The following is a 57671-nucleotide window of genomic DNA, read 5'->3' as shown; positions in this document are numbered from 1 at the left end:
CTCGTTAGCGGGCGATGTGTCTTTTTGCATGAATGGATGATTCAAAATTTTCGTTCCTGATCCTCGCTGCGAATAGACAAGTCCTTCCATCGCTAAGATATTGATGGCTTTTTTGATTGTCATCCGGCTCGCACCAAATTCTTTTACCAAGTCCACTTGATTAGGCAAAAAACTATCGGGAGGATACTCTTTTGAACGGATTCGTTCCCTTAAAATATTTGCGATTTCTTCGTATTTTGGCACGTTATTCACCTCTTCTAGAGTATAACGAAAGATTATGCTTCCGACAACTCGAAGTAGCATCTGGAACATTGTTTATTCGAAAAAAGAGGATATGACAAGTTTCTTGTCACATCCCCTTAATGATCCATTAAGCAATATCTAAATCTGGTTGTTTATCTAATACTTTCAAGAACGGGTACCAGATAAAGGCAACGATGATAAAGTCGATGACTTGCAGCATACCACCAAGCCATGAATTTGTTGCTAAGACACCGCTTGCAATGATTGGCACAGTCCATGGAACAGAGACGCCAGTTGGTGCAGGGACAAGTCCAGCAGCCATTACCAAATAATTGAACGTCGTTACGATTAGAGGCGCTACGACCCAAGGAATAAGGATTGTTGCATTCAATACGATTGGTAGACCAAAAATCGCTGGTTCATTTACATTGAAAATACCAGGTGCTAAAGCTAATCGACCAACATCACGATACTGTTTCTTTTTAAGAACAAAGGCCATCAATAAAACGACAGCTAAAGTCATTCCAGAGCCACCAATACCAACAGTGAAGGTTTCCATGAATGGTTTTGTGATGATGTGCGGTAATTCTTTTCCATGTTGATAAGCTTCTAAGTTATCAAGCATCAGTGTATTCCAAATCGGGTCCATTACAGAGTTGACGATGATTTGCCCGTGAAGTCCGAAGAACCATAAGAATTGGACAAAGAACAAAGCAATCAATGTTGCAGGTAAACTACTTCCCAAACCAGTTAATGGTTTTTGGATCACTTCATAAACGACATCATGTAAGTTAGCATTGAAAATACCAGTCATCACAGCGTTGATTACTAAGAAAACAGTTAGTGTGACTACAGCAGGGATCAAAGCGGCAAATGATTTTGTTACTGCAGGTGGAACTCCATCAGGCATTTTGATCTGCCAACCGCGTTTCGTGATTCTGCAGTAGATTTCTCCAGCCAAGAAAGCAGCGATCATTCCAATGAACATTCCTTTTGCGCCAAGACGATCAAGTGAAAGAACACCAGTTACATCTTCACCACCAACGGTTTTCATTGCAAAAGGCGTAAGAATCAAGAAGCTGGCAAAAGACACGGCACCACCGAAAATACCTTCAACGTCATAAGATTTTGATAAATAATAGCCGATACCAAAAGTAACAAAAACCGACATGATGCTCATTGTTGCATTTTGCCCATTACCGAATAAGTTCGATAAAGTTCCCTTTGTTGCGTCACTGAAAAAAGGCAAGTTATTGATAACGACAACAATCGAACCGAACATTGTTAAAGGGAAGGAAAGCATAAACGCATCCCGTAAAACTGTAAGGTAACGATTTTGCCCTAATAAATTAGCTAAGGGCATGATTTTCTCAGAAAGCTTGTCCATAAAACCGTTCATTTTTATTCACCTCAAATTTATTTGCAATCGATTACATACAAAGTATAACGCCGAATATTTTAAATGTCTAGTCATTTTTATAAAAAGTATTGATTTATTTTTTTAGGTTCGTTATGATTACGATATCAAGAAGAAAAGAGAGGAAGTACAAAATGAAAACCTACACATTTCCAGAAAATTTTTGGTGGGGTTCTGCTGCTAGCGGACCGCAAACAGAAGGAAGAGTAAGTAATGACGGGAAAGGAGAAAATATTTGGGATCATTGGTATACATTAGAGCCTGAAAAATTCTTTAATCAAGTAGGACCTGAAAAAACTTCGCAAGTTTACACAAAATACAAAGAAGATGTTCAGTTAATGAAAGAAACTGGCCATAACACATTTCGTACATCTATCCAATGGAGTCGTTTGATTCCAGAAGGGACAGGTGAAATCAATCAAAAAGCTGTTTCTTTTTATCGAGATTATTTTACTGAATTGCTGAACAATGGTATCGAGCCTTTTGTAAATCTTTACCATTTTGATATGCCACTGTCCTTGCAAGAAAAAGGCGGATGGTTATCAAGAGAAACGGTTGACGCTTATGTTTCTTATGCAGCCGCGTGTTTTGAATTGTTTGGAGACCTAGTCAAAAAATGGTTTACTCATAACGAGCCAATCGTGCCTGTAGAAGGAGGCTACTTGTATCAATTCCACTATCCAAATCATATCAATATGAAAGAAGCGGTCCAAGTAGGCTATCATGAGAATTTAGCAAGTGCAAAGGCAATCAAAGCCTACCATGAAGGTTGTCATGATGGTGAGATCGGAATCATCTTGAATCTGACACCAAGTTATCCGAGAGATGAAACGAACCCAGAAGATGTAAAAGCGGCGAAGATCGCTGACGCATTCTTCAACCGATCATTCCTTGACCCTGCAGTGAAAGGCGAGTTTCCACAAGAGTTGATCGAGATTGTCAAAACATTGGGGATAATACCTGACATTCATGAAGGAGACTTAGAACTCATCAGAGAAAACACAATTGACCTGTTAGGAATCAATTATTATCAGCCTCGTCGGATCAAAGCAAAAGAAACACCGATCAATCACGAACAAAGCCCCATGCCAGATGATTATTTTGATAATTACGACATGCCCAATAAAAAAATGAATCCATATCGTGGATGGGAAATTTACGAAAAAGGCATCTATGATATTTTAACGAATACAAGAGAAAACTATGGTAATATCAAATGCTATATTTCTGAAAATGGGATGGGAGTCGAAGGAGAAGAACGTTTTGTTAACAGCGAAGGCATGATTGAAGATGATTATCGGATCGAATTTGTGACGGATCATTTGAAATATGTCCATCAAGCAATCCAAGAAGGAACGAATTGTGTGGGTTACCACATGTGGACATGTATGGACAACTGGTCATGGACAAATGCTTACAAAAATCGCTATGGCTTTATCGCTGTTGACTTGGAACAAGACGGCAAACGCACGATTAAAAAATCAGGTCGCTGGTTTAAAAAGGTCTCTGAAAAAAACGGATTTGATGCCTGATATTTTTTGATAAAACGTTCACAAAATGTTTGTCCTAACACTGTAATCGTGCTACACTAACAGTGAAGGAGGCGTTTACAATGGTAGACACTTATCGCAATATTTTAGTAGCAATTGATGGTTCTGAAAAGGCAGAAAAAGCATTTCTTGAGGCAATCACGATTGCCAAACGAAATCAAGCAACGTTGCACATCCTGTATGTCAATGAAGTAACAGGCAATTACTTTGGTGATTTTGCATTTGTTACAACAAGCCTGCAGGAAGAATTGGATGAGGTTGCGGAAAATCAGATGAAAGAACATCGAAACTTGGCAATCGAAAAAGGCCTGACAGATATCGAGACATATGTTCTTTACGGTTATCCAAAGACACTGATCGCTAATTTCCATGAATCGAAAGAACCAATCGATCTGATTGTCATGGGGGCGACAGGTCTGAATGCGGTAGAACGTGCACTAGTAGGCTCCACTACTTCCTATGTAGTCAACCACGCATCATGTAACGTCATGGTTGTAAAATAAATTAAGGGAACAGAAAGCAAAAAAGCATAACGCTTCTTTTGCTTTCTGTTCCTTTTTATTTTTTGCAAAAAATTACTTTACCTGATGAAGTAATCATGCTATGCTGATTACAACGACAGATGGAGTAATATGGAGGAAAGAACATGATTTCAAGTGATGGAATACGCGGATACAATGATGCGATTATTTTATCGATCCTTAACAAAAACGATTCTTATGGATACGAAATTTCTAAAACGATCCGTGAGAGGACAAATGATTCCTATGTAATCAAAGAGACGACACTTTACTCCGTTTTTGCCCGTTTAGAAAAGAATCAATTGATTGTTTCGTACCCTGGTGAAGTGACCCATGGAAAAAAACGGACCTATTATAAAATCACTGAAATAGGACGTAATCTTTTAGAAGAAAAAAAGCAAGAGTGGCTGACGACGAAAGACGTGGTCGATCAATTTTTGGAGGGAAAGTAAATGGATACAATCCGTAACTATTTAGAAAGTCTTTTTATCGGAGTACCCCGAAGTACCGAGATAGAAAAGCTGAAAGCTGATCTGTTGGCAAATATGGAAGATCATTATCATGAATTAATGGGAGAAGGGAAAAATGAACAAGAGGCCATTGGTACAGTCATCTCGACATTTGGTTCAATCGATGAATTATTAGAAGAATTAGATGTCAAAAAAGAAAATCCAAGTCCCGAGACAGAATCAAATTCAGCTTTGATTTATTTAAGTGAAGCGGAAAACTACTGGAAAGAATACAGAGCAGCAGGTCTTCAAGTAGCGTCAGGTGTCCTATTCACTTGTTTATCCTTTGCAGGATTTCTGTTCTTTTGTTCAACAGGCTATGCATTCATGGGTGTTTCTTGTCTGATTTTCGGTATAGCATTAGCTGTCGGTTTTTTCATCGCTTCTGGTATGAAAATCACCCGCTTAAATCACTTTTTGTATAATAGAAAAATACCTGAAAAAGTATTAGCAGAAGCAAAAGAAAAAGAAGAAGCGTATCAGCGAAGTTTTGGCTTCTCGTTGATTGCAGGAATCGGATTATGTATTTTTTCACTTTTCCCACTTTTTGCTTCGATTTTGTGGTATATGGATGGTAGTATCGGTGCCTCTGGATTTTTTGTTACCGTAGGAACGGGTGTCTTTTTGATTATTTATGGCAGTCTTGTCCGTCATTCTTATCGTCAGTTCACTCAAAGCACTTATTCGTGGTAAGTGTGCGCAAATTTGAACACCGTGAGTCAGAGGTTGTGACAGAAGTAGTTAGCTACAAGAATTAGCTTCAAGAAATTTTGGCTTATTTTTCGTAGAAGCTACTTCTGGAACACTAGTTATTCGAAAAAATGACTGTGACACTTTTTTGTCACAGTCATTTTTATATAGAATAATTTAAAAATTCATCATCTAACTCCATAGAATTGTCTAAATCGCTTACCCACGTGAAATCGTTATAGACAGATTTGAGCTGGCTTCTGCGCCATTGAACAGGGATAAAAAGACGCATACTATCTTCATTGAACCCGACTAATAATTTTTTTCCGTCAGTAATGATAGGACGTTGCAACAAAGTAAAATGTGAGACGATTAAATCGACAAGTTCTGAGGTCGTACATTGGTCGATTTGATCTTTTAAATTTTTATAATCAATCGAGCGTTTAGCTAATAGATCGTCAAATCCGTTTTCTGTTAATGATAATAAATAAAAGATTTCTTTTCTGGTTAAAGGCTGTTTAGGCGTGAAAATTCGTTCTCTGTAAGGCATTTGATGGTCTTTCAGCCAATTTGCCATCAGATGGTAACTATGTGTACGAGAAGAATAGATCGTAAGCATAACAAAACTCCTTAAATTTTCCATTAATTTGTTCGATCTGTTGAGATAAATAATAGGTAAGGAGCTGAGCACAAGCGTGAAACAACCCAAACATCAATAGAAATAACTTTCTAAAGTCTTAAATTTGCGACGAGAAACAACTAGACTAATAGAAGGAATGTCTCAGCCATTTGGCTTCCTGTTTGTTTTTCTTGCTTATGCTGCAGCTCCTCGGGAAAGGGTTCTAACAATTTGAAGAAGGTTGATGATTGATCTAGTTTCAATTGTGTGAAATTTGAAATCTGGTGTTTTTACTAGATGAATCATCTAACAACTATGATTATAACTTATAGAACTGTTGTTTTGCATTCTGTTTTGTTATAGTTGTTATAAAGTTTTATTTTATTACAGAACCTATTTAGTTAAGAGCGTATAGTTAAAAGTTAAAATTGCTGATTCACATAGAGTTTATGACTTCTTGGAAATTCTTTTTCAATCAGTTTTTTCATCTGTTTATGAAATTCTTTTTTTTCAGTAAACATAAAGGTTTGGGTATCGTAACCTTCTTCATGTAGGAAATAGATTATTCCTTTTTCTGTGTTTTGCGTATAAGCTTTTATACTCCTGTCTTTTTTGAAAGAACAGATCGTATAGTTTTCTATTTGGTCTGGGAGACGTTTGATTTTCTTCAAAATGACTTTTTTATCCTCAAGTTTCATTTTTTCACCTGACTTTATTTTTTATCATATGGAAATCATAGCGCCATTGGTTATATGAAAACAAGAAGGATACTGAAATATATATAAATCGAATAGCGGGTATTTGTTATTAGAATAACTAGTCCAAATAAATGACAACTATTTTCTGATTTATTACAAATGTTTTTTCAAATAAATTTGATTACCAAGAAAAGGTAGTGGTATATTTACTGAGGGATACTTTGAAAAACATATGATAGAAACAGTAACAGCATCATGAAAAAATTTTTTTATAAAAATGGAGGGATTGATTTGATGGAAGAACAGTATGTACAAGCAATGACGATCGCAGGATCAGATAGCGATGGAAGCGCAGGGATGCAAGCAGATATGCATACATTCTTTACAAGAAGTGTTTACGGTGTTTCTGTCATGACCGCATGTGTTGCAGGAAATTCTTACGGAATCGGAGCAAGTGTGACCTTGCCAACCGATTTTATCGATAAAGAATTTGAACTGATTGCAGAGGACTTTCAAATACGTGCAGCTAAAACAGGTATGCTAGCAGATTCAAATTTGATTGAGACAGTTGTAAAAAATTATCAAAAATATGATTTTGGTCCATTAGTCGTGGATCCCGTGATCGTAACGAAACATGGAAATCTTTTACTAGAAGAATCTGCTTTACAAAGCTTGAAAGAAAAACTTGTCCCTTTGGCAGAAGTACTGACACCTAATTTTTACGAAGCAGAAAAGCTGACTGGACGGACATTAGCAACTGAAGAAGATTTTGTGCAAGCAGCAAAAGAACTGCAAGATATGGGTGCGAAAAACGTCATGATCAAAGGACATCATGCAAAAGATGCGCAGCAAGAAACAGTCAACGACTACGTATTGCTTGAATCAGGAAAATCATTTTGGCTGAATGCGCCATTTTATCCTACTGACCGGATCAATGGAACTGGCGATTCGTTATCTGCATGTATTGCAGCCGAATTAGCTAAAGGAAAAACAGTAGAACAAGCAATCCGATTGGCAAAAGACTATGTAAACCGTGCGATTCGTGAAGAAATAAACGTAGGGCATAAATATGGACCAATCAATCATTGGGCAGCCGGTGAATTAGAGTAAAAGAAAGAGGTTGTGAAAAAGTCGCTTAGTTTCGAGTATTAAGAAAAATTTTGTGAAAATGGCTTTCTACATTTTCGCATAAATTTGGCTTAATACCGAGAAACTGGCTTTTGAACACCGTTTACCAAGAGGTCGTGAGCCTGCCGTCCAGCTCCGAGTCATAAGGAACAAGTTCAAAAAACAGCTTCTCATGTTTGATGAATATTGTGACTTGTGATCGAGGAGTTGGCAGGAGACCACCGTTTATTCGGAAGAAGGGACTGTGACAAGATTTTTGTCACAGTCCCTTTAACCTTAGTATATTTTTCTCTACTTGAATGGAAAAATTATAAGATTGGAGAAAACAATCGAGAAATTTGTTGTTTGAATAACAGCCAGTTAGACATTTCCTTCACTGTTTCAGTTGTCATTGGTGAACAATGTGTCTCATCTTCTTTGAACTGAGTAGCAAGCTCTTCTAAAAACTCAGGATCGTAAATGACAGCACTTGTTTCAAAATTCAATCGGTAGCTACGAATATCTTGATTTGCTGAACCTACCATGCAGATTTCATCATCCATTATTAATGTTTTTGCATGGAGGAAGCCATTCTCATAGACAAGGATCTGTACATTTTCCTTGATGAGCTGACGAGCATAATATTGTGTTGCTCGATAAATAAAAGGATGATCCGGTTTATTGGGGATCATGATTTTCACATCGACACCAGAAGCAGTTGCGATTTTCAAAGCAGCAATGACACTTTCATCAGGAACGAGGTAAGGTGTCTGTATCCAAACACGTTTTTTAGCAGAAGTAATCAATTTGATAAACGAAAGCTTGATTTGTTCTCGTTCGTTATTTGGTCCGCTTGAGACAAGCTGGATGGACGTATCAGCAAGTTTGGATTCATCTCGATCGGCTTTTTTAAAGAAATAATTCAAATGATAGCCGACCTTTTTTTCTTCAGGCACTGAAACGTTCCAGTCTGTTAAAAAACGAAGTTGAAGCAAAGAAGAAGCGGCACCGAAAATTCGTATATGCGTATCACGCCAATAACCGAATTTTTTTGTCGTATTTACATATTGATTGGCAATATTGAAACCACCGGTGTAACTGATCTTTCCATCGATCACAACGATTTTTCGGTGATCATGGTAATTCAATCGGAAACGAAGCAATGCTTTTTGCGAGGTAACAAATGTATGGACATGTCCACCATTTTTGATTAGACGATTGAAATCTTTTGCTTTTGTGCCATGGGAGCCAAATGCATCATATAATATACGAACTTCTACGCCTTCTGCGGCTTTTTCTTCTAAAACGCGTAAGACTTGCTGACCGATATTATCTGTCACAAATGCGTAATATTCGATATGGATCGAATGTTTGGCTTTTTTTAGATCTTGAAGCAGTGAATCTAATTTCTTTTGTCCGTCTGTGAGAAGAGTGACAGAATTCATTCTTGTCAGCGGCATACGATTTAATGAAGAGAAGAAGTCGACAAATTGTTGTTTGTCTTTGTCGCCCATGTCAGGATCGTAATGTTCAATGGTATCTCCTCTAAAAGACTGAAAGTTTTCTAATTCTTTCAAGTCACTTTGTCGGAGATAGAATTTTTTCTTATCCGTTAATCCACGTCCGAAAAATAAATATAATACAAAACCCACCCCAGGAAGGGCAAACAATACTAAGAGCCATGCCCAAATAGCTGCTACATCTCGGGGTTTAATCAAGATCGCCACTAAAGCAATAAGTGCATTCAATAGATAAAGGGCGGATATAATACTAGATACCACAAAAATGTTCCTCCTTACATACAATAACATTAGTATAGCATGATAGAAGAAAGAAGCCTACCAAGGTGAATATACTTTTCACTCTTTTCATGAAAATGTAGGTAAATCGGGCTAAAGTAGTTGCTTTTTGTAGTTTAATAAGGTAGGATATTAGTACAGTTGAATATCTCCTTAGGGGAGTAACCGGCAACATTTTGTTGCGATAATATCAACAGTAAGTTAACCAAATGGTTTTCTGGTATTGTATGAAATGGTGAGACCTAAGACAAATGCGCATTTGTCTTAGGTCTCTTTTTTTTCAGACAGGACTAGGACCGAGATCAAAAAATGGGGGATGAAATTTGGAAAACAAGGAACAAGCACAACAAGCGGTCTATAAAGAAACGATCGATTCGTTGATGCAGCAAACGCAGAGCTCAACCGATGGATTGAGCACCACGCAAGCGAAGGAAAAATTAGAAAGAGATGGCTTGAACCAGCTAAAAGAAAAGCCGAAGAAGCCAACTTGGAAATTGTTCTTAGAAACCTTCAAAGATGCAATGGTTATCGTATTGCTGATTGTCGCACTTATTCAGATGGTCATGGGAGATTACATCGAATTCTTAGTTATTTTTGCAGTGTTGATGTTGAATTCTATCATCAGTGTTGTCCAAACAAAAAAAGCAGAAAGTTCTTTAGAGGCATTGAAAAATCTTTCAGCACCTGATGCTCGAGTGATTCGTGACGGTAAAGAAAAAACGATTCCGGCAAACGAACTTGTCGTAGGGGATATCGTGTTGTTAGACGCAGGCGATTATGTACCTGCTGATGGACGATTACTGGATGCAGGTTCATTAAAAGTAGATGAAGGCATGCTGACAGGAGAGTCGACTTCCGCAGAAAAAGAAGTAATGGATATCACAAGTACTGTTCCAATCGGTGATCGTACGAATATGGTATTCAGTGGAACAATCGTAACTTACGGACGCGGTAAATTCTTAGTGACTTCAACTGGGAACAATACGGAGATCGGACAAGTTGCTGGTCTTTTGGAATCAACAACTGAGCAAGTCACTCCGTTACAACGAGGTCTGGATAAATTCAGTAAAAAACTAAGTCTGGCTATTTTGGCATTATCTCTATTGATTTTAGGTATCCAATTGTTCCGTATTTATCTTGGAGAAGGTACAGAAGATATGACTGCAGATATCGTGAGTGCAGTGATGTTTGCCGTAGCCGTAGCCGTAGCTGCTATTCCAGAAGCATTACAGTCTATCGTAACAATCGTGTTATCTTTGGGAACGAATAAAATGGCGAAACGTCATGCCATTATCCGAAAACTTCCAGCAGTTGAGACACTTGGCTCGACAAGTATCATCTGTACAGATAAAACTGGTACATTGACACAAAACAAAATGACAGTTGTTGACTACTTTTTAGGGAATGGCGATACTGGAGATTTCACAAACGATCCTTCAAAGTGGACAGCTGACGAACGCCGTTTGATTGAAATCAGTGTCTTAGCGAATGATGCATCGATCAGTGAAGACGGTACTAAATTGGGCGATCCCACGGAAGTAGCGTTTATCGATTTTAGTGAAAAACTAAACCAGCCTTATCAGGAAATTCGAAACAACTACCCAAGACAAGCAGAACTTCCTTTTGACTCAGATCGAAAATTGATGTCTACTGGACACACGATCGATAACGAAAATTACTTATTTGTCAAAGGTGGACCAGATATCGTCTTCCAACGCAGTAAAAAAGTATTACTGAATGGCGAAGTTGTTCCGATGACGGATGAATTGATGAAAAAATTCCAAGAGCAAAATGAAGCTTTTTCAACACGCGCATTACGTGTACTAGCTTTTGCTTACCGTCCACTTGATAATTTTGATTTATCATTTGAAGATGAAGATGATTTGATCCTGGTTGGTTTGCTTGCTATGATCGATCCTCCACGTGCTGAAGTCACTCAAGCGGTGACAGAAGCAAGAAGTGCAGGAATCAAAACGATCATGATCACTGGTGACCACAAAACAACAGCTGTTGCTATCGCAAAACAAATCGGGATTTTTGAAGAAGGAAACTTAGCTCTGACTGGAACGGAATTAGATGAATTAACAGAAGATCAACTAAACGAAGTTTTAGAAAAAGTGACCGTTTATGCACGTGTTTCTCCTGAAAATAAAATCCGTATCGTTCGTGCTTGGCAAAATAAAGGTCATATCTCCGCTATGACAGGTGATGGCGTAAATGATGCACCAGCATTGAAACAAGCAGACATCGGGATTGCTATGGGAACTGGTACAGATGTGGCAAAAGATGCAGCAGCGATGGTATTGACGGATGATAACTTTGCTTCTATTGTCAGCGCAGTAGAAGTAGGACGTAACGTGTTTGATAATATCAAGAAAGCTATTTCTTATCTATTTGCCGGAAACTTAGGTGCGATCATTGCGATCATCTTTGCCTTAGTTGCTGACTGGTCCAATCCATTTACAGCATTACAACTGCTGTTCATCAATTTAGTCAATGACTCACTGCCAGCGATTGCATTAGGTACAGAAAAAGCAGAACCCGCTACGATGAACCGTCCGCCAAGAGATCCAAATTCAGGAATCTTTACGGACAAAACATTGATTTCTGTAACGTATCGTGGTGTACTGATTGGGATTGCTGTTATCTTCGCTCAATGGCTTGGCATGCAGCATTCACCTGAATTCGGTGTAGCTATGTCATTTTCAACATTGATTTGGTGTCGGACACTGCAAACATTCCCAGCACGTTCAAATACACAAACAGCTATCCAAGCAGGGTTCTTCTCTAACAGAAGTGTCTTACTAGCTGTAGTTGTATGTAGCGCGCTTTACTGCTTAACAATGATCCCAGGACTGAAAGAAGTCTTCTCTATCCCATCAGCATTTGGATTGACAGAAGTCTTTACATGTATGGGGATCGCTCTTGTGACAATCATCTTGATGGAAATCACGAAATTGATCATTGTACGAGTACAAGGAAATAAATAAAACGAATCAAGGAGGTAGTGACAGAAGTGGTCAGCTTCAAGAAATAAGAAGGAATGTACGAAAATTGCTTCTCAAATTTTTGTGGCATTTCGGCTTATTTCTGAAGAAGTTACTTCAGGAACACCGTGTATCAGAGGTTGTGAAATCAGCGTTCTGATCTGAGTATTAGAGAAACAAACGGAAAAATAGTTCCTCATATTTTGCCGTTTGTTGAGCTAATGCCGAGGGTCAGCTGATTGAACACCGTTTATTCGGAATAAGGGACTGTGACACGACGTTTGTCACAGTCCTTTTTTATTTATAATAGACGGAAAGTAAAACATTTTTTTATTCATCAAAAGAGATATAATAGATGAAAGAGGAGAACAATTTATTCTGAAAAGTGAAAACATCTAACAAAAATCAAAAAGTAAGAGGGATTCAAATGAATGAAAAAGAATGGGATGATTTTGCGGAAGAATATTATGAAATCCAGCAAGAATCACAAACAACTATTGCAGAAGATGTAAGAGAATATCTGAAGTCGGAGAAAGTCCTGCCTGCTGAAATAGTAGCAGATGTTGCCGGAGGATCTGGCAGATTTATTTCTTTAGCAAAAGAAGTTAATCACTACGATTTGATCGATTTTTCTTCAGGAATGCTAGCAAATGCAAAAAAAGAAGCAGAGAAAATTGACTTGTCAAATGTTTCCTTTATCAAACGATCATTAGAAGAATTTATCCAATCCAGTGAGACATATGAAGTGGTTTTTACAGCAGCGAACCCAGCTTTGACACATCCCAATCAATTAGAAAAACTGATGAAAAAGGCAAGCAAATGGTGCGTGATAATGAGAGTAGTGGAATCAATCGATGATATTTTTTATCCTATCGAAAAGCAACTAGGAATGATAGAAGAAGATCCTAATACAACCCCATTTATCATGGATCAATTTGAATCATATTTAATTGATAAAGGAATCAAAGTAAAGAAAAACGATTTTACTTATTTTGCACAGGAATCAATTACTGAAGAGTGGATGAAGATGTACTATGAAGATTACGCAAAAGATCCTGTTGTGACTAGATATATTCGCAAACTATTCAGTGAAAAACAAGAAATCATCAGTACGACTAGGTTGACCTATCGATTGCTTCTCTGGTCCAATGACAAAAAAAAATTCCCCCACATTTCGTGAAGGGATCTTTTTTATGCGTTTATTATATTTTGTAATAACGAATATCATTTTCAATTTTTGTAATCGAGAAAGGTACGTCTGATGTATATTCTGCGCTTTCTCCATGTTCAGGAAGCGATTCGCTGAAAATCATTTCATATTCGTCAACAGAGATTCGTTTTCGAGAATCCAGCATCTCTTGATGAGATTGTGCGAAGAGATATTCTTGATAGTTTTCCTCCAGATAACCTGTAAAAAATTCACTTACTGCACCAGAACCGTAGCTGAATAAACCAATGCGGTCTCCTGGCTGCAATGATTTCGAATTTTCCAGTAGAGAAGTTAGTCCAAGGTATAATGAACCAGTGTAAAGATTACCGATTCGTCGGCTGTAACGAATGCTTTCTTCATAGCGAGCCAGTAGCCGTTCTTGATTTCCTTCATCTGTTTGGTCTAATACGCTTTGCAATGCTTTTTTTCCCATCTTCGTATATGGGATATGGAAAGCAATCGCTTGATAATCTTCGAGTCCTCGACCCGATAATTCTTTATGTCGATTCCAAACTTTTTGGAACGATTCAATATACGTAGAATTAGACAAAGGTCCATCGACAACAGGAAATTCACTGTAATCTGGACGCCAGAAATCATAGATATCTTCTGTCAGAAATACGCTGTCGTCTTCGATCGATAAAATACGCGGATTTTGAGTGATCATCATCGCAACAGCACCGACACCTTGCGTCACTTCACCCCCGCTTGCCAAGCCGTAACGAGCAATATCACTTGCTATGACTAGTACTTTTCGTTCTGGATGATTTTTGACATATTCTTTTGCCATGTGCAAAGCTGCGGTGCCACCGTAGCAAGCTTCTTTTACTTCAAAAGAACGAGCAAAAGATTGGATTTTTAGTAAATGGTGGATAATTACCGCACTCGCTTTTGAATGGTCAATTCCGGATTCTGTTCCGACGATGACCATGTCGATTCGCTCACGGTCTTTTTCTGTCACGATCTTGCTGGCAGCATTTGCCCCTAGTGTAATGATATCTTCATTCGCACGATTGACTGCCATTTGGTCTTGACCAATACCGATATGATATTTTGCAGGGTCATCTCCACGGCTTTCTGCTAAATCTGTCATATCTAAATATAAATTAGGAATAAAAAAGGAAAGACGATCAATCCCTATTTTCATTTCAACACCTCTTTACTCATGATAAAAAACTTACTTTACTAAAGTATCATAAAAAGATTAAAAGAAATATAAAAAAGCGAATATTTAAGGATTGTTAAAATTTAATCTTAGAAAAAAACAACTGGAACAAGAGCTATTTGTTTTTATAGCAAAGAATGGTATATTTTTGTAGGAGGTGGCTTACTTGAAAGAAGTCGTAATGATAGATGCTGCAAGAACGCCAATAGGAAAGTATCGCGGAAGTTTAAGTTCATTTACTGCAGTTGAATTAGGCACACTTGTGACTAAAGAATTATTAGATAAAACAAAACTGAAAAAAGATAAAATAGATCAAGTAATATTTGGAAATGTCCTGCAGGCTGGTAATGGTCAAAATGTTGCTAGACAAATTGCTTTGAACAGCGGTATCCCAGTGGATGTCCCTGCAATGACAATCAATGAAGTTTGTGGATCTGGTATGAAAGCAGTGATTTTAGCACGCCAGCTGATCCAATTAGGTGAAGCAGAGCTTGTGGTAGCCGGCGGAACAGAGAGTATGTCACAAGCACCTATGCTGAAACCCTATCAGTCAGAAACAAATGAATATGGCGAACCAATTTCCAGTATGGTCAATGACGGATTGACTGACGCATTTTCAAATACACATATGGGATTAACCGCAGAGAATGTGGCAACTCAATTTTCTGTGAGCAGAGAAGAGCAGGATCGTTATGCCTTGGCATCCCAGTTGAAAGCAGCTCAAGCTGTTGAAGCTGGCGTATTTTCTGAGGAGATCATTCCGGTCAAGATTTCTGCTGAAGACGTGTTATCTGAGGATGAAGCAGTTCGTGGAAATAGTACATTGGAAAAATTGGGTACATTACGTACAGTATTCTCGGAAGAAGGAACAGTAACAGCAGGTAATGCTTCTCCATTGAATGACGGTGCCTCAGTGGTGATCCTTGCATCCAAAGAATACGCAGAGAATAATAATCTGCCTTATTTGGCAACCATCAAAGAAGTAGCGGAAGTTGGTATTGATCCAAGCATCATGGGAATCGCTCCAATCACAGCCATTCAAAAATTGACAGATAAAGCAGGAATAGCTTTACCAATGATCGATCTTTTTGAAATCAATGAAGCATTTGCGGCTTCATCTATTGTGGTCAATCGAGAACTACAGTTAGATGAAGAAAAGGTCAATATCTATGGAGGAGCAATCGCATTAGGACATCCAATTGGGGCAAGCGGTGCACGGATTTTGACCACGTTAGCTTACGGATTGCTTCGTGAGCAGAAGAGATACGGTGTTGCTTCATTATGTATTGGTGGAGGTTTAGGCTTGGCAGTCTTGTTAGAAGCGAATACGGAGCAAACACGTGAGGATTTGCAAAAAAAAAAGTTCTATCAGCTCACGCCATCTGAACGGCGCAGTCAATTAGTCGAAAAAGGTGTATTGACACAGGAAAATGCACTGATTTTTGAGGAACAAACACTTTCTGAAGAGCTCTCAGATCACATGATTGAAAACCAAGTGAGCGAAGTGGAGATCCCAATGGGCATTGCACAAAATTTCCAAATCAATGGCAAGAAAAAATGGATCCCGATGGCTACAGAAGAACCATCTGTTATTGCAGCTGCAAGCAATGGCGCAAAAATCTGTGGAGATATCTGTGCAGAAACACCTCAACGGTTGATGCGTGGACAAATCGTTCTATCAGGAAAATCGGAGTATCAAGCAGTGATCGATGCAGTGAATCATCGAAAAGAAGAACTGATTCTTTGTGCAAATGAAAGCTATCCTTCCATCGTGAAACGCGGGGGCGGTGTTCAAGATATCTCTACACGGGAATTTATGGGAAGTTTCCATGCCTACCTATCTATTGATTTTTTAGTGGATGTAAAAGATGCAATGGGTGCCAACATGATCAACTCGATTCTTGAGAGTGTAGCAGACAAATTACGGGGATGGTTCCCTGAGGAAGAGATTCTATTCAGTATTTTAAGTAATTTTGCTACAGAATCGTTGGCTTCTGCCTGTTGTGAAATTCCCTTTGAACGCTTAGGGAGAAGCAAAGAAATTGGTGAACAAATCGCTAAAAAAATCCAACAAGCAGGGGAGTATGCGAAGCTGGATCCTTATCGTGCAGCGACGCATAATAAAGGAATCATGAATGGTATAGAAGCTGTAGTAGCAGCTACAGGAAATGATACACGTGCGGTAAGTGCTTCGATCCATGCCTATGCGGCAAGAAACGGATTATACCAAGGATTAACAGACTGGCAGATTAAAGAAAATAAACTAGTTGGGAAGTTAACGGTACCTTTGGCTGTGGCCACAGTAGGCGGAGCTTCTAATATCTTGCCAAAAGCTAAAGTATCCTTAGCTATGCTAGATGTTGATTCAGCCAAGGAACTAGCACAAGTAATGGCTGCTGTAGGGTTAGCTCAAAATCTTGCTGCTTTGCGAGCATTAGTTACAGAAGGAATCCAAAAAGGACACATGGGGCTTCAAGCTCGTTCATTAGCGATCTCAATTGGGGCAGTTGGTGAGGAAATCGAGCAAGTTGCGCAAAAATTACGTGAAGCAGAAAAGATGAATCAGCAGACAGCTATACAACTATTGGAAAAAATTCGGGAAAAATAAAAGAACAATATCTTTAGAGGAATAAAGCAAGATTTGCAGTTATTTTAGTTACTGTAGATCTTGTCTTTTTTTCTTTTACGAGAAAAATGTGTTCATTGTTAAAATATATTTCTAGCTATAATTAGGTGTGCGCACAAAATAGAAAAGAATGGAGAACTTATGAATAAGAAAAAATTTACTGTACTATTGTGTATTTGTTTCGGTTTATTTTTACTAGGATATAAAACACCAATGTCTTATGCACATATAAATGGTGGAGATTGGTCGTCACGTACATATAATCGGTATTGGATGAGTGAATTAAATGATAATGTACGTCTTTCAGAATTATCTATTCCAGGGACCCATAATTCAGCAACAGGAACGTTCTCAGGTATAGCAAGTGGATACGTAAAGACACAAAGTATCGATATCCGCAAGCAGCTTGACAATGGAATACGTTTTTTAGATATACGTGCGCGTGCTATTGATGGTGCTTTTACGATGCATCACGACAGGTACTATCTAAACCAGAATTTCGGTGATGTACTTAATAAAACAGTGGCCTTTCTTCGTGACAATCCTGGAGAAGTAGTCTATATGAGATTGAAACAAGAATACAGTAGTGTAAATGACCATACATTCAACCATATTCTTAATACAAGATATTTACAAGATAGTCGTTGGAGAGATTACTTTTATTATGGAAATGCTAATCCGACTCTTAGAGAGACACGAGGAAAAATCGTCATTTTTTGTAATTTCTTGGGAAATAATGTCGGAATCCCTTATCCGTCAAGTTTTGATATACAAGACTATTGGAATCCAGTGAATCCAAATGATAAACGGTGGGCCGTCGAGCAACAATTCGACAAGGCACACCAAAGCAGAGGAATAAATGGTGTCAAATATATCAATTATCTAAGTGCAAATGGATTTTGGAATGGTGTATGGGGATACGCAGATGTAATCAATCATTTTTCTTTTTACCGGATAATAAATAGAAATATCAAACATACGGGAATCGTACCTATCGACTATCCAAGTGAGTGGCTCGTTAATTCCATCATCGATATCAATCATCGTTTATTGAAAGACCGTGAAAGCAAAGGGAAATACGATGGATATATCACTTCTATCCAATGTGAAGCAGATACCTCAAAAGTTGTGGATTGGAATCAAGGAAATAACAGAGGAATCATTTACCATAACGCTGGGAGTAGAAATCAAAAGTGGTACTTAGATTATGATGTTGCGAGTAAAGCATACATATTGCGAAGTCAACGTAACAGGGATCATGTGTTAGCAGAAAATAGTTCTTTTGGTATAGATGTAACGAACCAGCCAAGTATACAAAATCGTGCAAGATGGCGATTGTTATCGTCTGGGCTAGAGCATATGCTAGGAGATGTGTATTATTTGCAAAATGCTCATAGTAACCGAATACTAGAAGTAAGAGATGGCGTATACAACAATAATCAAGAATTGATTACTGCGCCAGTCGCTCATATACAAAGACAACGATTTGTGATCCATAGAGAAGATTGATAAAGAAAATCAATCATAGCGAATTCATTAATTGTTGATCATTAGTTATTTATTCAACGGAACGAAATAATAAAAAATACTATATGACTATAAAGAAACCGCTTGGCATTTGTTTAACCTACCAAGCGGTTTTTTATTCAACCAACGGATTAACTTCAACAGTTTCTACAGTTGAATGTTTCTATCTTTCCGTAATCGCTGTCGCTGAAAATTGTTCAATTAAAGGAATCAAAGCCAATTTGACTTTGTATTTTCGTTCAAGTGCTTTTTCGATGGCAAATTCATTTTCAGCAGTCATAGAAATAGTTGCTAACTTACGAGGTTCATCGGCATTTTTTTCATAAATAACTACTTCTTGTTCATTTTGTTCTGTGTAAAATTTAGGATACTCAGCAACAGCTTTTGAAAAATCAGCAAAACTTAAAGCGGCATTCGTATCAGTTGAGCGTGTATTTTCAGTTGTGTCCGCTTTTGGTTCTTCCACTTTTTCTTCTGGCACACTGACTGTTTCTTCTGTCACTGGTGTTGCAACGGCTTGTGCAGTTGGTTCATCGTTTTTCAAACGTTGATCATTCCAGTAAGATACGATCTCAATAAGAAGATTGTCACGGAATCGTTCGAAAATACCGTTTTCTCCTGAACGGATCCGCTTTAATACAGTATTGAAATTATCATCGATAGGCACATTGATTCGTGTATCTTCATTTGTTTTTCCAGCTAATCCGATCGTTAAGATTTGACGGTTTTTGGGATCAAGCATGACTTGTAATGGCAAACCATAACGTCTCAAGCTTTCATTTTCTAGAGAACGGAATAACTGTCCTCTTACACCATCCAATGAAGGACGGAATTGATTTAATAATTTTTGTTTCTGTTTTTTCTTCATATGTTCTCTCCTTCGCTCATACCCTTTCGATTATAAGAAAAAAAAAGCCAAATGAAAAGGAGTAATGCAAAAAAACTTGCGTATACGCAAATTACAACAGAAAAATTTGCTTATTTTTCCATTTTTTGAAAGAAAAATAAAAAAATGGAACAGGTTATGTGGATAGATAACCTGTTCCAATCTTTTTATTTTTTCGGTATCAAGGCAAAAATAGGTAACTCAGGTGAATAAATGACTTCATGTTCGTGCCAAGTTGTGACCATTAGTGAATGATTGAACCGTTTTTTCAGCTCTTCGATGATTTGATCATGTGTCCAGTTTCTTGCAGGGAAATGTTGGATCTTCTCTGCATCGATCAAAAAGACAAAATCGGAATGAAAAGTCTGAATGACGTCTTCCGAGAGAGAATTCAAGCGTTCGATTGGATCCATAAAATCACCTTTCGTCTTAGAATTGGGTAGTATCTGGGTCTTTTGCCTTGCCAACTACACCATCTAACTGATCAATTTGTTTCATTTCTTCTTCTGTCAATTCAAAATCAAACAGTTCAGTATTTTCTTTGATTCTGCTTGGTGTGACAGATTTAGGAAGAGGAAGGAATCCGTGTTGCAACGACCAACGTAAAGCGACTTGTGCGATCGTCTTGTCATGCGCTTCAGCGATTTGTTTCATTTCAGGGACATCGAAGATTTTACCAGTGCCTAATGGGCTATATGCTTCAAGGATCATCTCATGTTTTTTTGCATACTCAACTACATCTGGCTGCAATTCACCCGGTGCAAGGAAAACCTGATTGACCATTGGCATGATTTTTGCTGTTTTAGCAAGTGTATCTAGATGGTGGGGCAAGAAATTGCTCACACCGATTGCTTTGATTTTACCTGCTTCATACAGTTCTTCAAATGCACGCCATGTATCTGCGTTTGCTTGTTCCCAATTATCACGAAAAGCAACTGGATTTGGCCAGTGAATCAAGAACAGATCTACATAATCTGTTTGAAGTTTCTTTAATGATTCTTCAAAAGAAGACATCACAAGTTCATAACTGTGATTGGCATTCCATAATTTTGTTGTTAGGAAGATCTCTTTTCTAGGAATGCCACTTTCCTTAATCGCTTGGCCGACACTTTCTTCATTCTTGTATCCTTGGGCAGTATCGATATGGCGATAACCTGCAGCCAGTGCTTCTTTAACAGAGGAAACAGCGACATCCCCATCAGGTGTTTGCCATGTGCCGAATCCTACTACTGGAATTTCGTAACCATTTGATAGACGATACGTGCTTGTTAATGAATTCATACTTTCAGCTCCTTTTTTATTCGTTCATCTATAAGTTTAGCGCATTTTCCAAAAAAAAGAATCCATTTTGTTTCTACTATTGAAATTTTTGTTTAAAAGAAAATGATTTTGATTCTGGTATTTTTGATTTTTTTTCCGTAAACTAAGACAGAAGGGAATGAGGAAATGGATATCTATTTAAAAAAAGCAATCCTGCATATTATTGACAGAGAGACGGGTTCGCCGGTCTTTTCGCAAAAAGAGCTGGATCTGACAAAAGAATATATTCGTGATTTTCTTCAAAAGAAAATCCAAAAAATCTCTTCTGCCCAAACGAAAACTGGACAATTGGCAGAAGAAAGCATGATCGTTGAATCACTTAAAATCGCTCAAGAAAATTTTGTGGAAGCAAGTGAAGCAATCGTTCAGCGATGGTTCGATATTTACCAAGAAAGTGAAGAGGCGCCAAGTGCAGATGTATTTGTCGTTTTGTATGAATTAGATACAGTGATGTACTTATCTTTATTGAAAGTCAATTATCGTGAGGCTTATACGCATTTTGTTGAAGCAGACGAAGTAGGAATTGACAACCGTTTGATTTTGAACCGAGCAATACTAGGCGCGAAAACACAAAAAGCAGATGAAGCCTTCGCGGTGAACTTGTCCGATTGGACCTATGAATTGATTGAAAAAAAATATGAGTTTTCCGGTAAAAAAGAGCTTTATTTTTCTGGAAGAGTGATCGAAAGTGTTCCTGCACCTTCTTTAGAAGAAAATGTAAAAGTGATCCAAAAAGTAGCCAAGCATCTTGGAAAAAAATTCGAGACAGAAGAATTTGATATCATGGCTGATTTAAAAGAAGCTGTCTATGACACGATAGAAGAAAAAGGACGGTTGGATCATGAGATGATCGCAGAAAAAGTCTTCAAGGAAAACATTACGGCAAAACTGGCTTTTAAAGAAGAAGTACAGGAACAAGGGTTTGTCCCAGAAGCACCTCCTGTAAAAGAAGTACAAGAAATTTCTGAGAAAAAATTTGGAAAACAAAAATTTAAACTATCAAACGGAATCGAACTGATTGTACCAGTCGATGTATATCGCAACCCAGATTTGATTGAATTTGTGAATAATCCAGATGGTACGATATCTGTGATGATCAAAAATGTGGATGAAGTATTAAATCGTTTATAAAAGTGACTGGAACATTAGATGTTCAACTACCGATGTTTAGTTGAATGAATGGTCCATGAGAAGGATCTGAAAAGACGAATATAACAAAAAAAGAGCGTGAGACAAAAGTAAAGAACACTTTTGTCTCACGCTCTAAAAACGTATAAACGCTTCTGTCCCAGCCTCTTTTTATCTAATAAAATTTTAAGACCATCGATTATTGATCGATTTTTTCTGCCGCATTTTTAGGGACTTCAGAAGCTTTTATTTCTTCCCAGCTTAATACACCTTTACGAGGATTGACTTTGAGTTTAAGATACGCATTCATCTTTAATGGATGTTCTCTTTTTTCGCGAAGCGTCACTTGTTTTTTTTCTCCATCTTTATTATAAGCCGCTTGCTTGTAGGTATAAGTCGTGAATTTCTCTCCGTTATCTGCTTGGATAGCTGATATTTCGCCATTCGTCGTGATTTTTGTATAATAGGCTTCACCGCCGTAAAAATAATGATAAGCTGCAAAACTTCCGCCGAGAAAGATGCCTAAAACGACAAGTACGCCAATTAATTTTTTCATGTACTTCACCTCTCCTCTTATTATTAACGAAATAGAAGATTTCGTCTATTGAAAGTTGTTGGCGACAGCTGAATTTTAAACTTTTCCTCATTTTGTTCTTATTGCTTCAAAAGAAAGGTAAGGACTAGCTTGAAGCTTTTCTCAAAAAACACAATTTTTTATTTATAAAAGGTACTTTTTTCGTGTGTAAGATAGGCGAGTGCTCTTAGTTGACTTTGACCAATTTTGACGTATAATAAGCTTAGTTCGAATCTTACAAAAAGTAAGCCGGACGTATTCTTTTTGATTTATTCAAAAAAAGACTATAATAAAAAAGTGAGAGCTGAAATCCTTCAGTGATCTATATTATTTAGGAGGTTTGTAAATTATGGCAAAAGAACATTACGACAGAAGTAAACCACACGTTAACATTGGTACAATTGGACACGTTGACCATGGGAAAACTACTTTAACTGCTGCGATCACTACAGTATTAGGCAAAAAAGGCCTAGCAAATCCTCAAGACTATGCTAGTATTGATGCAGCTCCAGAAGAACGTGAACGTGGAATTACGATCAATACCGCACACGTAGAATATGAAACAGAAAAACGCCACTATGCGCATATCGATGCACCAGGACACGCGGACTATGTGAAAAACATGATTACAGGGGCAGCCCAAATGGATGGTGCCATCTTAGTCGTTTCTGCAACTGATGGTCCGATGCCTCAAACACGTGAACACATTTTGTTGTCACGTCAAGTTGGTGTAAAATACCTAATTGTTTTCTTGAACAAAGTAGATTTAGTCGATGATGAAGAATTGATTGATTTGGTAGAAATGGAAGTTCGCGAGTTATTGAGCGAATATGGTTTCCCAGGCGATGACACTCCTGTGATCAAAGGTTCCGCATTAAAAGCATTGCAAGGCGATCCCGATGCTGAAGCTGCTATTATGGAACTGATGGATACAGTGGATGAATATATCCCAACGCCAGAACGTGATACAGATAAACCATTACTATTACCAGTGGAAGATGTTTTCTCCATTACAGGACGAGGAACTGTTGCCTCAGGTCGTATTGACCGCGGTGCTGTTCGTGTCGGTGATGAAGTAGAGATCGTAGGGATCAAACCTGAAACACAAAAAGCAGTTGTCACAGGTGTAGAAATGTTCCGTAAAACGTTAGATTACGGGGAAGCTGGAGATAACGTCGGCGTACTGTTACGTGGTATCCAGCGGGACGATATCGAACGTGGACAAGTACTTGCTAAACCAGGTTCCATTACTCCACATACAAAATTCAAAGCTGAAGTGTACGTGTTGACCAAAGAAGAAGGTGGACGTCATACACCATTCTTTAACAACTACCGCCCACAATTCTACTTCCGTACAACTGACGTTACTGGAACAATCACGTTACCAGAAGATACAGAAATGGTCATGCCTGGTGACAATGTGACGATTGATGTTGACTTGATCCACCCAATCGCTGTTGAAAACGGAACGACCTTCTCGATTCGTGAAGGTGGCCGTACAGTAGGTTCAGGTATCGTTACAGAAATCGAAGCATAAGAAACGCGACTCGAATATTTTGGCAATGAAAAATGTTTAAAATGAAAAAGCGGTCAAAACAGAAATCATGTTTTGACCGCTTTTTTTGTTCTACAATTGTACAATAAGAGAGGGTAGGAGCCGTACCTCACGCTTTGGTTCAGTCTCTTTTATTTATACTGTGAGTGTTTCCTTACAATACGCAGTTTTTAGTACTTTCTTCGTATCCATTTTTTCAAACCACTTATTCGACCTTGTGTCTGCTCAACTGGCGCATTATCAATAATCAGCAAGGCAATCATAACGTATGCAATCCAGCTATCTCGCGAATATAGGGTGTAGCGTGAGACCCAGTTCGTAGCGTACTTGCTTTTGTATTCTCTTAATCCATGGAAAGAATAAAAATGAGAGCCAAACTCGTAAACCAAGTAAGCAATTCTTTCCTGTAAAAAACTCTTTCTGGAAGTACCAACATTTGAAAGAGGGGCCATCCCTAAATTGAACCATTGGATATGTTCTTCTTTCATATAAGCAAACAAATGCAGGAACAAGAAATCCATACTGCCGGAAGGTGCTTTTTTGGGATCATATCGCATCAAATCGATCGTTCCTACTTTGTTGTTCGTGTAAGTAGGCATGATCGTCGCAAAAGCGACAATTTCTTCTTGAGTATTTTTGACTACAGCAATAGGCGCTCTTTGTAAATAATCTTCAGAGAAAAAGCCTAAAGAAAAACCTTTTTCTTTTCGTGAACCCAACCAATTATCAGAAATATTTTTGAAAATACTCATTTGCTCAGCAGAAAATGGCGGTTGTAAGACATCAAATGTAAATCCTTCTCGTTCAATTCGGTTCAAGACAGCCCGAGTGCCCTTCATTTTTTTCCCTGATGTTGTAAAACTATTCAGGTCTACATAAGCTTCTTCCCCCATTTTAATGAAGTCATAGCCGAATTCATGCAAAATCATAACGATTTCTTCGCTTGTTTCGTAGAAAACAGGTAAATAACATAATCGGTCTGTCTCTTCGATGAAAGCTTCAATTGCTTCTGGAAAATCTTCTTTCTTACCAGAAGGATCGCCCATTACGACGCATTTATTATTGAAGCAAGCGAATTGGAGAAGCACAGTTGGTTCACCGTCTTTTTCGTAGACAAACATCCGCTTGTCTTTTAAGAAGATCAATTGACTGTCGGAGTTTCCTCCATAAGTTGTGAGGATCTTCAGTGCCTTTTCTTCATTAAAGGCTTCGCCAATCTGTTTCTTTTCTCCTTGAAGAAAATGGACAAATAGAACGATCATGAAACTAACGGCGATAATGGCCAACAACCCTGAAAACCAAATCTTTTCAGAAGGGAATAAGAAAAAGGAAATAAAATGGTGACGCCGATGTGGAAAATCAGGCAGATTGTATACACCAATAACAATATAAAGCAATGTCAATGCACCGATAATGATTCCGTCGATCGTACGCCATTCCCACGAATAGATGAGTTGTTCCCGAAACAGTTCGTTTTTGGACGCAAGAATGATCAGAAACAGAATAGACAAGAAAATCACCGGTGTGAAGCTAAAATCGCTTAATAAAACATAAAATAAAGCGAGTGCGATCAAGAAAATTGTAGGCAGATAGGCTCGTTTTACGCGTGCAGCGATCCCTCTCCCCATAACAATCAAAAGAAATCCTAATAATATACTAGGAAACTGGATAATAAAGTGGAATTTCAATGGGTTCAAACTATGAAGCCAGCGAAACTCTGTAAAAGCTTGCGGAATAGTGGCAGAAAGTACCAACATGATTCCAGAAAAGTATAAAAGTACAACCACGATTTTATGCGCGATTTCTGTTGCTAACTGCTTAGGGATACCTGAATAACGCTGATCAAAAGTGGAACCGATATTTTTGAAGAAAAAGACGATTCCAATCAAAAACGGAATGATGTAGTAGAACAGACGATAAAGCAAGATCCACACAACGACTGTTTCTCTTGGCACACCAATAGCAGATAATCCGATAATCATCATCACATCGAAACTGCCGATCTCGCCAGGAATCATAGACACGATCCCTATCACTGAAGCAGCAATGAATAACGGAATCGTTTGCCACAGATCGATTCGGATTTCCATTAGGTAACCAACAGAAAGGAAACTGAACAGGACACCAGACCATTCCAATAATGAAACAAGCAAGAGCTGTCCTTGCGTTTTAAGTGAGGTACCACCAAGGAATCCTTTCTTTTTGAAAGTAGTGAATAAAAAGACAACAGGAAAATACAGACCACCGCCAATCAGCCATATCCAATATTGCTTCAAGAAAGGAGCGACTGGTGTGAAGACTACAAGTAAAAAAGAAAGCAGACTGTAAATAGAAAGTCCAGCCATCAAAAACAAGAAAACTTTCGATAATGCTTGGATCACGTTTCTGCTCTCTTTCTTTTGTCCATATAGTTCAGAGCGAAGCCCCACACTAACAAACCCGCCGAAACCGGCAATATTGTTGATTGTATTGATCAGCCAGCTTGTCTCAAACAAGTAACGAGGATTCTGCTTTTGTTCAAGCATCCGATTCAAAATAATATCATAACCAATCATAGGTAACACAGAGACAAGACCAATCAACAGCATAAGTCCGCTTTTCCAAATAGGTATAGTGGCAAACGTTTCTCCTAATTGCTGGATAGATAGAGTTTTACCGATGGACATCAATTCACCGACAATAATGACAATGACAGAAATTAAAAAGATTGTTTTGAACAGTCCTAGATGGTTTTTCAGCCATTGTATGGTAGTTTTTAACAAATAAATCACCTTCTATTCCTAATAATTATGTTTCAGAAAGAAATTGAAGAACTTCTCGGTTGAAGCGTTCAGGATCTTTTCTAGCTAATTCATGTCCTTGTTCTTTTACAAGTACAAAAGAAGCTTTTGGTATAGTTTTAGCTATATACAGAGAATGTTTCAGCTTGATTACATCTTTTTTTCCTACAATAATTAATGTTGGGGAGTTGATTTTTTTTAAATCATTTTCTGTAAGGCCGATATCATGTAGCAATAGTTTAATAACTAACAGATTTTTGCGAAGGCTTGGGCGAAATAAAGAGAGAAACCATACCCATGCATAATGAAAATTGCTGATGACTCTGGCAGAAAAACGAACACCTTTAACTAGCGTGTTTCCAGAATTTAAAATCAGTCGATGAACTTTTTGAGGAAAGCTGCTGGCAAATACTAATGCCAAATTTGCGCCATCACTAAATCCAAGAAAATCTGCCTGATTGATTTTTTCTAGCAACATAATCGTATTCAGATCCTCAGCCATCAAATGAAAATTCAATATAGATGCTTCATTTGTTGAACGGCCATGTCCTCTGCTGTCTACTAGATAAACGGTATAGTAGCGTTCAAGTACGGGAACCTGTTCTGAAAAAAAGCGGCCGCTGCCATCATTGCCATGCAGTAAAAAGAGTGGGAAGCCTTGACCACTCTTTTCATAATAAATTTTGCTCCCGTCTGACATTTTTGCATATTTCTTTTCTTTTTTCACATAATCACCTACTGTGTAAAGTATAACGATTATAACAGTCATTGGGCAATTGTTTTTACTGAAAAACAACGATCATTTTCGTAAGATGATAAAAAACACAGGAAAATTCATTTTTTCTTAAGGTGTACACAGAATTTAAGGAAGAAATAGCCAAGAAGATAAAGAAATAGTAAGATAAAAAAGATGTCAAAATAACTAGGTGATGAAATGAAGCGAAAACGATTATCTATTATCCGTATTCTTTTTTACATGATCATTCTAATGGTCATTGGTGCGGTGTTGTTTTTAGGAGGAAGAACTTATCGCTCGGTAAAACGGGTGGAAAGCTATCAAATAGAAATAACGACAGCTGCAAAAAATTATCATATGGAAGCATACGAAAAATTGATCAAGGCAATAATCTTGACCGAATCAAAAGGAAAAGGCACAGATCTCATGCAGAGTTCAGAGAGTTTGCATGGAGAAGCCGATGTCATTGATAATCCAGCTGACAGTATTGATCAAGGGGTCAAATATTTGGCGGAGATGATAATGGAAGCAAAAAAACAAGGATGTGATCTGTGGACTGCTGTCCAAGCGTATAATTTTGGGAAAGATTATATTGCCTACGTAAAAAATCATGGCGGAGAAAACACAGTAGAACTAGCAGAAGCGTATTCTAAAGATGTGTTGAGCCCACTTTTAGGAAATGAAGAAGGAAAACAGTACCGCTATTGGCGGATCCAGTCCTTGCTTTACAACGGCGGCTATCTCTATCATAATGGAGGTAATATGTTTTATCCTGATATTGTCAAAATGAATGAAAAAATAATAGAGACTTACGAAAAAGTCTTTAAATAAACGAATAGGAAATATCCGAACATAATAAAATGAGCTGAAAGAAGGAGTGCGCAAATAGTGGAAAAAAGGCAAAAAATGGAAAATCAAAAAGTGGGGTACACAACCAAAGATTGGATGTTGCGGTTTGTGAAGGGAATGTTTATCGGTTCAGGATTTATCTTGCCGGGGGTCAGCGGGGGTGCATTAGCAGCTGTTTTTGGCATGTATGAGCGACTGATTTCTTTTCTAGCCCATATCACAAAAAATTTCAAAGAAAATGTTTTGTTTTTCCTGCCTGTTGGTCTAGGCGGAGTGACAGGCATCTTTTTACTTTCTTTTTTAGTCAGTTTTTTATTAGGGGCGTATGAAACAACAATATTGTGGTTTTTTGTTGGGTGTATCGTCGGAACTGTTCCTGCGTTATGGAAAGAAGCAGGAAAAAAAGGACGAGATACTTCTGATGTAATCATCATGGTTGTTACTTTTGTTCTGGCTTATTTGTTTTTATTATACGGTGCTCGATTATTTGATGGACAAGTCGATCAGAATTTTGGGACTTGGCTGATCGCCGGCGGATTGATTGGTTTAGGTATGATTGTCCCAGGATTGAGTCCTTCTAATTTTTTGGTATATATGGGATTGTACAAAGCGATGGCTGACGGATTTAAAGAAGTTCGGTTTGAAGTCATCTTGCCGATTGGAATTGGTGGGGTTCTTTGTGTCCTTGGCCTGTCAAAAATCATGGATTATATTTTCTCAAAGGCATACAGTAAGCTATTCCATTTTATTTTAGGCGTCGTTTTTGCTTCAACGATTATGATCATCCCTACTGATTACGCGGGATTGGGAGTCGCTGGAGTGCTAGCTTGTCCTGTTCTTTTTGTAGCTGGTACAGCACTAGGATGGTGGATGAGCCGTTTGGAAGAACAATATAAGTAAAGATAGTTCGATAATAAAAAACAACACACGGGTGATTCATACAAAAAAGGTCAGCATCTTTTTCGTAAGAATCATTCGTGTGTTTTTCTATAAATTTTATAAAAACAAGTTGTTTTTAATCTTGGAACACGCTAGACTTAAACACGTGATTATTTTTGAAAGTTGGCGGAAAATGGAGAAAAAGAAAATGAATGGACTTACACAGCAAGAAGTAGTTCAGAAAATGGCTTCTGGCCAGCAAAATGACTACCAGGAAGATGCATCAAAAAGTACAAAGCAAATATTCAGCGATAATATATTGACGTTATTCAATTTTCTGAACTTCGGTATCGGAATTTGTCTGTTATTTGTAGGTGCTTATTCCAACATGGCGTATTTAGCAATTATTATCGTAAATATCGTTATTGGAATTTATCAAGAAATACATGCAAGAAATCTTGTACGGAAATTATCGATTGTTTCCCAATCAGAAGTACTAGTGATTCGGGACGGTAAAGAACAATCGATTTCTACTAAAGAGCTGGTATTAGGAGATTTGGTAAAGATCGGAGCTGGAGAACAGATACCAGCCGATTTGCAGGTCATATCAGGACGGGCAGAAGCAAATGAAGCTCTTTTGACAGGTGAATCTGACTTGATTGTCAAAGAAGCTGGAGCTGAATTGCTTTCTGGGAGCTTTTTGACAAGTGGTTCTGTCATGGCTGAAGTCATCCGAGTAGGGGCAGATAATTATGCTGTCCGCTTGACTAGCGAGGCAAAAACCCACAAAGCTATTCATTCTGAACTTGTAGATTCGATTCGTAAAGTATCCAAGTTCACTAGTTTCGTGATTATTCCTTTAGGGATCATACTATTTTTGGAGGCACTGTTCATTCGCGATGCTTCTATCAAGATTTCAGTTATTGCCTCTGCAGCAGCTTTGTTAGGGATGCTTCCAAAGGGATTAGTATTGTTGATAAGTATTGCGTTAACGACAGGTGTAACAAAACTGGCAAAAAAACGGATTCTTGTTCAAGACATGTATTCCATTGAAACACTTGCTCACGTCGATACATTATGTTTGGATAAAACAGGAACCATTACTGAAGGGAAAATGAGTATCCAGCGTGTAGAAGCATTACATCCGCTGTATGAAAAAGCTATTCCAGAAATTATGGGAACGTATCTTGCAGAAAGCAGTGATAACAACATCACCATGCGGGCGATGAGAGAGTATTTTGAGCTTTCTAATCGTTATGATGTAACAAACAAAGTCGCATTTTCTTCTGATCGCAAATGGGGTGCGATGGAGTTTCCAGAATTAGGAGTCGTATACGTAGGAGCACCTGAACGCTTGGTGGAAGAAGATCGACTGCCAGATAGTCTAAAAACAGCTCAAGCGAATGGCTATCGCGTCCTTATGTTGGGGATTGCTCCAAATCAGCAATTAAACGAAGAAACCCCCGCGTTTGTTGAGCCAGTTGCTCTGTTTGAAATCGATGATCCAATCCGAAAAAATGCGCCAGAAACACTAGCTTATCTTCATGAGGAAGGCGTTGACCTGAAAGTAATCTCTGGAGATAATCCATTTACTGTCTCCAATATTGCTAGACGTGCAGGATTACCGAATTATGATGCGTATATCGACCTTTCTCAGATTACTGAAGAATCGGACGTGCGAGAAGCCGCGCATCAATATACCGTTTTTGGTCGAGTGAGTCCTCAGCAAAAGAAGTTACTGGTAAATGAATTAAAAGATAGCGGCAGAACGGTTGCGATGACAGGTGACGGCGTGAATGATGTTTTGGCATTAAGAGAAGCAGATTGCAGTATCGCCATGGCAGAAGGTGACGGAGCGACACGTCAAATTGCTAATCTAGTATTGTTGGACTCTGATTTTACGACATTGCCAGAAGTCCTGTTTGAAGGACGTCGAGTAGTCAACAATGTGACGAAAGTCTCCGGTATCTTTTTCATCAAAACGATTTATTCTTTTATTTTATCGATTATCTGTGCCGTTACAGCTATTGGATTTCCATTTATCCCTATCCAGATCACGCTGATTGATTTGGCGATTGAAGGGTATCCTTCCTTCTTTTTATCATTTGAACAAGATAAACGCAAAATCACTTACCGTTACTTGCCTACTGCACTTATCAACGCTTTGCCGAATGCCTTGCTTGTAGTAGTGAATATCATAGCAGTGTATCTACTTGGAAAAACGTTCGCGTGGGGAAGTAGTGAAACCACTACGTTGATGTATTACTTGCTAATTGGAATCAGCTGCATGGCAGTTGTAAAAGCTTGTTATCCTTTCAACCCGTTGCGAATATTCTTAGCAGTAACAACAATCGTAGGGATATATGTAGCTGCGATGCTGTTCCACGGAATTTTGGAAGTAAACTTAGGTTTAGGAGAAACCATAGGATACTTCGTTATGTTCATGATCGTAAATATTGTCCTTCGATTATTGTACTGGAAGGCTGATATTCAAAATCAGCTACTGAAAAGAGTAGCAAATTGATGCTTAATTAAATAGAAATGTGTTATACTTGAAAAAGAATTGAAATATGATACAATCAAACATGTATAATTGTGTCCTTTAAAATCGCACTGATTTCAGTTAGTGCGATTTTTTACCGGTTATTCTCCTGAAATATCTTTTGTTAAAACGAAAAGATATCAATAAAGCAGGGGGTGGAAAAATGGCTCAACGGATTCCTCAAGAAGTTATCGAAACGGTACGCAGTCAAACGAATATCGTTGAGGTGATTGGACAATATGTCCAATTGAAAAAGTCTGGTAAAAACTACTTAGGGTTGTGTCCTTTTCATGAAGAACGCACACCATCCTTCTCTGTTGCAGAAGACAAGCAGATCTTTCATTGCTTTGGTTGCGGTAAGGGCGGAAACGTGTTTACTTTTCTTCAAGAACTAGAAGGACTGAGTTTTCCAGAAGCAGTGATAAAAGTAGCAGATTTCGAACAGATTCCGTTGGAAGATCAATGGCGTCAGCGAACGGTAGCTGTACAAAATCCTGAATCTGCTACAGGAAAATTGATTGCTGCTCATGAAAAAGCAGCGGAAATCTATCATCACATGCTGTTGCATACAAAAGCGGGACAGCCAGCCTTAGAATATTTGCAAAGTCGTGGGTTGTCTTTAGAATTGATTGAAGAATTCAATATCGGCTTTGCACCTAATGAACGCTCGTTTCTTCAGCAAGTCTTCAAGAATGAATCATTCTCAAATGAATTGTTAGAACGTTCTGGATTGTTTGTCACACATGATGATGGCCGTATGTCGGACCGTTTTTACCAAAGGGTGATGTTTCCCCTTCGTAATCCTCAAGGCCAGACAATCGGGTTTTCAGGACGCTGGCTTGCACCTGAAAAAGGGCAGGAAAAAGATCAGCCCAAATATTTGAACAGTCCGGAAACAGAATTATTCAATAAAAGACAAGTTTTATTTAATCTTGATAAAGCAAGAAGCGATATCCGAAAAAATGGAGAAGTCGTGTTGTTCGAAGGTTTTATGGATGTGATTGCTGCATGGCAGGCTGGTATCAAAACTGGATTAGCTTCCATGGGAACAAGTCTGACAGCTCAACAGATCCAGCAAATGGAAAAACTGACGAAAGAACTGGTTTTTTGTTATGACGGAGATAACGCAGGTTTTGAAGCAACCAATCGAGGGATTGAATTGCTTCGGCAAAATAGTCGCTTAGGACTTTCGGTCGTAGTCGTTCCAGAAAAGCTTGATCCTGATGAATATCTCCGTAAGTATGGGGAAGCATCTTTTCAAGAATTAGTGGCTCATGGGCGTGAAACAGTTTTTACTTTTAAATCACGTTATTTGAAACAAGGGAAAAATTTAGAGAATGAAAAAGACAAAATCGAGTACCTTGAAGAATTATTAGTTGAACTTAGCCGAGTCGTTTCACCAATTGAACAAGATATGTATTTATCGCAGCTGTCCACAGAGTTTCAGGTCAGCAGAGAGACGATACAAAAACAATTGCGTGAGCTCCGAAGAACAAATCAGCAAAATCGTCAAGAACCTCAGGAAAACCAGTATACGCAGACCAAGAGACAAGAAACTGCACGGAAGAAGAGACCGTTGACGCAGGTAGAAAAGGCAGAGCAGATTCTGTTGTACCGCGCATTTAAAGAAGTTTCTGTCCGCAATATTTTAAAAGAACGAGAATTTCAGTTTATCCACGACGCATACGCAGAAGTTTATTTTTTATTCGATGCATATGTCTCACAACATTATGAATTCAACCTTGCAGAGTTTTTAGACTTTTTGCAAGATGAAAATTTAAGGCGGTTGGTGGTGGAGATCGAATATTTACCGGTGGCAGAAGAAAGTTCGCCACGGGAAATCCAAGACTTGCTAGATGTGATCAGCAAATCTGGCTTAGCTGATGAAATAACATTAAAAAAACAAATGCAGCAAGAAGCCAGACGTACTGGGAACAAACAGCTTGAGCTTGAATTGACGATCGAAATCATCAATTTAACGAAACAGTTAAAACAAGCCAAATAGCTACTCAAGGGGGGCCTTCTTTTATGGCAAATGGAACAGATAAAAAAAAGTATGAAGCAGCAGTAGCAGCTTTCATCAAAGAAAACAAACCCAAACGACAAGTTGTATATGATGATTTATCCAATCAGCTTGCTACACCATTCACTTTGAATGCAGATGAAATGGACAAATTGATCCAAAAGATTGAAGACGCAGGTATCAGTGTGGTGGATGAAAATGGTGATCCATCAATTCACAGCTTGAAAAGTGCTGAGAAAAAAGCTGAACAGGCAAAAACAGAAGATCTATCTGCGCCAACCGGTGTAAAAATCAATGACCCGGTTCGTATGTATCTGAAAGAAATTGGCCGTGTCTCCCTTTTAACTGCGGAAGAAGAAGTAGCGTTAGCATTGAAAATCGAAGAAGGCGACCAAGAAGCAAAACAGCGTTTAGCAGAAGCAAACCTTCGTTTAGTAGTAAGTATCGCTAAACGTTATGTAGGGCGAGGCATGCAGTTCCTTGACTTGATCCAAGAAGGAAATATGGGGCTGATGAAGGCAGTTGAAAAATTTGACTATCGCAAAGGGTTCAAGTTTTCTACTTATGCTACATGGTGGATTCGTCAAGCAATTACTCGTGCAATCGCCGACCAAGCACGTACGATCCGTATTCCAGTTCACATGGTAGAAACAATCAATAAATTGATTCGTATCCAGCGTCAATTGTTGCAAGACCTAGGAAGAGAACCTACGCCGGAAGAAATCGGTGCAGAAATGGACCTTCCGACAGAAAAAGTCCGCGAAATCTTGAAAATCGCGCAGGAACCTGTTTCTCTTGAAACGCCAATCGGTGAAGAAGATGATTCTCATTTAGGTGATTTCATCGAAGACCAAGAAGCAACAAGTCCAGCAGAACACGCAGCATATGAACTACTAAAAGAACAATTGGAAGATGTACTAGATACATTGACTGATCGGGAAGAGAATGTCCTTCGCTTACGTTTTGGCCTAGACGATGGACGTACGAGAACACTGGAAGAAGTAGGAAAAGTATTTGGTGTTACTCGGGAACGTATTCGTCAGATCGAGGCTAAAGCGTTGAGAAAATTACGCCATCCTTCTCGTTCAAAACAATTAAAAGACTTCTTAGAATAAGCATGAACTATTGATCAGAAGAGAAATCAGTAAAATGGTTTGGTTTATTTTAAAAGAAAAAAAGCTTGGGACTACGCGGTCTCAAGCTTTTTTTTCTATAGGGAAAAAATTTATTCATTATTTTTAAGTAAATCCTAAAAATAAGCTATTGGCGTGACGTATAGAATATGATAGATTAAATGGTAGCGTAAACCTAGTAAAGGAGCCGATCGCTAAGTGATGAAAAAATGTCCAAATTGCGGATCGAAAAAAATGGATGAGAACAATATCTGTCCAGACTGCGGTCATCAACTAACTGCAGAAGATCAGCAAACAAAAGAAACAATCGAAGAAATAAATGCAGATGAAACTATGCAGGATAAATCAACTGAAGACGCAGTCTTTCCTGATACAGAATTAAACGATCCAATCGAATGGTCGGAATTGAAAGATCTACCTCTCGAATCTGTGATAGAATTATTCGAAAAAACAGAACCAGAAGACGATGTATCATCTACTCACGATAAAGTAGCCAATAAAGAAAAAATGGAACAGAAGAAAGTGACTGTTCATGAGACTTTGGAAAAATCAGGAAAGAATCAAGAGGAAACCCTTGAATCAAAACAAAAAAGAAGAGTAGCTGAACTAAAAGAAATCGTCGAGAATGAGGAAGAAAATTCGATACTATCCGCCTATATCAAAGCACATCGTGAAGATACAAAGGAAGAGCACGCGGAAGAGCTGCTCAAAATGATCAGTGAAAAAATTGCACAGGAAAACAAAGTAGAACCAGAACATGAAGCTGAAAAAGACATTAGTAGAGTAAACGCTGCAGGTAAAGAATCAGTAAAAACGAATGATCTAAAAACGGATGTCCCGGAAAAAACTGAAACATTGTCTGAAAAACAATCAGAAGACGAGAAATCGAATGGGTTGCCGGAAGCAGAGAAAAAAGAAATGCTCGAAAAAGCAGACAAGAAATCAACAGAGTCAGATAGTATAAATAATGAATCCGATGCTGAAAGTCAATCTGCAAGTGAAGATAGCACTGTTCTTGAAGCTAAAATAGAAAAAGAAGAGAACCAGCCTGAGCTGATTGAAGCAGAAACAGAACCAACAACAATCGTGCCAAATACTGTAAAAACGCCTCAAGAATCAAACCTAGAAAAAAAAGATCTAGATAAGACACAAAAGAAAAAATCAAAAAAAGTGCCTTATCTCGCTTTAGCAGCAGTTCTTCTACTAGGTGGGGGAGGCTGGGCTTATTATGACCATCATCAAAAAGTAGAAGCCGAAGTAGCAGCAGAAGCAAAAAGACAGCGACAAATGGAAGACCTTCACGGGAAACTTGCTGCCTTTTATACAGATGATCACCATCAATTTATTCGTGCAGATATGATTCATCAAGATCTATCGAAATTAAAAAATGATTTATCAAGTCTTAAGAATGAAAAAGGATATTCAGAGTTAGAAACAACTTATCAAGATATCCAATCTAAGATCCAAGATATCCAGAAAGTGAATGAATGGTTCGTAGCTCCTGTGATCGTCGATGATCATCTAGCAGATGACATCAAGTTGAAAGCAGATAAAGAGATACAAACGATCGAAACGGATAACACAGATTTTGGAAAATTGATTCAACAAGCACAAACAGAAGCTAAAAATCAATATGCTGAATTGCAAACAGCTAAAGAAAAAACAGCTATAGTCTTTAAAGACGGAAAAGTAGTGGGTTCAGCGACACGCGACCAATACAAGACGGCAAAAGAAGCAGTAGAAAAGGTGAAAAATACAGATCTATCTGCTCAGTTGAATGAACAATTGAAACAAGTAGATAAGATGCTCACTGATAAAGAGAAAAAAGAAGAAGAGGAAAAGAAAAAAGCAGAAGAAGCGAAAAAAGCAGCTGAAGAACAAGCAAAACAAGCCGCTCAAGCAGCAGCTGCAGCTCAAGCCGCTCAACAAGCTGCGGTCGCACAAGCAGCACAGCAAGAAGCGGCATCCTCGACCCCGTCCTCTTCAAACTCAGCAAATCAGCCAATCAAATCTGCCAGAGCAAGTGATATTGCCGATGCATCTAATCCAGCATGGACGTGGGCACCAGGTGTCCAAAGCAAAGTGATTGCTACATGTATCCAACGTGGATATATCGTTGAAGGAGGATACAGATTAGAAAAAGCCAGAATCGAAAATGGGGAAGGCTATTACAATCTATATGCCACTTCAACAAAATCTGCATTGATGAAAGGCATTGGAGAAAGTGCGTTGCCATTTTATATCGTAACGATCAACTGTAAAACTGGGTGGTTCGGAGGAAATGGGAGCAATTAGTTTTAGCTAAACGAAAGAGGTTGTGAGCCTGCCGTTTCACTCTGAGTCACAAGGAACAATTTCAAAAAACAGCTTCTCATGTTTGATGAATAGTGTGACTTGAAACCGAAGAGTTGGCAGGTGAACATCGTTTATTCGAAAAAGGGGAGTATGACACAACTGTCGTCATACTCCTTTTTTCACCTTTCCAAAGCAAGGCTCAACTATTCAAGTAGATAACATTATGTTATGATAGCAAAGAAATGTATTAAGAAAACCTTTCACTATAGAGGGAGAAAAAAATGAACGATTTATTAGCAACTATATTTACAGGTATTATTATTGATGAAAATGAAAAAAATTACTTTGTCCAAAAAAATGGGCAAACCTTTGGCTTAAGCAAATCAGAAGGCGAGCACAAAATCGGTGAGGCAGTGGAAGGATTCGGCTACCAAAATCAAAAACATGAAAACCGGATCACTACACAAATTCCAAAAAGTCGCATCGGTCACTATGCATTTGGAATCGTTACTGCTACACGAAAGGATTTAGGGGCATTTGTCGATATCGGTCTTCCAGATAAAGACTTTGTTGTATCTCTTGATGAATTACCGACCATGACAGAGCTGTGGCCTAAAAAGGGAGATCGTTTGATGATTTCCCTTAGAGTTGACGCAAAGGACCGTGTTTGGGGTAGCTTAGCAGACGAAAAAATATTCAAATCTTTAAGCAAGTATGGAACAGAAGAAATGAAAAACAAAGATGTGATAGGAACAGCCTACCGTTTGAAATTAACAGGTACGTATGTTTTGACTGAAGATTTCTATCTTGGGTTTATCCATCCTTCTGAACGATATAACGAACCTCGACTAGGCGAGCAGGTAAAAGGGCGTGTGATCGGTGTCCGACCAGATGGTGTACTGAATCTTTCATTGAAACCAAGAGCGTATGAAGCAATATCAGATGATGCACAAATGATTTTAACCATTTTAGAACGTTCTGCAGATCAGCAAATCAACTTTACAGATAAATCAGATCCAGAAGACATCATGAAAGCTTTCGGCATCAGCAAAGGTGCTTTTAAGCGAGCATTAGGCAATCTTTTGAAACAAGGACTGATTAAACAAGAAAATGGTGTGACAAAATTAGTCAAAAAATCTAATTGAGAATCCCTTGCATGTTTTTCTTAACTAGCTTATAATAATTTTAATTAACACAGTGCTATTGTTTTTCTAAATTGTAATTATTATAAATTGTTGGGGTTGAGTAAATGGTCATGAATGCTATTTCGGCGATGAAAAAAACAAAACAGCAGCTACATGAATCGGGGTTCAAGCTGACACCGCAAAGAGAAGCTACCCTGCTTGTGCTTTTGGAGAATGAGAAAGAGCATTTGTCTGCAGAAGAGATCTTCTTTTTAGTGAAAAAAAAGAGTCCAGAAATTGGACTTGCTACTGTTTATAGAACCCTTGAAATCTTGACAGAATTAAAAATTGTCGATAAAGTAAGTTTTAATGATGGATTAGCCCGTTATGATTTGAGAAAAGAAGGCGCCAAACATTTCCATCATCATTTACTATGCTTGAACTGCGGCACGATCGAGGAAGTAGAAGAGGATCTTTTACTTGAAGTGGAGCAAGTAGTAGAAGAACGTTATCATTTTTTAGTAAAAGATCATCGGCTGACGTTCCATGGAATCTGTCAGGAATGTTATGAAAAAGAAAAAAGAAACCAGTCCGTCTGAGTGTCTAGACGGCTTTTTCTTTGCTCAGATTATGGAAAAAGACTATCAGAATGAAGCGGTATCTGATATGATAGAGGGGCATGAGGGGGATTATTATGAAAGAGCAAATCAACGATTATCTCCACTACTTGAATATTGAACGGGGATTATCCGCCAATACACGTCAAAGCTATGAACGTGATTTGGAACAATACTTGCATTTTCTAGAAGAGCAGAAAGTTGCTTCATGGCAAGATGTCGATCGTTTTTTAGTCATCCGTTTTCTGGAAAAACTGCATGAAGAAAAAAAAGCGACAGCAACCGTTACGCGGATGATCTCAAGCCTCAGAAGATTCCATCAGTTTTTACGACAAGAGCGTGTTACGGATCATGATCCAATGCAGCATATCGATACGCCAAAGAAAGCGCAGAAATTACCAAGTACATTGACGCTGGCAGAAGTAGAAAAGCTGATTGAAGCACCTGATACGACAAAAACGTTAGGGATAAGAGATCGTGCAATCTTAGAAGTCATGTATGCTACTGGGATGCGCGTCAGTGAATTGATTGGATTGAAATTGGGAGATCTTCATCTTTCTCTTGGGCTGGTACAGACAGTCGGTAAAGGAGATAAAGAGCGGATTATTCCTTTAGGTGATTATGCGATCCAATGGCTGGAACGCTACTTAGACGAAGCACGTCCGTTACTTGTAAAGGACGCATCTGAAATGCATGTATTTGTCAATAATCATGGAAAAGGTCTTTCCCGGCAAGGAATCTGGAAAAATCTGAAACAGCTAGTAAGAGAGGCTGGGATTTACAAAGAAGTAACGCCGCATACGCTGCGGCACAGCTTTGCCACCCACTTGCTAGAAAACGGAGCAGATTTGCGGACAGTACAAGAATTGTTAGGTCACGCGGATATCTCTACGACACAGATTTATACACATATCACGAAAAAAAGGATGACAGATGTTTATAAGCAGCATTTTCCAAGGGCTTAGTCATAGGAAGGTGAGAAGATGTTAACACATTACCGAAAAGAAAACCGTAAAATTGCTATGGGACTGTTGAGTTTCCATAAGAAGCTGACAGGTAAGTCTTCTTTGTTGAAGGAGATAGATACGTACGAATCTGAAGATGATTATGAACTTTTTTTCTTTACGCCAGAAGGTTCGACCAACATTCAAGGAATCATTGGTGTTTATTGGGCAACGAACGATCAGCTGATCATCCATGACATTTCTTTGAATCCATCTTATCGTGGTGAGAATATGGGCTTCCAAATGTTAGATGAATTACAAGAAAAGTATCCGGATGTCTCCATCCGTGCAACTGAAATCACAGAGCCTTATATTGGAAAGTGGCTAGCAAAGAAAAAGAAGAAAGAGTGAATGAGTTGACGGAGATCAATATTAAATTAGATGTATTCGAGGGACCTCTCGATCTGCTGCTTCATCTGATTCAGCAAATGGAAATCGATATATATGATATACCAATTGCTACGATCACAGAGCAATATATGAATTATATCCATACAATGAAAACACTAGAGCTAGCTGTTGCAGGAGAATACCTAGTGATGGCTGCTACATTGATGGCAATCAAAAGTAAGACGTTGCTCCCTATCCAAGAGTTTGTTACAGATGATGAAGAACTATGGGAAGAAGATCCTCGAGAAGAATTGGTCACTCAGCTTTTAGAATACCGTAAGTATAAGTATGCGGCTGAAAAATTAACAGAAAAAGCAGAGGAACGAAGTCTTTATTACACAAAAGACCCTATGAACATCGATGGATTGGCGGATGTTGAAAAGCCGTTGAAGCGAGGACAAGTCAAAAAAATCGATCTGATCCGTGCCATGCAGAAAATTTTGGAACGTAAGAAATTTTCTCAAAAAGTGGAAAAAACGATCACGCCGGATGATACAACGATCGAAGAACGAATGATCTTTATCGAAGAGCGTATAAAAAGAAATACGCATGGCTGTACCTTCGACTCTTTTTTTGAGTCGCCTTCCAAAAGTGAAGTTGTCACTACTTTTATGGCTTTGCTAGAGTTGATGAAAAAAGGACAGATTATTGCGCAACAAAAAGAAAACTATGAATCAATTATGCTTTATCCAGCAGTAGGAGATACCGAACATGACGAAATTAAGTGAACTTGAAGCCCTTCTTTTTATTGTTGGTGAGGAAGGAATCAGTAATGAAGAATTAAGCGGACTGTTGAATCTCAGTGAAGCAGAAGTCGCAAATTTAGTGAAAGAATTAAGAGACTCTTACGCTCAAAACCCGCACTCAGCTTTGCATATTTTTGAAACGGAAAGCCATTATGTATTAACGACTAAAAAAGAGCTAGCGCCATTGCTCAAGCGATATGCGCAAGGAACATCGAACACGTTATCTCAAGCCGCTGTCGAGACTTTAGCAATCATTGCCTATAAACAACCAATCACACGAGCTGAGATCGAGCAGATTCGAGGCGTTCAGGTTTCAGGAGCGGTACAGCGTCTGGCTGCTCATAAACTGATTGAAGAAAAAGGCAGAGTAGAAGGACCAGGTCGACCGATATTATATGGAACAACTGGTTACTTCTTGGATTATTTTGGGCTGAAATCATTAGAGGAACTGCCTGATACACAAGAAATGGAAATTTCACTTGAAGAAGATGTGTCACCAGATCTATTCTTTGATGGAATGAATAAAGGAGAACAATTGTAAATGGAGAGATTACAAAAAGTAATTGCCCACGCTGGCATTACTTCTCGTCGAAAAGCAGAAGAATTTATCCTTGCAGGACGTGTAAAAGTAAACGGACAAGTTATAAGAGAATTAGGGATAAAAGTTGGAAAACATGACACTGTGGAAGTGGATGAAGTGCCAATTTATCAAGAAGAATACGGTTATTATTTATTATACAAACCTAAAGGAGTCATTTCTGCTGTAGCAGATGACAAAGGAAGAAAAGTCGTTACGGACCTTCTGCCGATGGTAAAAGAACGAATTTACCCCGTAGGTCGACTGGATTACGATACTTCGGGTATCTTACTGCTGACAAATGATGGAGATTTTGCCCAGCGCCTGACACATCCAAAACATGAAGTGGATAAAGTTTATGTCGCAAAAGTAAAAGGGATTGCGACAAAATCAATGCTTGCACCTTTGGCAAAAGGAATAAAGATCGAAGGACGAAAAACGTCTCCAGCTAAGTTCCAAATTTTATCAGTGGATCCTAAGACAAATCACAGTATCGTGGAATTGACGATCCACGAAGGACGGAATCATCAAGTGAAAAATATGCTTCAAGCAGTTGGGCTCCCTGTGCAAAAGTTAAAACGTGAAAAATACGGTGATTTGACATTACAAGGTCTACGCCCTGGGGATTATCGTGAATTGAACAAAAAAGAAGTCAGCAGCTTATTGAACCATTCAAAATAAACACTTACTTTTTATAAGTGTTAAATGTTGCGTTTTTTGAAGAGATATGTATAATGAATATGTAAACAAAATTTATATAAGGTTCGTCTTCAGGGGCAGGGTGAAATTCCCGACCGGTGGTTATAGTCCACGACCTATTTTGCAAAAAATAGCTGAATCGGTGAAATTCCGATACCGACAGTACAGTCTGGATAAAGAAGATAGGGCTTATTTGACGCACACTTGATCAAATAACTCTAACTCTATTTTCCCTGGAAAATAGAGTTTTTTCATTTGGAGAGAAACGTCAAAAAGTTCGCTGAAGAGGAGTCCTAACAGGAGGATTTCAAATGAAGAACACCCGTGTACAGAAAATGGTTGCAGTAGCGATGTTTGCTGCGATCGCATTAGTTTTACAGTATTTTGCTTTTCCGATCATGCCGGCTTTTAGTTTTTTGAAGATTGATTTTAGTGATATCCCGGTATTGATCAGTATGTTCTTATTCGGTCCAGCGGCCGGAGTAGCAACAGCGTTCTTGCGTTCAGTATTACATCTGCTGACTACAGGTTTTTCTCCAGATAACCTAGTGGGAGACACAGCTAGTTTCTTATCAACAACGATCTTTACCTTTCCGATTTATTACTTCTTTAGTGTAAAGAAACAGCATAAAGGAAGAAATAAATTTTTAGGTGTGATTACAGGAACGATTGCTCTGACTATTTTCATGAGTATCGCGAATTATTTCGTTATTACGCCTCTTTACTTAATGTTTTTAGGACTGAACGCGACACAGATGTTGGGGATGTCTTTAGCAAATTATGTATTGATTGGGATTGTTCCTTTCAACTTAATCAAAGGATTCATCGTGAGTGCTGTCTTTTTAGTGCTACATGCGCAACTTCTTCCATGGTTAAGTCGAAAACAACATCAGTTGGAACAACGTCATACAGCAGTTAAATAAATGTCAAAAAGATCAAGAAATTCTTGATCTTTTTTTTTGGAAAAAAATACAATACATGCAATATTGTAAACGTTTTATTTGTCTGTTTTGAGTATTTTTTTTATTTATGCATAAAAATCAATTGGTTCTTTTGAAATGTGAAATCCTTCTCCTTTTAAAAGACAGAAATGTTTGTTTATATAAAAAAGGAAACGCTACAATAAAAATGAAGAAAGCTTTAAAAACCTAAGAGAAGGGGGAGGAAATAGGAAAAAACGAACTTTTTGAACAAAAGTTTTATAAAATGCGTGTTATTATTTTTGTTCTGGTACTCTTTTTGATAAAATAACATTAGAGTCAAAAATGATGTCTCTAACGGAAAAGAAAGGAAGAAGAAGATGGAACAAACAAAGAAGAAAAAATTTCAAATGCCTTCAGCGTATACGGTCTTATTCATTATTATTGCAGTAATCGCTGTACTTACTTGGTTTATACCAGCTGGGCACTATAGTGTAGACGATGCAGGCAACATTGTCGCTGGATCATATGAACGAGTACAACAAAATCCTCAAGGGCTGTGGGATATTTTCATGGCGCCAATCAATGGGATGCTAGGTGTACCAGCGGGGGAGCTAACTAAAGAAACACCTGCTGCAATCCCAATCTCTTTCTTCATTTTAGTTGTTGGTGGATTTTTAGGTATTATCAACAAAACAGGTGCACTAGATGCCGGAATCGCTTCAGTTGTGAAGAAATTCAAAGGAAAAGAAAAAATGCTTATTCCAGTATTGATGCTGTTATTTGCATTAGGCGGATCTACTTATGGAATGGCAGAAGAAACGATTCCGTTCTATGCTTTACTGATCCCAGTTATGATGGCAGTAGGCTTTGATACAGTGGTAGCGGTAGCCATCGTATTAGTAGGGTCTCAAGTAGGTTGTTTAGCTTCAACGGTCAATCCTTTCGCAACAGGCGTAGCTTCACAAGCTGTTGGGATTTCGATGGGTGAAGGTATTGGTCTTCGATTCTTGATGTTCGTTATTTTGTTAGCTATTTCTATTGTATATGTGTATCGCTATGCATCAAAAATCGAAAAAGATCCAACAAAATCATTAGTATACAATCAACGTAAAGAAGATATGAAACATTTCGATATCGAAGCAATCGGTCGCCAAGAAGTAATCACGAAAAAACAAAAACATGTAAATGTATTGTTCTTCATTACTTTTGGTATCATGATCATCAGTTTGATTCCTTGGACAACCTTGAATGCGAATTTCACAATTTTTGAATCGTTGACAAACTGGTTAACAAATCTTCCAGTACTAGGTACTGTTTTAGGTAAAAGCATGCTTCCACTAGGTGACTGGTACTTCCCAGAAATTACTATGTTGTTCTTAGTCATGTCAATCGTCGTAGCAATCACGTATGGTATGAAAGAATCTGAATTCGTCTCTGAATTTTTAGCTGGTGCTTCTGACTTGATTGGTGTAGCTATCGTAGTAGCTGTTGCTCGTGGTATCCAAGTAGTTATGAACAACGGGTTGATTACAGACACTATCTTACACTGGGGCGAACAAGGATTAAGTTCATTATCTTCAAGTGTATTCATCATCATTACATTTATTTTCTATATTCCTATGTCATTCTTGATTCCTTCAACTTCTGGCTTAGCTGCTGCAACAATGGGAATCATGGGACCTATGGGTGAATTTGCCGGTGTAGGGAAGGATTTAGTTATCACTGCTTATCAATCTGCGTCTGGCTTAGTAAACTTGATTACACCAACATCAGCTATCGTAATGGGTGCTGTAGCGATTGCTCGTTTCGATGTTTCAGTATGGTGGAAATTTACTGGTAAATTAATTGCGATATTATTTGTAGCCATCTGTGTGATCCTAGGTGTAGCAGCAATGTTCTAAACCTAGACAAATACAGGTACAAGGTCTATCATAAGAGTGAAGAAACCGATATACGGCTATCGATAAGCACGTGGATAAGTCGATTGCTCCATTCAGTGAGTGTTTTTTCTTTCATCATTTGTTAAGAACATTCTGCTTGCTGATGGAGCAGGCTTAAAACGTCATTATTAGAGAAGAAGAGGTTGTGTCGGAGGCATTTGACATAACCCTTTTTAACATATTAGGAGGTTAAAATCATGAAACAATTTGTGACAGAACAACATCATGAACAAGCATTAGAATCATTGAGCGAATTGATCCGTATCCCTTCCGTACTAGATGAAGCAGATTCAGGGAAAGGACACCCCTTCGGTAAAAAAGTGATTGAAGCTTTAGACAAAGTATTGGAAATCAGTGAAAAGCTAGGATTTAGAACATTTAAAGATCCAGAAGGCTATTACGGTTATTCAGAGATTGGCTCAGGAGATGAATTATTCGGTATCTTGTGTCATATGGATGTTGTTCCGGCAGGCGACGAAAACAATTGGGAAACGAAACCATTCGATCCAACCGTAAAAGATGGCTGGTTAGTTGGTCGTGGCTCCCAAGATGACAAAGGTCCTTCCATTGCGGCAATGTATGCTGTAAAAGCTTTGATGGACGCTGGCGTGGAATTCAAAACACGTATTCGTTTTATCTTTGGTACTGATGAAGAAAATTTGTGGCGTTGTTTAGAAAAATATAACGAAAAAGAAGAAGGCATTACGCAAGGATTTGCGCCAGACGCTGAATTCCCTTTAATTTATGCGGAAAAAGGCTTATTACAAGCTTACTTGACAGGCCCTGGAACGAACGATTTTTCTGTAAAAGCTGGAGGGGCGCTGAATGTTGTTCCTGATGCAGCTCCTTATTCTGGTGAAAAGATTTCTGAAGTAAAAGAAGCATTGAAAAAACACGGATTCGATTTCGAAGAACAAGGCGAAGGAATCGTCGTTCTTGGTAAAAGTATCCACGCGAAAGATGCCGCACAAGGAGTGAATGCTATTTCTCGTCTGGCAATCGCTCTTTCAGAAGTATTCGATTTTGGCCCAATCAATTTCTTAGGAAAATTAGTTCAAGAAAATGCAACTGGTGAAGCAGTCGTGGGCAAGACAGAAGATGAACAATCTGGTGAGCTAACGATGAACTTTGCAAGTTTGGAAATCACACCAGAACAAACAAAAATCGGTGTAGATATGAGAATTCCTGTGACATTCAAAAAAGAGGATTTAGTAGCTAAATTAACGAAAACAGCAGAAAAATATGAGTTGTCTTATGAAGAGTTTGACTTCCTAGATTCATTATACGTGCCATTGGATAGTGAGTTAGTGAAAAACCTATTGGGGACATATCGCGAGATTACTGGAGACATGACTGAACCATTTGTATCAGGTGGCGCTACCTTTGCTCGTACGATGAACCAGTGTGTGGCATTCGGTGCGATGTTCCCTGATACTCCTGACTTCATGCATCAGGCAAATGAACGATGGGAATTAAGCAGTATGTATAAAGCAATGGAAATTTATGCAGAAGCAGTGTATCGTTTGTGCGCTAAATAAAAAATAATCATATAAAAAGGCGGATATTCAAATGGATATTCCGTCTTTTTTATTTGGTGCTGGAAAGTTTGCATTTTTCTCTTATTTTTTTTAAGGTATAATCATACTTGATTGAGAAGAAGGTATAAACTCAGATAGAAAAGGTGGGAGAAATTGAAAATATTTAGACGAATACTAATTGGCTTAGTCATTATTTTAGGATTACTTGGCGGAGGCGGTTATTACTATATACAGCAAAATACGTACGAACCATCGTTAGAAGCACAAAAGGTGGTAAAAGAAGGAAGAAACAAAGAAGATTATTTGTTTTTTGAAGGAGAGAAAAAGAACCAGGCAAAGTCTCCATTACTTATTTTTTATCCTGGTGCTCTCGTAGACCCAGAAAGTTATAGTATTTGGGCGCAAGATTTAGCAAAAAACGGCTACTCAGTTGCTATTGTCAAAATGCCTCTTGATCTAGCAGTGATAGGTGGAAACAAAGCGGATAAGATCAAAGAAGATTTTCCGGATTCCGATTATGTGATCGGTGGTCACTCTTTAGGCGGTGTCATGGCAAGTCGATATGCGAATAAGAATCATTCAGACAGTCATTTAAAAGGGGTATTCTTCATGGCAAGCTATCCCGATAAAAAAGGAACATTGAAAGAATCAGCTGTCCCAGTTTTATCCATTACAGCAACTAAAGATAAAGTATTGAATCAGAAAGCTTATGAAGAAGCCAAGCAGTACTTACCAGAAAGAACAGAGTATGTATCAATCAACGGCGGGAACCACGGAGGCTTTGGTAGCTATGGTGAGCAAAAAGGAGATGGAGAAGCAGAAATTTCTAACGCAGATCAGCAAACTGTGATTGTCAATACATTGGAAAACTGGCTGAAAAAGTTGAAATAACCGAAATGGGTCCTATAGGGTCTATGAAAAAACAAGTCAAATAAATAGATAATAAATATAACTTTCAAAATAAGTCGGGATTTCACGGAATGGGAGAAACAGATCCCGGCTTATTTTCAAGTTTAGAAAATCTAGTGTTCATTTTTAAAGCTTAGTTTGACTTAAATTTTGTTTTCTAATAAAATCGCCCGAACTGGACATTTTTGATACGCTTTTCTTACATACGCTTCTTCTTCCGGCATGACGAACTGTTGATGAGCCTCTGGTTCTTGGGCAAATAAAACGATTCCTTCTTCATCATAATCGAAAATATCCGGCGCTTCGATTTGGCAAAGACCGCATGCAATACAGCGTTCAGGTACAAGTTTACATAGTAGTGACATTTCTAACCATCCTAACTTAAGGAGAATAATATGATTGTTTTTATTTTATCGCTATTTTCATCAAGAAACAAGCTGCGAGTCAGCTCTCTTTACCAGCTCCTTGTGGGAAAACGAACGACTTCAGTACTTATTTTCGGATTTACTCACGAACTTTTATTTGCTCATAACAGTTTTCCAGAATTGAAACAGGACAAGTTTTCTCAGATTATGCAAAAACTTGCACAGCAAGGCTGGATCGAAATAAATGAAAATGAAGCAAAACTAACGTCTGCAGGAGCAGATAGGTTGTCTGAACTTCACACAGAATATACTGGTTTGCGTTTTGACCGATATGGACGAACTGGGGAAACTAGTTGGCGGCTCATCAAATTTGCTGTTCAAGTGATTTCTAATCTGGCATCTGGGAACCAAAATTATCTTCCAGCAGAGACAAGTCCTTTTTATACTTTTCAACTGAAAAAATGGCTTAGTGGAAGCAGATTGTCACGTGGAATTTTGATTGATAGCGCGTATGAAAGTTTAGCGCAGCTGTTTTCGGAGATACCAGAAGGAGCAGCCGATTTTTTAGCTAACCAATTCTCTGGAAATGATCGAACAGGCCTTCTGCCATATCAGCTAGCAAAAACCAATGATGAGTCAGCTGTTTATTTACAACAAAGCAGATGTATCCATCTTTTGCTCGCACAAATAGAAGAACGGCCAGATTCGCTATGGTATGTGTTGATTGATCCGTTATTACAGCAAAATTTCAATCAAAGCATGATGATCACCAAGCAGATGTTTATGAATGGTCAGACAATTGACCAGATTATGGCAATCCGTCATTTAAAAAAAGGGACGGTAACAGATCATCTTATTGAGTGGGCCTTGTTTTTTGATGATTTTCCATACGAGCGGATTCTCTCTCAAGAAACGGTCGAACGGTTGGAACCAAATAAGGATTCCGTGCGCGAGTGGCGCTTCAGCGAATGGAATGTAGATGGACAATTAGATTATGGAGAATTTCGTTTGTATCAAATCTATCTATTGAGAAAGGAAGCGATACAGAATGTTAATAAATGAATTAAAAAAATATTTTGGATTCGATTCATTTCGACCCGGCCAAGAAGAAATTATTCAGGCGTTGCTTGATGGAGAAGATACTCTCGCTATTTTGCCTACAGGAACGGGGAAAAGCCTATGCTATCAATTAACAGGGTATTTAATGGATGGGATGGTCCTCATCGTGTCACCGCTACTTTCTCTCATGGAAGATCAAGTAACACAACTGCAAAAACGAGGGGAAAAACGAGTAGCTGCTTTCAATAGCTTGCTTTCGCGAGCTGAAAGAGGATATGTTCTCCGTCATCTGTCGCAATATAAATTTTTATTTTTGAGTCCGGAAATGTTGACTAACCCTTCTCTATTAGAGCAGCTGAAAAAACAGGATATAGCGCTATATGTAGTGGATGAGGCCCATTGTGTATCACAATGGGGGGTTGATTTTCGGCCAGAATATCAACAGTTAGGAAAAATCCGCGAGCATTTGGGAAACCCAGTCACATTGGCTCTAACGGCGACAGCGACAGATTTGGTAGCGAAAGATATACGTCAGGTGCTATTTGATCGACAGCCAAAAGAGGTTAGACAATCAGTCAATCGACAAAACATCTCGCTTTTTGTTCGAAAGACGCAGCAAAAAGAACAAGAACTTGAACAATTCATGGAAAGAGCACAAGGTGCGGCAATTATTTATTGTGCAACAAAAAAAGAAGTCGAACGCTTGTATCATTTATTCAGGGAGCGCTTTTCAGTTGGATATTATCACGGTGGCCTTGACACAGCTCAAAGAAGACAGCTTCAGCAACAGTTTGTAAAAAATCAGCTGCAGTTTCTCATTGCTACGAACGCATTTGGTATGGGGATCGATAAATCTGATATTCGTTATGTGATCCATTACGATTTGCCAGACAGTCTGGAAAACTATGTACAAGAAATTGGTCGAGCAGGCAGAGATCAAGAAGAAAGTGCAGCAATCCTTTTATATCAAAGTGGAGATGAACGTATTCATTATTTCTTTAATCAACTTTCTAGAGAACAGCGACAAAGTTTTGAGCTTTATTTGGAATATGCAGCAGAGCAAGCGCCATTTGATGAGCTGCAAAAAAAATGGATGGAGTTGATCCAACAGTCTGAAAAACCAGAAAATTGGGTGGAACGGCTCAAACGCCAGGAAAAAGAAAAAGAATTCCGCCTACAGCAGATGCTTCGTTATATCCATGAAGAAGACTGCCGCAGAAAATTCATCTTGGCCTATTTTGGTGAAGAACTTTCCGAAAAGCCGCAGAATTGTTGTGATATTGATGGCGCAAAAGTAGAACTTCTACCAAAGAAAAAGGCTTTTTCTAAGACTGAACCGCTTCATTGGGAATCGATTTTACTAAATTTATTTAAAAAAAACATGGAACATTGATTTTTTAGGACAAGACACTTTTTCCTATGGTATAATACACACGATAGAGTTTAGGAGGTAAAACAGTGAGCAGAAAAGATAGACATCAATCTACAGAAAATAACGAAACACAAGAACCATGGGAACAACCAATCTATGATACAGATGATGAGGTTTCATCAAGAAGTTCTCAGAGACAACAAAAGAAAGGAAATACATTATTTCTTTCGCTATTTTTGATTTTACTAGTCTTATGTATCGCTATTCCAGCAGGTGCTTATTTCTGGATCAGAAACGGATCAAGCAACAATGCAACAGCAGCATCTTCTTCTGAAACTTCGACATCAGTAGTAGAAAGTTCCACAAGTACAACAAAAGAGGAGTCAACTGAGACTTCAACAGTAGAATCTAGTACAATGGCGGAAGAATCTACTGTTTCTCAAGATACAGGGGTAACGTCAGAAAGCAGTATTGCAGCAGAGACAACACCTTCTTCCTCAAGTGACACAACTTATCAAGCAGGGGATTCAAGCAGCAATGCAGCAGAAACAACACCTTCTTCCTCAGCTGTAGCCGGTACGACAACGACTGTTCAAGCAGGCGAAGGTCCAAAACAAGTGGCTGAGCGTGCAGGAATCACCATTGACCAATTGTTTGAATTGAATGGCTTAGATCCAAACAACTTTATGCTTTACCCTGGTCAAGAACTAAGAATTAAATAATAATAGTCGCGCTTTGCGGCTTTTTTTTTGAGAAAAAGGAGTTATATCATGACACAAATCAGTATTGCAATCGACGGACCTGCTTCATCTGGAAAAAGCACCGTTGCCAAAATCTTAGCAAAAGAATTAAATTATATTTATACGGATACCGGTGCCATGTATCGCGCAGTAACTTATCTAGCTATTACGAATAATGTATCTTTTTCAGATGAGGAAGGACTAGTTTCACTGATCAAAAAGTATCCTATCTCTTTTTCACAACAAGAAGATGGGCAGCATGTATTCACAGCATCAAAAGACGTCACACTAGAAATCCGTCAGCCAGATGTCACAAAAGCTGTTTCAGAAGTCTCTGCTCATGGGAAAGTAAGAGAAGAACTAGTTGCTATCCAACGGAAAATAGGCGAACGCGGTGGCGTTGTGATGGACGGAAGAGACATTGGGACAGCTGTATTGCCGAATGCAGAAGTAAAAATCTTTTTAGTAGCAAGCGTAAGTGAGCGTGCAGAAAGACGATTCAAAGAGAACCAAGAAAAGGGGATCCCAACTGATCTTGAAACATTAACAAAAGAGATACAGGCAAGAGACCATTATGATTCAACAAGGGAAGTTTCTCCGCTGCAGCAAGCAGAGGACGCTGTTCGTATTGATACTACCGGCAAATCCATTCCAGAAGTCGTTGCAGCGATAAAAGCCGTCGTTTTGGAAAAGGGATATCTTCTTTTTTAAATGAAGAAAAAAACTGAAAAACAATTGTTTTTTCAAGGAAAACGAACGAAATCGCTTTATTTTTTTTGAATAATCAATTAAACTAAAAACAGTACCGTACTTACGGCAGAATGTTGGTTAGGAGGACAAGTGTTATGACAGAATTTGATCAAAATCAAGAGAACAACCAGTCAATGGAAGACGCAATGAAAAGCGTCCAAGAAGTAAAAGTTGGCGATGTTGTTAAGGGCGAAGTTTTGGTTATCGAAGACAAACAAGTAATTATCGGAATCGAAGGGGCCGGAGTTGAAGGCGTCGTTCCGGCAAAAGAATTATCAACTTTACCAGTAGAAGATATCAACGAAGTAGTGAAAGTCGGCGATGTATTAGACTTAGTTGTTATCAGTACGATCGGCAAAGATAAAGAAAACGGCAGCTATCTTCTTTCAAAACGCCGTTTAGATGCTAAAAAAGTTTGGGAAGACATCGAAAGAGATTTCCAAGACGGTAAGGTAATTGAAGCACCTGTTACAAATGTTGTCAAAGGCGGTTTAGTCGTTGACGTCGGTGTGCGTGGTTTTGTCCCTGCATCAATGGTGGAAGATCATTTTGTTGCGGACTTTTCAGATTATAAAGGCAAAACATTGAGTTTTAAAATCATTGAAATCGAACCATCAGAAAATCGTTTGATCTTATCGCACAAAGCGGTAGTTGAAAATGAAAGAGAAGAAAAGAAAAAAGAAATCCTTTCAACGATTCATGAGGGCGATGTTCTTAGCGGACGTGTCGCACGTCTTACTGATTTCGGGGCATTTGTCGACCTAGGCGGAATTGACGGTCTAGTCCATGTCTCAGAGATTTCTCATAGTCATGTAGCAAAACCAAGTGATGTGTTAGCTGTTAATGACGAAGTAAACGTTAAAGTGTTGTCTATCAACCCTGAACAAGAACGTGTTTCCTTGTCAATCAAAGATACACAGCCTGGACCTTGGTCAGAAATCGATACAAAAGCCCCAGTTGGAGCAGTATTGGACGGAACTGTTAAACGTCTGACAAGTTTCGGTGCCTTTGTTGAAGTATTCCCTGGAGTAGAAGGGCTAGTCCACATCTCTCAAATCTCACATAAACATATCGCCACACCTCACGAAGTACTTCATGAAGGCGACGAAGTGAAAGTGAAAGTATTGGAGATCCATCCAGAAGAACATCGTATTGCATTGAGTATCAAAGCTTTAGAAGAAAAACCAGCTTCAGAAGAAGAACCAAAAAATGTGGAGTCTTATGAATTACCAGAAGAAAATACTGGATTCACTATGGGAGACATTTTAGGGAATGCGTTGAAAGAAGAAGTAGAAGAAAAAGCAACCGATGATTCTGAAAAATAATTGATTTTGTATCTGTGACTGAGATGAAAGCAGCTGCTTTTGTCTCAGTTTTTCTTTTGAAAAGCGGTTAGTATTTCATTAAGGAATAAAAATACTTCGTTTAATTGACAATCTATGCTTGAAAGTTGGCATTGCATTCGTTAAACTAAGTGAGATTGGAAACTTGTGAGGAGGAAATAATATGGCAAATCCAACAATTGCAATCGTTGGCCGCCCGAACGTCGGTAAGTCTACGATTTTTAACCGCATCGCTGGTGAGCGTATCTCGATTGTCGAAGATACTCCTGGAGTAACTCGTGATCGTATTTATGCAAAAGGCGAATGGTTAGGTCGAGAATTTAGCGTGATCGACACAGGCGGAATTGATCTTGGCGATGAACCTTTTATGGATCAGATCAAACATCAAGCAGAAATCGCGATTGAAGAAGCAGATGTGATCATCTGTGTCGTCAGCGGACGCGAAGGCGTGACAGACGCAGATGAGATGGTTGCGAAAATTTTATACAGAAGTAATAAACCAGTGATTTTAGCAGTCAATAAAGTAGATAATCCGGAAATGAGAAATGATATCTATGAATTTTATTCTTTAGGACTAGGCGATCCTTATCCTGTTTCAGGAAGCCACGGACTAGGAATTGGCGATATTTTAGATGAAGCAGTGAAGTATTTCACTGAAGAGACTGAAGAAGAGGATGACGACACGATCAAGTTTAGTTTGATTGGTCGCCCAAATGTTGGTAAATCTTCTTTGATCAACGCGATTTTAGGAGAAGAACGGGTGATTGTTTCGGATATTGAAGGAACGACAAGGGATGCAATCGATACTCACTTTGTTTCTGAAAGTGGACAGAAATTCTTGATGATCGATACAGCCGGCATGCGTAAACGCGGAAAAGTATATGAAAATACTGAGAAATATAGCGTGATGCGTGCGATGCGTGCGATCGACCGTTCTGACATCGTTTTGATGGTACTGAACGCGGAAGAAGGGATTCGAGAACAAGACAAGCGAGTAGCGGGTTACGCTCATGAAGCTGGTCGTGGTGTCATTATCGTTGTGAATAAATGGGATCTTGTGAAGAAAGAAACCAATACGATGCGTGATTTCGAACAAGAGATCCGTGATGAATTCCGATATTTAGATTACGCACCGATCGTCTTTGTTTCTGCAGTGACTAAACAACGGTTGGAACGTCTTCCTGAAATGATCGAACAAGTAAGTATGAACCAGAATCTTCGTATCTCTTCTGCTGTTTTGAATGATATCATTATGGATGCTGTAGCCATCAATCCAACACCGACAGATAAAGGAAAACGGCTGAAGATCTTTTATGCTACACAAGTCGCTGTCAAACCGCCTACATTTGTTGTTTTTGTCAATGAAGAGGAATTGATGCACTTTTCTTATGAGCGTTTCTTAGAAAATCAAATCAGAAAAGCATTTACTTTTGAAGGGACATCCATTCGAATCATCCCTCGTAGAAGAAAATAGGCATTTTACCATATCAACGTTTTTTTTCAAAAGAAAAAGATAGTTTTGTTTGTTACGTTTCTATGACTAAAAAAAGCATATGAAAATTGGTAAAAACCTTGCTATTAAGCGGTTCATATGATATCGTGATAACAGAATATTGAAGTTAATCAATATTTCTTTTTAAACTTCTGGACCACTCAGAAAGTTTTAACTAAATGATATTTCTATCATATCTCTTGTGGAGGAGGTGAATCTATCCATGGCAAACAAAGCAGAATTAATCGAAAAAGTTGCTTCAGCTACTGATTTAACTAAAAAAGATGCAACTGCAGCAGTAGATGCTGTATTTTCAACTATTCAAGATGCTTTAGCTAACGGCGAAAAAGTTCAATTAATCGGTTTTGGTAACTTTGAAGTTCGCGAACGCGCAGCTCGCAAAGGTCGCAACCCACAAACTGGTGAAGAAATCGAAATTCCAGCTAGCAAAGTACCTGCATTCAAACCAGGTAAAGCATTAAAAGACGCTGTTAAATAAGACAGTAAAAAAGCGCTTGTGGCTCTAAGGCTACAAGTGCTTTTCTTTTTATTTCCTAGCAGAAAAAGTCAATTAAGAGACAAAAATTTCGAATCCGTATGTCATACATAAAAAACACATGTATTTTATTTAATTTTTATTTATTTCCAAGTTAAGAGGTGGACTTTGCCCTTATCTTTTCTAGATTTTGCTTACTAATGGTAAAATAAAAATAAGAAGAGGAGGGATGCGCATGGAACTTGATTATCAAGTAGAAGAAGCATTGACAAAAGTGTTCTACGGAGAAACGCTTGTCAGTCAACTAAGAGCACTTTCGATCGATCAACCCATCTTGTTTTTAACAAATCAGCGTTATTATGATTTGTTTGCAGATAAGATCAACCCATTATTTGCAAATCAGGCAAATAATGACTGGTACATTTGTGCCAATACTCAATGCAATCATTTAACAGAATTGAAGAACTTGCTTGATTTCACCAAACGCTATCCCGAAAATCAATCCATGTTTGTTATCGGATTTGGAAATGAAGGGATCATGGATCTGGCAGGTTTTTTTCAAAAACATACAATCCTTGATTCATCACTTTGGCTGATTCCTGTCTCGATCCGTTCGCTGAGCCGAGCATTAACTCCACAGCGAACGATTTTGCAGCTACCGAATCGTGTCGTGCTACAAACCATCAACATGCCAGAACGCATCGTTTATGATCAAACGATCAGCGAGCGGCAAGTGGACGGAAAACAGATTGACTTTTTGACTTTTATCTGTTGCGGAATGATTTGTGATCACCGTTTTTTACAAAATTTGTATAAAAACTATCCAAATAAAAAACAATTAACGACCCGGCCATTTGCCGGGATGATCGAAGAAATGATTTATTTTTATCAATTAGAGGCAGAAAATCTGTCGAATTATGGTAAACTATTTGAACAAGCTTTTTATCTGACTGAAAATGGGCACTTGCTTTCTGCTAGTATGAAAAAATTCTTAGGGATGATGTTTCATTTCGTGTGGAATCTCCAAGCCTATCCGTTTGATTTCCAACTAAAAAATTTTTTTGTATGGCTAGACTTGCTTGGCTATCCTATCCAATGGTTGGAACAGATTTCAAAGATGGAGTATTTGGAAAAAGTCCTTTTCTTGGCAGAAAAAAGCAAAAAAATACTTGTTTTAGAAAAAATAGGTATAATAGACGGATACCAACGACCAAACGAAAAAGAATTGTTGAGAACAATGACGGTATTTCAACAAATCGTCAGCGAGATAAGAGGGAATTGAAATGAATACAAATAGCGAAAAAATGTTGCAAGCTTTATCAGATGAAGATCTGGCACAAGCACAACTCTTTTTAGAAAAAGCATTAAAGGAAGATCCAGCAGATATATTAGCTGAACTAGGGGAAGAATTGCTAGCTATTGGCTTTTTGATTGAGGCAAAACAGATTTTTGAACAATTGATCAACCAATATCCAGAAAATGACGGACTAAACATCCCGCTAGCAGAAATTGCAATCGAAGACAATGAGATTGACCTAGCTTTTGAATACTTGGAAAAAGTGGATAAGGAAAGTGATTACTATCCGCAAAGCTTATTGGCGATAGCTGATTTGTACCAAGTCATCGGGATTCCTGAAGTAAGTGAAGCAAAATTGAAAGAAGCGGCAGGGTTGCTACCGGATGAACCATTGATCCAGTTTGCACTAGCTGAATTGTATTTTTCAGTCGATCGTTTCAAAGAGGCAGCAGTAATTTATGAAACATTGTTGGCAAGTGGAATAAACGAGATGTCAGGAATCTCGATGCAAGAACGTTTAGGGCAATCCTTAAGCATGCAAGGTGAATTTGAAGCAGCTATCGCACCTTTAGAAGAAGCATTGAAAGAAGAAAAGACAGATGATCGACTGTTTCAGCTAGCTTTTACGAATCTCCAATTAAAAGAAAATCAGCAAGCAATTAACTATCTGGAAGAGCTTCGAGAAGTTAATCCACATTATCAATCATTATATCTATATCTAGGACAAGCTCTTCAAGAAGAAGAAATGGTTGAAGAAGCGCAAACAGTGTTAGAAGAAGGAATCAAAGAAAATCCTTACCAAGTTGAACTTTATCATCTAGCCTCTGAAAATGCTTTTCGTCTGCACGACAAACAGCGAGCAGAGGAACTCTTGCTGAAAGCTTTAGAAGTAGGAGATAAACAAGATGAAACATTACTTACT

The 57671-nt window shown here is 38.4% G+C and carries 50 protein-coding genes and 1 riboswitch (2 of these 51 only partly in view); of the genes, 37 read left to right on the top strand and 13 right to left on the bottom strand.

Annotated elements, in window-relative coordinates:
- Window positions 1–243 carry the 5' portion of a GntR family transcriptional regulator gene (locus A5849_RS10130; RefSeq protein WP_002309645.1) on the bottom strand. The gene continues 477 nt to the left of window position 1, outside the view, so the window shows 243 of its 720 coding nt (coding positions 1–243); it begins with the start codon at window positions 241–243; its stop codon lies beyond the left edge, outside the window.
- Window positions 244–370: 127 nt separating this feature from the next.
- Window positions 371–1642 (bottom strand): PTS cellobiose transporter subunit IIC, encoded by a 1272-nt coding sequence (celB, locus tag A5849_RS10125; RefSeq protein WP_002309644.1) that lies wholly within the window; start codon window positions 1640–1642, stop codon window positions 371–373.
- Between the two features lie 152 nt (window positions 1643–1794).
- On the opposite strand from celB, the gene A5849_RS10120 reads away from it, so the two are divergent.
- The 4 genes from A5849_RS10120 (at window position 1795) to A5849_RS10105 (ending at window position 4933) form a co-directional block, all read left to right on the top strand.
- The gene (locus tag A5849_RS10120) at window positions 1795–3192 is read left to right on the top strand and encodes a glycoside hydrolase family 1 protein (RefSeq protein ID WP_002309643.1); all 1398 of its coding nucleotides are present in this window, start codon (window positions 1795–1797) and stop codon (window positions 3190–3192) included.
- 80 nt (window positions 3193–3272) lie between these two features.
- Window positions 3273–3713, top strand: coding sequence for a universal stress protein (locus A5849_RS10115; RefSeq protein ID WP_002289467.1), 441 nt, complete (start codon window positions 3273–3275; stop codon window positions 3711–3713).
- Between the two features lie 143 nt (window positions 3714–3856).
- Window positions 3857–4183 carry a PadR family transcriptional regulator gene (locus A5849_RS10110; protein WP_002291828.1) on the top strand — a complete coding sequence of 109 codons (327 nt, stop codon included), beginning with the start codon at window positions 3857–3859 and terminating at the stop codon, window positions 4181–4183.
- On the top strand, window positions 4184–4933 hold the full coding sequence (locus A5849_RS10105) for a permease prefix domain 1-containing protein (RefSeq protein WP_002313902.1): 750 nt from the start codon (window positions 4184–4186) through the stop codon (window positions 4931–4933).
- Between the two features lie 160 nt (window positions 4934–5093).
- Here A5849_RS10105 and A5849_RS10100 read toward each other — a convergent pair whose 3' ends face one another.
- Window positions 5094–5549: a Spx/MgsR family RNA polymerase-binding regulatory protein gene (locus tag A5849_RS10100; protein WP_002316150.1), complete on the bottom strand. Its 456-nt coding sequence runs from the start codon at window positions 5547–5549 to the stop codon at window positions 5094–5096.
- A 422-nt stretch (window positions 5550–5971) separates the two neighbouring features.
- Window positions 5972–6247 (bottom strand): hypothetical protein, encoded by a 276-nt coding sequence (locus tag A5849_RS10095; RefSeq protein ID WP_002309639.1) that lies wholly within the window; start codon window positions 6245–6247, stop codon window positions 5972–5974.
- Window positions 6248–6541: 294 nt separating this feature from the next.
- Between A5849_RS10095 and thiD the strand changes: the two genes are divergently transcribed.
- On the top strand, window positions 6542–7357 hold the full coding sequence (thiD, locus tag A5849_RS10090) for a bifunctional hydroxymethylpyrimidine kinase/phosphomethylpyrimidine kinase (protein WP_002309637.1): 816 nt from the start codon (window positions 6542–6544) through the stop codon (window positions 7355–7357).
- 326 nt (window positions 7358–7683) lie between these two features.
- Here thiD and cls read toward each other — a convergent pair whose 3' ends face one another.
- A complete protein-coding gene (gene cls / locus A5849_RS10080; protein WP_002316152.1) occupies window positions 7684–9165 on the bottom strand; it encodes a cardiolipin synthase in 1482 nt (493 codons plus the stop codon).
- Between the two features lie 311 nt (window positions 9166–9476).
- On the opposite strand from cls, the gene A5849_RS10075 reads away from it, so the two are divergent.
- Window positions 9477–12143, top strand: coding sequence for a cation-translocating P-type ATPase (locus tag A5849_RS10075; RefSeq protein WP_086310068.1), 2667 nt, complete (start codon window positions 9477–9479; stop codon window positions 12141–12143).
- A gap of 424 nt (window positions 12144–12567) precedes the next feature.
- The gene (locus A5849_RS10070; protein WP_002309632.1) at window positions 12568–13320 is read left to right on the top strand and encodes a class I SAM-dependent methyltransferase; all 753 of its coding nucleotides are present in this window, start codon (window positions 12568–12570) and stop codon (window positions 13318–13320) included.
- A gap of 22 nt (window positions 13321–13342) precedes the next feature.
- On the opposite strand, the gene A5849_RS10065 is transcribed toward A5849_RS10070, so the two are convergent.
- The gene (locus A5849_RS10065; protein WP_002309630.1) at window positions 13343–14497 is read right to left on the bottom strand and encodes a hydroxymethylglutaryl-CoA synthase; all 1155 of its coding nucleotides are present in this window, start codon (window positions 14495–14497) and stop codon (window positions 13343–13345) included.
- Between the two features lie 184 nt (window positions 14498–14681).
- On the opposite strand from A5849_RS10065, the gene A5849_RS10060 reads away from it, so the two are divergent.
- On the top strand, window positions 14682–17123 hold the full coding sequence (locus A5849_RS10060) for a hydroxymethylglutaryl-CoA reductase, degradative (RefSeq protein ID WP_080491747.1): 2442 nt from the start codon (window positions 14682–14684) through the stop codon (window positions 17121–17123).
- A 159-nt stretch (window positions 17124–17282) separates the two neighbouring features.
- Window positions 17283–18650 (top strand): phosphatidylinositol-specific phospholipase C, encoded by a 1368-nt coding sequence (locus tag A5849_RS10055; RefSeq protein WP_002345885.1) that lies wholly within the window; start codon window positions 17283–17285, stop codon window positions 18648–18650.
- A 181-nt stretch (window positions 18651–18831) separates the two neighbouring features.
- On the opposite strand, the gene A5849_RS10050 is transcribed toward A5849_RS10055, so the two are convergent.
- The 3 genes from A5849_RS10050 to A5849_RS10040 all read right to left on the bottom strand — a co-directional run bounded on the left by A5849_RS10050 (window position 18832) and on the right by A5849_RS10040 (window position 20835).
- Window positions 18832–19536 (bottom strand): hypothetical protein, encoded by a 705-nt coding sequence (locus A5849_RS10050; protein WP_002344122.1) that lies wholly within the window; start codon window positions 19534–19536, stop codon window positions 18832–18834.
- 185 nt (window positions 19537–19721) lie between these two features.
- Complete coding sequence (locus A5849_RS10045; RefSeq protein WP_002309626.1) at window positions 19722–19967, bottom strand: hypothetical protein; 246 nt, start codon at window positions 19965–19967, stop codon at window positions 19722–19724.
- 16 nt (window positions 19968–19983) lie between these two features.
- Window positions 19984–20835 carry an aldo/keto reductase gene (locus tag A5849_RS10040; protein WP_002309625.1) on the bottom strand — a complete coding sequence of 284 codons (852 nt, stop codon included), beginning with the start codon at window positions 20833–20835 and terminating at the stop codon, window positions 19984–19986.
- Window positions 20836–21000: 165 nt separating this feature from the next.
- Between A5849_RS10040 and A5849_RS10035 the strand changes: the two genes are divergently transcribed.
- Window positions 21001–22005 carry a nucleoid-associated protein gene (locus tag A5849_RS10035; RefSeq protein ID WP_002290131.1) on the top strand — a complete coding sequence of 335 codons (1005 nt, stop codon included), beginning with the start codon at window positions 21001–21003 and terminating at the stop codon, window positions 22003–22005.
- A gap of 196 nt (window positions 22006–22201) precedes the next feature.
- On the opposite strand, the gene A5849_RS10030 is transcribed toward A5849_RS10035, so the two are convergent.
- Window positions 22202–22558 carry a YxeA family protein gene (locus tag A5849_RS10030; protein WP_002309624.1) on the bottom strand — a complete coding sequence of 119 codons (357 nt, stop codon included), beginning with the start codon at window positions 22556–22558 and terminating at the stop codon, window positions 22202–22204.
- A gap of 367 nt (window positions 22559–22925) precedes the next feature.
- Between A5849_RS10030 and tuf the strand changes: the two genes are divergently transcribed.
- Window positions 22926–24113 carry an elongation factor Tu gene (gene tuf / locus A5849_RS10025; RefSeq protein ID WP_002289463.1) on the top strand — a complete coding sequence of 396 codons (1188 nt, stop codon included), beginning with the start codon at window positions 22926–22928 and terminating at the stop codon, window positions 24111–24113.
- A 188-nt stretch (window positions 24114–24301) separates the two neighbouring features.
- Here tuf and mprF read toward each other — a convergent pair whose 3' ends face one another.
- Window positions 24302–26893, bottom strand: a complete 2592-nt coding sequence (gene mprF, locus A5849_RS10020; RefSeq protein ID WP_002313892.1) for a bifunctional lysylphosphatidylglycerol flippase/synthetase MprF — start codon at window positions 26891–26893, stop codon at window positions 24302–24304.
- A 25-nt stretch (window positions 26894–26918) separates the two neighbouring features.
- Window positions 26919–27680: an alpha/beta fold hydrolase gene (locus tag A5849_RS10015; RefSeq protein ID WP_002309621.1), complete on the bottom strand. Its 762-nt coding sequence runs from the start codon at window positions 27678–27680 to the stop codon at window positions 26919–26921.
- A gap of 165 nt (window positions 27681–27845) precedes the next feature.
- Here A5849_RS10015 and A5849_RS10010 point away from each other — a divergent pair, with 165 nt between their 5' ends.
- The 17 genes from A5849_RS10010 to A5849_RS09930 all read left to right on the top strand — a co-directional run bounded on the left by A5849_RS10010 (window position 27846) and on the right by A5849_RS09930 (window position 47817).
- On the top strand, window positions 27846–28478 hold the full coding sequence (locus A5849_RS10010) for a lysozyme family protein (RefSeq protein ID WP_002309620.1): 633 nt from the start codon (window positions 27846–27848) through the stop codon (window positions 28476–28478).
- A 57-nt stretch (window positions 28479–28535) separates the two neighbouring features.
- The gene (locus tag A5849_RS10005) at window positions 28536–29396 is read left to right on the top strand and encodes a DUF368 domain-containing protein (RefSeq protein WP_002309619.1); all 861 of its coding nucleotides are present in this window, start codon (window positions 28536–28538) and stop codon (window positions 29394–29396) included.
- 187 nt (window positions 29397–29583) lie between these two features.
- The gene (locus A5849_RS10000) at window positions 29584–31899 is read left to right on the top strand and encodes a cation-translocating P-type ATPase (RefSeq protein ID WP_002309616.1); all 2316 of its coding nucleotides are present in this window, start codon (window positions 29584–29586) and stop codon (window positions 31897–31899) included.
- A 181-nt stretch (window positions 31900–32080) separates the two neighbouring features.
- Complete coding sequence (gene dnaG / locus A5849_RS09995) at window positions 32081–33922, top strand: DNA primase (protein ID WP_002345046.1); 1842 nt, start codon at window positions 32081–32083, stop codon at window positions 33920–33922.
- A 23-nt stretch (window positions 33923–33945) separates the two neighbouring features.
- Window positions 33946–35055, top strand: a complete 1110-nt coding sequence (rpoD, locus tag A5849_RS09990; RefSeq protein WP_002290142.1) for an RNA polymerase sigma factor RpoD — start codon at window positions 33946–33948, stop codon at window positions 35053–35055.
- A gap of 219 nt (window positions 35056–35274) precedes the next feature.
- Window positions 35275–37368, top strand: coding sequence for a cell division site-positioning protein MapZ family protein (locus A5849_RS09985; protein WP_256924057.1), 2094 nt, complete (start codon window positions 35275–35277; stop codon window positions 37366–37368).
- 281 nt (window positions 37369–37649) lie between these two features.
- Complete coding sequence (locus A5849_RS09980; protein WP_002290150.1) at window positions 37650–38513, top strand: virulence factor B family protein; 864 nt, start codon at window positions 37650–37652, stop codon at window positions 38511–38513.
- A gap of 104 nt (window positions 38514–38617) precedes the next feature.
- On the top strand, window positions 38618–39091 hold the full coding sequence (locus A5849_RS09975) for a Fur family transcriptional regulator (RefSeq protein ID WP_002290152.1): 474 nt from the start codon (window positions 38618–38620) through the stop codon (window positions 39089–39091).
- A 95-nt stretch (window positions 39092–39186) separates the two neighbouring features.
- On the top strand, window positions 39187–40074 hold the full coding sequence (xerD, locus tag A5849_RS09970) for a site-specific tyrosine recombinase XerD (RefSeq protein ID WP_002309610.1): 888 nt from the start codon (window positions 39187–39189) through the stop codon (window positions 40072–40074).
- Window positions 40075–40092: 18 nt separating this feature from the next.
- Window positions 40093–40464: a GNAT family N-acetyltransferase gene (locus A5849_RS09965; RefSeq protein WP_002290158.1), complete on the top strand. Its 372-nt coding sequence runs from the start codon at window positions 40093–40095 to the stop codon at window positions 40462–40464.
- Window positions 40461–41231 carry a segregation/condensation protein A gene (locus A5849_RS09960; RefSeq protein WP_277885141.1) on the top strand — a complete coding sequence of 257 codons (771 nt, stop codon included), beginning with the start codon at window positions 40461–40463 and terminating at the stop codon, window positions 41229–41231. The genes A5849_RS09965 and A5849_RS09960 overlap by 4 nt, the downstream gene beginning before the upstream one ends.
- Window positions 41215–41790 (top strand): SMC-Scp complex subunit ScpB, encoded by a 576-nt coding sequence (gene scpB, locus A5849_RS09955; protein WP_002309607.1) that lies wholly within the window; start codon window positions 41215–41217, stop codon window positions 41788–41790. Before A5849_RS09960 ends, scpB begins: the two co-directional genes overlap by 17 nt.
- The gene (locus tag A5849_RS09950; protein ID WP_002309606.1) at window positions 41791–42507 is read left to right on the top strand and encodes a pseudouridine synthase; all 717 of its coding nucleotides are present in this window, start codon (window positions 41791–41793) and stop codon (window positions 42505–42507) included.
- 81 nt (window positions 42508–42588) lie between these two features.
- A riboswitch (FMN riboswitch) is annotated at window positions 42589–42713 on the top strand.
- A 123-nt stretch (window positions 42714–42836) separates the two neighbouring features.
- Entirely contained in the window at window positions 42837–43448 is a 612-nt protein-coding gene (locus A5849_RS09945) for an ECF transporter S component (protein ID WP_002309605.1), read from the top strand.
- 377 nt (window positions 43449–43825) lie between these two features.
- Window positions 43826–45349: a YfcC family protein gene (locus A5849_RS09940; protein WP_002290168.1), complete on the top strand. Its 1524-nt coding sequence runs from the start codon at window positions 43826–43828 to the stop codon at window positions 45347–45349.
- A 236-nt stretch (window positions 45350–45585) separates the two neighbouring features.
- On the top strand, window positions 45586–46926 hold the full coding sequence (locus A5849_RS09935; RefSeq protein WP_002309602.1) for a M20 family metallopeptidase: 1341 nt from the start codon (window positions 45586–45588) through the stop codon (window positions 46924–46926).
- A gap of 153 nt (window positions 46927–47079) precedes the next feature.
- A complete protein-coding gene (locus A5849_RS09930) occupies window positions 47080–47817 on the top strand; it encodes an alpha/beta hydrolase (RefSeq protein WP_002345049.1) in 738 nt (245 codons plus the stop codon).
- Between the two features lie 161 nt (window positions 47818–47978).
- Here A5849_RS09930 and A5849_RS09925 read toward each other — a convergent pair whose 3' ends face one another.
- Window positions 47979–48200, bottom strand: a complete 222-nt coding sequence (locus A5849_RS09925; RefSeq protein WP_002309599.1) for a ferredoxin — start codon at window positions 48198–48200, stop codon at window positions 47979–47981.
- A 30-nt stretch (window positions 48201–48230) separates the two neighbouring features.
- On the opposite strand from A5849_RS09925, the gene A5849_RS09920 reads away from it, so the two are divergent.
- From A5849_RS09920 to A5849_RS09880, 9 genes are all read left to right on the top strand, one after another.
- Window positions 48231–49262 carry a helix-turn-helix domain-containing protein gene (locus A5849_RS09920; protein WP_002309598.1) on the top strand — a complete coding sequence of 344 codons (1032 nt, stop codon included), beginning with the start codon at window positions 48231–48233 and terminating at the stop codon, window positions 49260–49262.
- Window positions 49249–50652, top strand: coding sequence for an ATP-dependent DNA helicase RecQ (locus tag A5849_RS09915; RefSeq protein WP_002309597.1), 1404 nt, complete (start codon window positions 49249–49251; stop codon window positions 50650–50652). The genes A5849_RS09920 and A5849_RS09915 overlap by 14 nt, the downstream gene beginning before the upstream one ends.
- Before the next feature lie 65 nt (window positions 50653–50717).
- Window positions 50718–51353 (top strand): SAG1386/EF1546 family surface-associated protein, encoded by a 636-nt coding sequence (locus tag A5849_RS09910; RefSeq protein WP_002309596.1) that lies wholly within the window; start codon window positions 50718–50720, stop codon window positions 51351–51353.
- 48 nt (window positions 51354–51401) lie between these two features.
- Complete coding sequence (cmk, locus tag A5849_RS09905; RefSeq protein ID WP_002309595.1) at window positions 51402–52082, top strand: (d)CMP kinase; 681 nt, start codon at window positions 51402–51404, stop codon at window positions 52080–52082.
- 134 nt (window positions 52083–52216) lie between these two features.
- Window positions 52217–53446, top strand: coding sequence for a 30S ribosomal protein S1 (gene rpsA / locus A5849_RS09900; protein WP_002345050.1), 1230 nt, complete (start codon window positions 52217–52219; stop codon window positions 53444–53446).
- A 181-nt stretch (window positions 53447–53627) separates the two neighbouring features.
- A complete protein-coding gene (gene der, locus A5849_RS09895; protein WP_002309592.1) occupies window positions 53628–54938 on the top strand; it encodes a ribosome biogenesis GTPase Der in 1311 nt (436 codons plus the stop codon).
- Window positions 54939–55179: 241 nt separating this feature from the next.
- Entirely contained in the window at window positions 55180–55455 is a 276-nt protein-coding gene (locus tag A5849_RS09890) for an HU family DNA-binding protein (RefSeq protein WP_002290178.1), read from the top strand.
- Between the two features lie 232 nt (window positions 55456–55687).
- Entirely contained in the window at window positions 55688–56734 is a 1047-nt protein-coding gene (locus A5849_RS09885; RefSeq protein ID WP_002309590.1) for a hypothetical protein, read from the top strand.
- A gap of 1 nt (window position 56735) precedes the next feature.
- Window positions 56736–57671, top strand: the 5' portion of a protein-coding gene (locus A5849_RS09880; RefSeq protein ID WP_002290180.1) for a tetratricopeptide repeat protein. Its footprint extends 324 nt past the window's final position; only the first 936 of its 1260 coding nucleotides appear in the window; its start codon is at window positions 56736–56738; its stop codon lies off the right edge, out of view.

Source organism: Enterococcus sp. 10F3_DIV0382, from assembly GCF_002140245.1.
GTDB classification, from domain to species: domain Bacteria; phylum Bacillota; class Bacilli; order Lactobacillales; family Enterococcaceae; genus Enterococcus_B; species Enterococcus_B lactis.
This window is presented reverse-complemented; position numbering and strand designations above follow the sequence as displayed.

Coding starts and splice junctions, on each gene's coding strand:
- xerD (WP_002309610.1), top strand. CDS start 39,187: ATGAAAGAGCAAATCAACGATTATCTCCACTACTTGAATATTGAACGG.
- A5849_RS09935 (WP_002309602.1), top strand. CDS start 45,586: ATGAAACAATTTGTGACAGAACAACATCATGAACAAGCATTAGAATCA.
- rpsA (WP_002345050.1), top strand. CDS start 52,217: ATGACAGAATTTGATCAAAATCAAGAGAACAACCAGTCAATGGAAGAC.
- celB (WP_002309644.1), bottom strand. CDS start 1,642: ATGAACGGTTTTATGGACAAGCTTTCTGAGAAAATCATGCCCTTAGCT.
- rpoD (WP_002290142.1), top strand. CDS start 33,946: ATGGCAAATGGAACAGATAAAAAAAAGTATGAAGCAGCAGTAGCAGCT.
- A5849_RS09950 (WP_002309606.1), top strand. CDS start 41,791: ATGGAGAGATTACAAAAAGTAATTGCCCACGCTGGCATTACTTCTCGT.
- dnaG (WP_002345046.1), top strand. CDS start 32,081: ATGGCTCAACGGATTCCTCAAGAAGTTATCGAAACGGTACGCAGTCAA.
- A5849_RS09980 (WP_002290150.1), top strand. CDS start 37,650: ATGAACGATTTATTAGCAACTATATTTACAGGTATTATTATTGATGAA.
- A5849_RS10035 (WP_002290131.1), top strand. CDS start 21,001: ATGGATATCTATTTAAAAAAAGCAATCCTGCATATTATTGACAGAGAG.
- A5849_RS10055 (WP_002345885.1), top strand. CDS start 17,283: ATGAATAAGAAAAAATTTACTGTACTATTGTGTATTTGTTTCGGTTTA.
- A5849_RS09975 (WP_002290152.1), top strand. CDS start 38,618: ATGGTCATGAATGCTATTTCGGCGATGAAAAAAACAAAACAGCAGCTA.
- cmk (WP_002309595.1), top strand. CDS start 51,402: ATGACACAAATCAGTATTGCAATCGACGGACCTGCTTCATCTGGAAAA.
- A5849_RS10120 (WP_002309643.1), top strand. CDS start 1,795: ATGAAAACCTACACATTTCCAGAAAATTTTTGGTGGGGTTCTGCTGCT.
- scpB (WP_002309607.1), top strand. CDS start 41,215: ATGACGAAATTAAGTGAACTTGAAGCCCTTCTTTTTATTGTTGGTGAG.
- A5849_RS10100 (WP_002316150.1), bottom strand. CDS start 5,549: ATGCTTACGATCTATTCTTCTCGTACACATAGTTACCATCTGATGGCA.
- A5849_RS10015 (WP_002309621.1), bottom strand. CDS start 27,680: ATGACTGTTATAATCGTTATACTTTACACAGTAGGTGATTATGTGAAA.
- A5849_RS10110 (WP_002291828.1), top strand. CDS start 3,857: ATGATTTCAAGTGATGGAATACGCGGATACAATGATGCGATTATTTTA.
- thiD (WP_002309637.1), top strand. CDS start 6,542: ATGGAAGAACAGTATGTACAAGCAATGACGATCGCAGGATCAGATAGC.
- A5849_RS10000 (WP_002309616.1), top strand. CDS start 29,584: ATGAATGGACTTACACAGCAAGAAGTAGTTCAGAAAATGGCTTCTGGC.
- A5849_RS10095 (WP_002309639.1), bottom strand. CDS start 6,247: ATGAAACTTGAGGATAAAAAAGTCATTTTGAAGAAAATCAAACGTCTC.
- A5849_RS09940 (WP_002290168.1), top strand. CDS start 43,826: ATGGAACAAACAAAGAAGAAAAAATTTCAAATGCCTTCAGCGTATACG.
- A5849_RS10105 (WP_002313902.1), top strand. CDS start 4,184: ATGGATACAATCCGTAACTATTTAGAAAGTCTTTTTATCGGAGTACCC.
- A5849_RS10050 (WP_002344122.1), bottom strand. CDS start 19,536: ATGAAGAAAAAACAGAAACAAAAATTATTAAATCAATTCCGTCCTTCA.
- A5849_RS09885 (WP_002309590.1), top strand. CDS start 55,688: ATGGAACTTGATTATCAAGTAGAAGAAGCATTGACAAAAGTGTTCTAC.
- A5849_RS09985 (WP_256924057.1), top strand. CDS start 35,275: ATGAAAAAATGTCCAAATTGCGGATCGAAAAAAATGGATGAGAACAAT.
- der (WP_002309592.1), top strand. CDS start 53,628: ATGGCAAATCCAACAATTGCAATCGTTGGCCGCCCGAACGTCGGTAAG.
- tuf (WP_002289463.1), top strand. CDS start 22,926: ATGGCAAAAGAACATTACGACAGAAGTAAACCACACGTTAACATTGGT.
- A5849_RS10070 (WP_002309632.1), top strand. CDS start 12,568: ATGAATGAAAAAGAATGGGATGATTTTGCGGAAGAATATTATGAAATC.
- A5849_RS10040 (WP_002309625.1), bottom strand. CDS start 20,835: ATGAATTCATTAACAAGCACGTATCGTCTATCAAATGGTTACGAAATT.
- cls (WP_002316152.1), bottom strand. CDS start 9,165: ATGTTATTGTATGTAAGGAGGAACATTTTTGTGGTATCTAGTATTATA.
- A5849_RS10030 (WP_002309624.1), bottom strand. CDS start 22,558: ATGAAAAAATTAATTGGCGTACTTGTCGTTTTAGGCATCTTTCTCGGC.
- A5849_RS09890 (WP_002290178.1), top strand. CDS start 55,180: ATGGCAAACAAAGCAGAATTAATCGAAAAAGTTGCTTCAGCTACTGAT.
- A5849_RS09925 (WP_002309599.1), bottom strand. CDS start 48,200: ATGTCACTACTATGTAAACTTGTACCTGAACGCTGTATTGCATGCGGT.
- A5849_RS10115 (WP_002289467.1), top strand. CDS start 3,273: ATGGTAGACACTTATCGCAATATTTTAGTAGCAATTGATGGTTCTGAA.
- A5849_RS10065 (WP_002309630.1), bottom strand. CDS start 14,497: ATGAAAATAGGGATTGATCGTCTTTCCTTTTTTATTCCTAATTTATAT.
- A5849_RS09965 (WP_002290158.1), top strand. CDS start 40,093: ATGTTAACACATTACCGAAAAGAAAACCGTAAAATTGCTATGGGACTG.
- A5849_RS09920 (WP_002309598.1), top strand. CDS start 48,231: ATGATTGTTTTTATTTTATCGCTATTTTCATCAAGAAACAAGCTGCGA.
- A5849_RS10045 (WP_002309626.1), bottom strand. CDS start 19,967: ATGGATCCAATCGAACGCTTGAATTCTCTCTCGGAAGACGTCATTCAG.
- A5849_RS09945 (WP_002309605.1), top strand. CDS start 42,837: ATGAAGAACACCCGTGTACAGAAAATGGTTGCAGTAGCGATGTTTGCT.
- A5849_RS09915 (WP_002309597.1), top strand. CDS start 49,249: ATGTTAATAAATGAATTAAAAAAATATTTTGGATTCGATTCATTTCGA.
- A5849_RS10010 (WP_002309620.1), top strand. CDS start 27,846: ATGAAGCGAAAACGATTATCTATTATCCGTATTCTTTTTTACATGATC.